Genomic DNA, 44,315 nt, shown 5'->3' with positions numbered 1-44,315 from the left:
CGCCGTAGCGCCGATGGTAGTGTGGGGTCTCCCCATGTGAGAGTAGGGAACTGCCAGGCATCAATTAGAAGAACCCCGTACCGTAAGGTGCGGGGTTTTTTGCTTTTGTCTTTCCCCTTCCTTGAAACTTTCTCACCTTCTGCTTGCAGACTCGACATTCAAACCATTTCTGGGTATCGTTAGCTATCTGGATGTCTAAACGTTTATACGTATGCTGTGAGGATATAAAGCTATGCCGATTCGGGTGCAGGACGAGCTACCAGCCGTCAATTTCTTGCGTGAAGAAAACGTCTTCGTCATGACGGCTTCGCGTGCGACAGGTCAGGAAATTCGCCCGCTGAAGGTGCTTATTCTCAATCTGATGCCAAAAAAGATCGAAACAGAAAACCAGTTCCTGCGTCTTCTGTCGAACTCCCCGCTGCAGGTCGATATCCAGCTGCTGCGAATCGACGCCCGTGAGTCACGTAACACGCCTTCTGAGCATCTGAACAACTTCTACTGCAACTTCGATGACATCCAGGGTGAAAACTTCGACGGACTGATTGTGACCGGTGCGCCGCTGGGTCTGGTTGAATTTAACGATGTCGCCTACTGGCCGCAAATCAAACAGGTGCTGGAGTGGGCAAAAGATCACGTCACGTCCACATTGTTTGTCTGTTGGGCGGTACAAGCCGCACTGAATATTCTCTATGGCATCCCCAAGCAAACCCGCACTGAAAAGCTCTCCGGCGTATACGAACACCATATTCTCCATCCACATGCGTTGCTGACGCGCGGGTTTGATGATTCTTTCCTGGCCCCGCATTCTCGCTACGCTGACTTCCCGGCCCAGCTGATTCGTGATTACACCGATCTGGAGATCCTGGCCGAAACGGAAGATGGAGATGCTTATCTGTTTGCCAGCAAGGATAAACGCATTGCATTCGTAACCGGGCATCCTGAGTACGATCCGCATACCCTTGCGTCAGAGTATTTCCGTGATGTCGAAGCGGGTCTTAATCCGGATGTGCCGTACAACTATTTCCCGAAAGACGATCCGCAAAACAAACCGAGAGCAACCTGGCGCAGCCACGGGAATTTGCTTTTCACTAACTGGCTCAACTATTACGTCTATCAGATAACGCCATACGATCTGCGTCACATGAATCCAACGCTGGAGTAATCGTCTGCACTAAACGATCCTAAAGCGTTTCAGCTATTCAAATCAGGCACCTTCGGGTGCCTTTTTTATTTCCGAAATACCACTCATCATTCAGTCAAACTTTAATCTCAATAAAATCAATTAATTAGTTGCAATTAACAATTAAAATGGAAATTGTTTTTGATTTTGGAAAAAATAGAGATAGTCTTAATTCTGCTGAGCGAAAACTACCCAACGATCTTTCGTTCGCATCGGGAGCGTGATTTTGGATCTTTGATGAGGAGCAGAGTAATGACTCAACAGGCAACGACGGTCGATGAACTGGCCTTTACCCAGCCGTATGGCGAGCAAGAACAGCAAGTTTTGACGGCGGAAGCGGTAGAATTTCTGACTGAACTGGTGACCCGCTTTACGCCGCAGCGCAATAAGCTGCTGGCGGCACGTATTCATCAGCAGCAGGAAATTGATAACGGCAAGTTGCCTGGTTTTATTTCGGAAACCGCTTCCATTCGCCGTGGCGAGTGGAAAATCCGCGGCATCCCTGAAGATTTACAGGATCGTCGCGTTGAGATCACCGGTCCGGTAGAGCGCAAAATGGTGATCAACGCCATGAACGCCAACGTTAAAGTCTTTATGGCCGATTTTGAGGACTCACTGGCGCCAGACTGGAACAAAGTTATCGATGGGCAGATCAACCTGCGCGACGCCGTGAACGGCACCATTAGCTATACCAACGAAGCCGGCAAAATTTACCAGCTCAAACCGAACCCGGCGGTGCTGATCTGCCGCGTACGCGGGCTGCATCTGCCTGAAAAACATGTCACCTGGCGTGGGGAAGCCATTCCGGGCAGCCTGTTTGATTTCGCACTCTATTTCTTCCACAACTACAAGAACCTGCTGGCAAAAGGCAGCGGCCCCTATTTCTATCTGCCAAAAACGCAGGCCTGGCAGGAAGCGGCCTGGTGGAGCGAGGTCTTCAGCTATGCGGAAGATCGTTTCAACCTGCCGCGGGGCACCATCAAGGCCACGCTGCTGATTGAAACGCTGCCCGCCGTGTTCCAGATGAATGAAATTCTGCACGCCCTGAGAGACCACATTGTTGGCCTGAACTGCGGACGCTGGGACTATATTTTCAGCTACATCAAAACCCTGAAAAACTATTCCGATCGCGTGCTGCCGGATCGCCAGGTCGTGACCATGGATAAACCGTTCCTGAGCGCCTACTCGCGTCTGCTGATCAAAACCTGCCACAAGCGCGGTGCCTTTGCGATGGGCGGCATGGCGGCATTTATCCCGAGCAAAGACGCAGAGCGCAACAATCAGGTGCTCAACAAGGTGAAGGCCGACAAAGAGCTTGAAGCCCGTAACGGTCACGACGGCACGTGGATTGCCCATCCCGGCCTGGCCGATACGGCGATGGAGGTCTTCAACCGCGTACTCGGTGACAATAAAAACCAGCTGTTTGTTACGCGCGAAGAGGATGCCCCAACGGCTGAAGAACAGCTGCTGGCTCCGTGTGCGGGCGAGCGGACGGAAGAGGGCATGCGTGCCAATATTCGCGTCGCCGTGCAATACATCGAAGCGTGGATCTCCGGCAACGGCTGCGTGCCGATCTACGGCCTGATGGAAGATGCCGCGACGGCAGAGATCTCACGTACCTCCATCTGGCAGTGGATCCACCATCAAAAAACGCTCAGCAACGGCAAGCCGGTGACCAAATCTCTGTTCCGCCAGATGCTGGCCGAAGAGATGCGGGTGATCCAGGACGAGCTGGGCGAACACCGCTTCAGCAGCGGGCGTTTTGACGACGCTGCGCGCCTGATGGAGCAAATCACCACATCAGATGACTTAATCGACTTCCTGACCCTGCCGGGCTACCGCTTCCTGGCGTAACTCACCACATAACAATATGGAGCATCTGCACATGAAAACCCGTACCCAACAAATCGAAGAGTTAAAGAAAGAGTGGACACAACCTCGCTGGGAAGGCATCCGCCGTCCTTACAGCGCGGAGGAAGTGGTGAAATTACGCGGCTCGGTCAATCCGGAATGCACGCTGGCGCAAAATGGCGCGGCGAAAATGTGGAAGCTGCTGCACGGTGGCTCTAAAAAGGGCTACATCAACAGCCTCGGCGCGCTGACCGGCGGTCAGGCGCTGCAGCAGGCGAAGGCCGGTATTGAGGCGATTTACCTCTCCGGCTGGCAGGTTGCGGCGGACGCCAACCTGGCCTCCAGCATGTACCCGGATCAGTCGCTCTATCCGGCTAACTCCGTGCCGTCGGTTGTGGATCGGATCAACAATACCTTCCGCCGTGCGGATCAGATCCAGTGGGCTGCCGGTATCGAACCTGGCGATCCGCGCTTTATTGACTACTTCCTGCCGATCGTCGCGGATGCGGAAGCGGGCTTCGGCGGCGTGCTGAATGCCTTCGAGCTGATGAAATCGATGATTGAGGCCGGTGCAGCGGCCGTTCACTTCGAAGACCAGCTGGCGTCAGTGAAGAAATGCGGACACATGGGCGGTAAGGTGCTCGTTCCTACCCAGGAAGCCGTGCAGAAGCTGGTTGCCGCGCGTCTGGCTGCTGACGTGCTCGGCGTGCCGACGCTGGTGATTGCCCGTACCGATGCCGACGCGGCTGACCTGATCACCTCTGACTGCGACCCGTACGATAGCGAATTCATCACCGGCGAGCGTACCAGCGAAGGCTTCTACCGCACACATGCCGGCATTGAGCAGGCGATCAGCCGCGGTCTGGCGTACGCGCCTTATGCGGACCTGGTCTGGTGTGAAACCTCCACGCCGGATCTGGCGCTGGCAAAACGATTTGCCGACGCCATCCACGCGAAATACCCGGGCAAGCTGCTGGCCTACAACTGCTCGCCGTCCTTCAACTGGCAGAAAAAGCTGGATGACAAAACGATCGCCAGCTTCCAGCAGCAGCTGTCCGACATGGGCTACAAATACCAGTTCATTACTCTGGCAGGCATCCACAGCATGTGGTTTAACATGTTCGACCTGGCGCACGCCTACGCGCAGGGTGAGGGCATGAAGCACTACGTTGAGAAGGTGCAGCAGCCGGAGTTTGCCGCGGGTAAAGACGGCTACACCTTCGTGTCTCACCAGCAGGAGGTGGGAACCGGCTACTTTGATAATGTGACCACGATTATTCAGGGCGGCACCTCCTCCGTCACCGCCTTAACGGGTTCAACGGAAGAAGCACAGTTCTAATCTTTTCCCCCTCTCCCCTCTGGGGAGAGGGTTGGGTAAGGGGAATATATGTCGCGTGGCCTGGAATTACTGATTGCCCAAACTATTTTGCAGGGCTTTGATGCCCAGTATGGTCGTTTTCTTGAAGTGACATCCGGCGCGCAGCAGCGCTTTGAACATGCAGACTGGCATGCGGTTCAGCAGGCCATGAAGCAGCGTATCCATCTCTATGATCACCACGTGGGTCTGGTGGTGGAGCAGCTGCGCTGTATTACCGACGGTAAAAGTCCCGACGCGGAATTTTTACTGCGCGTGAAGGAGCACTACACCCATTTGTTACCCGACTACCCTCGCTTCGAGATTGCGGAGAGCTTTTTCAACTCCGTCTATTGCCGGTTATTTGACCACCGCTCATTATCTCCTGAGCGGTTATTTATCTTCAGCTCCCAGCCCGAGCGTCGCTTTCGAACCATCCCACGTCCGCTGGCGAAAGATTTCTTTCCCGATCGCGGATGGGAAAAGCTCCTGCACCGCGTGCTAACGGATTTGCCGCTGCGCCTGCCCTGGGAGAATAAAACCCGGGATATCGGCTATATCTACGCCCATCTCAATGAAGCCTTCGGCGCGGAGGTGCTCAGCCACAGCCATTTGCAGGTGGCCAACGAGCTTTTCTACCGCAATAAAGCCGCCTGGCTGGTGGGCAAACTGGTTACGCCAACCGCCATTGTGCCGTTTCTGCTGCCGATTCACCGTACCGACGACGGGGAACTGTTTGTCGATACCTGCCTGACCACCGGCGCCGAGGCCAGCATCGTGTTTGGTTTCGCCCGCTCTTATTTCATGGTGTACGCCCCGCTGCCTGCCGCGCTGGTGGAGTGGCTGCGCGAGATCCTGCCGGGTAAAACCACCGCCGAGCTGTATATGGCCATTGGCTGCCAGAAGCACGCCAAGACGGAAAGCTATCGGGAGTACCTGCGCTATGTCACCACGGCCGATGAGCAGTTTATCGAAGCGCCAGGCATTCGCGGTATGGTGATGCTGGTCTTTACGCTGCCGGGCTTCGACCGGGTCTTTAAGGTGATTAAGGACAGATTCGCCCCGCAGAAAGAGATGACCGCCGCGCACGTTCGCGCTTGCTATCAGCTGGTTAAAGAGCACGATCGCGTCGGGCGCATGGCGGATACTCAGGAATTCGAAAACTTTGTGCTGGATAAACAGCAGATCGACCCAGCGCTCATGGCGCTGTTGATGCAGGAAGCGCCCGCGAAAATCACCGATCTGGGTGACAAAATCGTGATTAGCCATCTCTATATTGAGCGCCGCATGGTGCCGCTGAATATCTGGCTTGAGCAGTCCGAAGGTCAGGCGCTGCGGGATGCCATTGAAGAGTACGGCAACGCGATTCGCCAGCTTGCCGCCGCCAATATTTTCCCGGGCGACATGCTGTTTAAAAACTTCGGCGTCACCCGACACGGGCGGGTGGTGTTCTACGATTACGACGAAATTTGCTACATGACCGAAGTGAATTTCCGCGATATCCCACCGCCCCGCTACCCGGAAGATGAGCTTTCCGGTGAGCCGTGGTACAGCGTCTCGCCGGGCGATGTGTTTCCGGAGGAGTTTCGCCACTGGCTGTGTGCCGACCCGCGCATCGGACCGCTATTCGAAGAGATGCATGCCGATCTGTTCCGCGCCAGCTACTGGCGCGGACTGCAAACGCGGATCAAAAATGGGCACGTGGAAGATGTGTATGCATACCGCCGCAAGCAGCGGTTTTGCATCCGCTTTTCTCCCTCTCCCTTTGGGAGAGGGCCGGGGTGAGGGCATCAGGCCGCACTCAATTTTAACGAATCCCACCGTACGCCAGCGTCACCTCTTTCGCCGCCTTAATCACCAGCGCACCGAGCTCGGTCACGCGGTCGTCGGTCATGCGCGAAATCGGCCCGGAGATGGAGATGGCGGCAAACGGCTCGCGGTGCTCGTCAAAAATGCAGGCCGCGAGGCAGCGCAGGCCCAGGGCATGTTCTTCATCATCAAACGAATAGCCGCGCTTGCGGGTCAGGGCCAGGTCTTCTTTCAGATGCACGGGCGACACCAGGGTGGCGTGGGTATAGGCGTGCAGCCCTTTACGGTGCAGCAGCCCCGTCACCTGCTCCTCGCTCAGCTGCGAGAGAAATGCTTTCCCCGCCCCGGACGCGTGCATCGGCAGCTTGCCGCCAATCGGTGCGGACATGCGCATCAGCTGCGTGCACTGCACCTGGTCGATGATAATCGCCTGATGGTCGCTCTGGTCCAGTACCGCCAGGTTTACCGTCTCGCCGGACTCCTCCATCAGCTTGCGCAGAATCGGGTGCACAATCGCCAGCAGGTTGCGGCTCTGCAGGAAGCTGCTGCCGACGATAAACGCGTGCGCGCCCACAGCCCAGTGCCCCAGCTCGCCCACCTGACGCACAAAGCCCAGCTGCTGCATGGTGGTCAGCAGACGGTGCGTTGTGGAGTTCGGCAGGCCAGCCTGCTGGGCCAGCTCCGTCAGGGCCACGCTGCTGTGCGACTCGGCTATCCACTCCAGCAGCTTCAGACCGCGCGTGAGCGATTGAACCTGTCCGCCCTGTTGTGCGGCGGTGGTGGCAGCAGGCTTTCTGCCGCGTTTGGCGGGAACGGTCGCGACCATGACGATCTCCTTTTTCTGTATCGTGGAAATCATTTTCGTTTTATTTGGTGAATTTGCAACCGTTATCCTGACTGATCGGAGGAGTGATGGTGAACATGTCTCATGTTACCCCTGAGTGGCTTTTCCACCCTGCGAGATTATGCCAGTATGGAACCCAGCCTTTTGGCCTTGTTGAGCGTTGTCGGGAGCAAGTGTGAGCAGCAAAGTAGAGCAACTGCGTGCGCAGTTAAATGAACGAATTCTGGTGCTGGACGGCGGCATGGGCACCATGATCCAGAGCTATCGTCTGAGTGAAGACGATTTCCGCGGCGAGCGCTTTGCCGACTGGCCATGCGACCTGAAAGGGAACAACGACCTGCTGGTGCTCAGCAAGCCGTCCGTGATTAAGGATATCCACAACGCCTACTTCGAAGCGGGTGCGGATATCGTTGAAACCAACACCTTCAACTCGACAACCATCGCCATGGCGGATTACCAGATGGAATCCCTGTCGGCGGAAATTAACCTGGAAGCCGCGAAGCTGGCGCGCGCCTGCGCCGACGAGTGGACGGCCCTCACGCCGGACAAGCCGCGCTACGTTGCCGGGGTGCTTGGCCCGACGAACCGCACCGCGTCGATTTCACCGGACGTCAACGACCCGGCGTTTCGTAACATCACCTTTGACCAGCTGGTCGCCGCCTACCGCGAATCGACCAGAGCGCTGGTGGAAGGCGGCTCCGACCTGATCCTGATTGAAACCGTCTTCGACACCCTCAACGCCAAAGCCGCAATTTACGCGGTGAAAGAGGAGTTTGAGGCGCTGGGCGTTGACCTGCCGATCATGATTTCCGGCACCATCACCGACGCCTCTGGCCGTACCCTGTCCGGCCAGACAACCGAAGCGTTTTATAACTCCCTGCGCCACGCCGAAGCGCTCTCCTTTGGCCTTAACTGCGCGCTGGGGCCGGATGAACTGCGCCAGTACGTGCAGGAGCTTTCCCGTATCGCGGAATGCTACGTCACTGCCCACCCGAACGCCGGTCTGCCGAACGCGTTCGGTGAATACGATCTCGATGCCGACACCATGGCGGCGCAAATCCGCGAGTGGGCCGAGTCTGGCTTCCTGAACATTGTCGGCGGCTGTTGCGGCACCACGCCGGAGCACATCGCGGCCATGAGCAACGCCGTCGCCGGACTGCCGCCGCGCAAGCTGCCCGAGCTGCCGGTTGCCTGTCGCCTTTCCGGACTCGAGCCGTTGACCATTGGCGACGATAGCCTGTTTGTGAACGTGGGTGAGCGTACGAACGTCACCGGTTCCGCGAAGTTTAAACGCCTGATCAAAGAAGAGAAGTACAGCGAAGCGCTGGACGTCGCCCGCCAGCAGGTGGAAAGCGGCGCGCAGATTATCGATATCAACATGGATGAGGGGATGCTCGACGCCGAAGCGGCGATGGTGCGTTTCCTCAACCTGATCGCCGGTGAGCCGGACATCGCCCGCGTGCCGATCATGATTGACTCCTCCAAATGGGAAGTCATCGAAAAAGGGCTGAAGTGCATTCAGGGTAAAGGCATCGTCAACTCTATCTCGATGAAAGAGGGCGTTGATATCTTTATCCACCACGCGAAAATGGTCCGCCGCTACGGTGCCGCCGTGGTGGTCATGGCCTTTGACGAAGTGGGCCAGGCGGATACCCGCGAGCGCAAAATCGAGATTTGCCGCCGCGCGTACAAGATTTTGACCGAAGAGGTGGGCTTCCCGCCGGAAGACATCATCTTTGACCCGAACATCTTCGCCGTGGCGACCGGCATCGAAGAGCATAATAACTATGCCCAGGACTTTATCGGCGCGTGCGAGGACATCAAGCGCGAGCTGCCGCATGCGCTGATTTCCGGCGGCGTATCGAACGTGTCGTTCTCGTTCCGCGGTAACGACCCGGTGCGTGAAGCGATCCACGCCGTGTTCCTCTACTACGCCATCCGCAACGGCATGGACATGGGGATCGTTAACGCCGGACAGCTGGCGATTTACGACGACCTTCCTGCCGAGCTGCGCGATGCCGTCGAGGACGTGATCCTTAACCGCCGCGACGACGCCACCGAGCGCATGCTGGACCTGGCGGAGAAATACCGCGGCAGCAAATCGGATGAGGCGGCAAACGTTCAGCAGGCCGAGTGGCGTTCCTGGGACGTGAAAAAGCGTCTGGAATACTCGCTGGTTAAAGGCATTACCGAATTTATCGAGCTCGATACCGAAGAGGCGCGCCAGCAGGCAGCCCGCCCGATTGAGGTCATTGAAGGCCCGCTGATGGACGGCATGAACGTGGTCGGCGATCTGTTTGGCGAAGGCAAGATGTTCCTGCCGCAGGTGGTGAAATCCGCCCGCGTGATGAAGCAGGCAGTGGCGTATCTTGAGCCCTACATCGAAGCCAGCAAAGAGAAAGGTTCCAGCAACGGCAAGATGGTCATTGCCACCGTGAAGGGCGATGTGCACGACATCGGCAAGAACATCGTTGGCGTGGTGCTGCAGTGTAATAACTACGAAATTATCGACCTCGGCGTGATGGTCCCGGCGGATAAAATCCTCAAGACCGCGCGCGAAGTGAATGCTGACCTGATTGGCCTCTCCGGGCTGATCACCCCGTCGCTCGACGAAATGGTCAACGTGGCGAAGGAGATGGAGCGTCAGGGCTTCACCATTCCGCTGCTGATTGGCGGGGCGACCACCTCCAAAGCGCACACGGCGGTGAAAATCGAGCAGAACTACAGCGGGCCGACGGTGTACGTGCAGAACGCCTCGCGCACCGTGGGCGTGGTCTCCGCGCTGCTCTCTGACACCCAGCGCGACGAGTTTGTGGCGCGCACCCGCAAAGAGTACGAAACCGTCCGCATCCAGCACGGCCGTAAGAAGCCGCGCACCCCGCCTGTTTCACTCCAGGCGGCGCGCGACAACGATCTGGCCTTTGACTGGTCGAGCTATACGCCGCCGGTCGCGCATCGCCTGGGCGTTCAGGAGGTCAGTGCCAGCATCGAGACGCTGCGCAACTACATCGACTGGACGCCGTTCTTTATGACCTGGTCGCTGGCGGGTAAATATCCGCGCATCCTGGAGGATGAGGTGGTAGGCGAGGAGGCGAAGCGCCTGTTTAAAGATGCCAACGACATGCTCGACACGCTGAGCGCAGAGAAAACCCTCAACCCACGGGGCGTGGTGGGGCTGTTCCCGGCTAACCGCGTGGGTGACGACATCGAAATTTACCGCGATGAAACCCGCACTCACGTACTGGCGGTCAGCCGCCATCTACGTCAGCAAACCGAGAAAGTGGGCTTTGCCAACTACTGCCTGGCCGATTTTGTCGCGCCGAAGCTGAGCGGTAAAGCCGATTATATTGGCGCCTTTGCCGTGACCGGCGGTCTGGAAGAAGATGCCCTGGCGGACGCGTTCGAAGCGCAGCACGACGATTACAATAAAATCATGGTGAAAGCGATCGCCGACCGCCTGGCGGAAGCCTTCGCCGAGTACCTGCACGAGCGCGTGCGTAAGGTGCACTGGGGCTACGCGGCGAATGAAAACCTCAGCAACGAGGAGCTGATCCGCGAAAACTACCAGGGGATTCGTCCGGCACCGGGCTATCCGGCCTGCCCGGAGCACACCGAAAAGGGCACGATCTGGCAACTGCTGGACGTCGAAGCCCATACCGGGATGAAGCTCACCGAGTCGTTCGCCATGTGGCCGGGTGCGTCAGTTTCAGGCTGGTACTTCAGTCATCCGGACAGCAAGTACTTTGCCGTGGCGCAGCTGCAGCGGGATCAGATCGAAGATTACGCCTTGCGCAAAGGGATGAGCGTATCAGAAGTGGAGCGCTGGCTGGCCCCTAATCTCGGCTACGACGCCGACTAAAATCACTTTTCCTTACAACAAACAGGGCACCTCAATGGTGCCTTGTCTCTTTCTTACGCTTAAACCCTTATACTGAACCTATGGAAAACGAATAACGATAAGGAGGAAAACCTTCCGTGCTGACCCTGTTACATCTGCTCTCTGCAGTCGCACTGCTCGTATGGGGCACCCATATCGTCCGTACCGGCGTGATGCGCGTTTTTGGCGCGCGCTTACGTACCGTTCTCAGCAGCAGCGTTGAGAAGAAGCCGCTCGCCTTCTGCGCGGGTATTGGCGTAACGGCACTGGTTCAGAGCAGCAACGCCACGACCCTGCTTGTCACCTCCTTTGTGGCGCAGGATCTGGTGGCGCTGGCCCCGGCGCTGGTGATTGTGCTGGGGGCGGACGTGGGCACCGCGTTGATGGCGCGTGTTCTGACCTTCGATCTCTCCTGGCTGTCACCGCTGCTGATTTTTATAGGCGTGATCTTCTTCCTCGGCCGCAAACAGACCCGCGCCGGTCAGCTCGGGCGCGTAGGGATTGGCCTGGGGCTGATCCTGCTGGCGCTGGAGCTGATTGTGCAGGCGGTCACGCCTATTACCGAAGCCAACGGTGTTCAGGTCATCTTCGCCTCCCTGACCGGGGACATTATGCTGGATGCTCTGATTGGCGCGGTGTTTGCTATCGTCAGCTACTCCAGCCTGGCGGCCGTGCTGCTGACGGCCACACTCACCGCGGCCGGGGCGATCTCCTTCCCGGTCGCGCTGTGCCTGGTGATCGGTGCCAACCTCGGCTCGGGCCTGCTGGCGATGCTCAATAACAGCGCGGCCAACGCCGCCGCCCGCCGTGTGGCCCTCGGCAGCCTGCTGTTTAAGCTGGTGGGCAGCCTGATTATCCTGCCCTTTATCCACCCGCTGGCGAACCTGATGGACAACCTCCCGCTGCCGAAAGCGGAGCTGGTGATCTATTTCCACGTGTTCTACAACCTGGTGCGCTGCCTGGCGATGGTACCTTTTGCCGGGTCGATGGCCCGCTTCTGCGAACGCCTCATTCAGGACGAACCGGAGCTGGATGCGCGCCTGAAACCGAAGCACCTGGATACGTCCGCGCTGGATACCCCGGCGCTGGCGCTGGCGAATGCCGCGCGCGAGACGTTGCGCATGGGCGACGCGATGGAAACCATGCTCGAAGGTCTGCAAAAGGTGATGCACGGCGAGCCGCGTGAAGAGAAAGAGCTGCGCAGGTTAGCTGACGATATCAACGTGCTCTATACCGCCATCAAGCTTTACCTGGCGCGCATGCCGCAGGACGAGCTGGCGGAAGAGGAGTCCCGCCGCTGGGCGGAAATTATCGAGATGTCGCTTAACCTTGAGCAGGCTTCGGATATCGTTGAACGCATGGGCAGCGAGATCGCCGACAAATCCCTTGCCGCGCGTCGTGCGTTTTCAGGTGAAGGCCTGAAGGAGCTGGAAGCGCTGCACGAACAGCTGGTCAGCAACCTCAAGCTGGCGATGTCGGTATTCTTCTCCAGCGATGTGCCGAGCGCGCGCCGCCTGCGCCGCAACAAGCATCGTTTCCGTATTCTGAACCGCCGCTACTCGCACGCCCACGTTGAGCGTCTGCACCAGCAGAACGTGCAGAGTATCGAAACCAGCTCACTCCACCTGGGACTGCTGGGCGATATGAAGCGTCTCAACTCGTTGTTCTGCGCGGTGGCGTACAGCGTGATGGAACAGCCGGATGAAGACGACGAGCGGGATGAGTATTAATCTCTGAAAGCGCCTCGCAAAACCTTGTTGCGAGGCGTGACACCTTATCAAGCGCCATTTACCCTTCAGACCTTACGTTTTTTAGGGAATAGAAAATGGTCGTTTATTACGCTACACTTCGCCAATTCATGCGCATTCCGATGGGGGTTTGCATGCGCACTACTCATGGCATTAAAAAATCAGTCAACGTGTCGTTAGCACCTGAAATCCTTGAAGAGGCGCGACGGCTTAAACTTAATCTCTCTGCCGTGCTCACGGCTGCACTGCAGGAGCAGTTTCGTGCGCATCAGCGTGCAGAGTGGTTAGCAGAAAATAAAGCTTCTATCGAGGCCATTAACCAATGGGTTGATGAAAACGGCTCCTTTAGTGACTTTCAGAGGTCGTTCTGATGGAGCAATATTTTGCTTATGAGAATGAAGGTAAGGGGAAAACTGCCTATCCCTGGCTAATCAATATGCAGCATCCCGTGGCTAATGTGATGAAGCATGTTCTGGTCGCCCCCGCAGTTGAACTTAGCCATCTGGGAGGCATTCAGCCACCTGCGAAAGTGTGCCCTGTCGTTGAGATAGCGGGTATACCCTGTGTAGTAATGATGCACATGATGGCAGGCATATCGCCAAAAGAGTTAGGCGAGCGTGTCGCCGATCTAACGCAAAACCGGGCTTCATTGCGGGATGCACTCGATTTTTTGATCAACGGTTACTAACACTTTTTTGTCAGCCGCAAGGTAAGGTATATTTCGCCCTTCACAGGAGAAACTATGCTGCCAACTCAATCAACCCGATTAAACAAATACATTAGCGAGAGCGGGATCTGCTCACGTCGCGAGGCTGACCGTTACATTGAACAAGGTAACGTGTTTCTTAACGGCAAACGCGCCACCATCGGCGATCAGGTGGTGCCTGGCGATGTGGTTAAAGTGAATGGTCAGGTCATCGAACCGCGTGATGCTGAAGACCTGGTGTTTATCGCGTTGAACAAACCGGTTGGGATTGTCAGCACCACGGAAGACGGTGAGCGGGACAACATCGTTGATTTCGTGAACCACAGCAGCCGTATCTTCCCGATTGGCCGTCTGGATAAAGACTCTCAGGGGCTGATTTTCCTCACCAACCACGGCGATCTGGTCAACAAGATCCTGCGTGCCGGTAACGATCACGAGAAAGAGTACATTGTGACGGTAAATAAGCCGGTCACGGACGACTTTATTCGCGGTATGGGCGCCGGTGTGCCGATCCTTGGTACCGTTACGAAAAAGTGTAAGGTGAAGAAAGAAGCGCCGTTCGCGTTCCGCATTACCCTGGTGCAGGGCTTAAACCGCCAGATCCGCCGCATGTGCGAACATTTCGGTTATGAAGTGACGAAGCTTGAGCGCACGCGCATCATGAACGTCAGCCTGTCCGGCATTCCGCTGGGCGAATGGCGCGACTTAACGGACGACGAACTGATCGAGCTGTTCAAGCTTATCGAGAATTCCTCGTCCGAAGCGAAGCCGAAGGCCAAAGCCAAACCGAAAACCCAGGCGATTAAGCGCCCGGTGGTGAAGGCGCCGCAGGCGGAAGAGAAAGGGCGCGGCAAGCCGGGCAACGGAAAACGCTTTACCCAGCCGGGGCGCAAAAAGAAAGGGCGCTGATTAGCGCCTTCCACGGGTAGACGTTGTGGCCGACCAGGAAAAGGTCGCCTCTGCATCCGGTTTATAAGCCTGCTCTTTTTTCAGCTTGCGGGCTTTTTTCGCCGCGGCGTCACGCTGCGCCATCAGCTTATCGATGTACTCTTTTTTCACCTGATTGGTTTCGGCGTTCGTCAGCGTGCGGCCATGTGCGATACGGGCGCGGTCGAGAAGCGTTTTCAGTTCGCGCTGCTCGGCTTCGGTCATGTCTTTCTGGGTCAAACGTGGTGTAGCCATTGCTGAAGCCTCCTGAGAGAGAGGCTTCAGTGTAAAGCAAGCAGCGTAAATTAACCCTGCTTCACCGCATCTTTTTTTGTTTGTTCATCAATCGGTTTGCCGGACCAGTAGCCCGCCAGCAGCGAGCCGGAGAGGTTGTGCCAGACGGAGAACAGCGCGCCAGGCAGGGCCGCCAGCGGGGAGAAGTAAATTTTACCAAGCGCCGCCGCCAGGCCGGAGTTCTGCATCCCTACCTCAATAGCCAGCGTGCGGCAGGTCGATTCGTCGAAGCCAAACAGTTTCCCGCCCCAGTAGCCGCCCAGCAGACCAATGGTGTTATGCAGCACCACCGCGACGATCACTACAAAGCCTACGGAAGCAATGTGTGAGGCGGAGCCCGCTACCACGGCGCTGATGATCGCCAGAATACAGATCATCGAAAACGCGGGCAGGTATGGCTCAACGGCCTTCACCACTCGCGGGAAAAGATGGTGAATGGCCAGCCCCACCGCAATCGGGATCACCACGATTTGCAGAATGCTCAGCAGCATGCCCATCACGTCCACCTGAATATGCGCATCCACGTACAGGCGGGTTAACAGCGGCGTGGCAATCACGCCCACCAGCGTAGAGACGGACGAGATAGTGACGGAGAGCGCCACGTCACCTTTCGCCAGATAGATCATGACGTTGGACGCCGTGCCGCTGGCCACGCTGCCCACCAGCACCATCCCGGCGGAAAGGTCGGGCGGCATCTTAAAGGCCATCGCCAGCAGCCACGCCGCGAGCGGCATCACCAGGTAGTGCAGAAATATTCCTGCCGCGACGGGCGCTGGGCGAGACAGCACGCGTTTGAAGTCGTCGACTTTCAGATGCACGCCCATACCGAACATGATCAACATCAGCAGCGTGGTGACCCATGGACCAATACCGGTGAACGTGGTGGGCGTGTAATACGCGAGTACGGAGAGCAGCAGCGCCCATAACGGGAACAGCCGCGTAATAGCGGATAACATAATGATTTCCTTGCGATGAATGTTGTATGTGTTTGTTATAAAAAGCCGGGATCGAGCCCGGCTATAGTTATTGTTTATCGCGTAAGGAAGTAATATTCAAATGAATTATGACCGGATGCTTTCCCAGCTCAGACTAAAGCGAGCCAGATATTTGCGCAGTCGGTCGGCGTCGTTAGGATTGGCTTTTTTGAGCCGTGAAACGGCAAACAGCTCACGACCGGCTTCAGACAACGATGCGCTGCGGCGACATACCTCCAGCACCGTTTCAAGTTGCCGCTGGTCAAAAAGGTCAATCTCCATGTCAGTTGCAGGCTGCGTCACGTCAGTTTGCCAGTCGGTCTGAAGACGTGAGATCTCCTCCAGCACCAGATCCTGAGTAATACGCCCTCGTTCCGCCAGGGTCGCCATGCGTGCGACGCTGGCGCTCAGTTCGCGAAAGTTGCCCCGCCACAGCGCCCTGCTGGAACAGGCAAAGGCCAGATAGCCTTCGCGCGCCTCTTTATCGAAGCGGATTTGCGTCTGGGTTTCGCGAGAGAAACGTTGAAGTTCGTAGTCGACATTCGGCGTGATGTCCTCTTTCCGTTGGGCAAGGCCTGGCAAGGCAAAGCTCCACATATTAATACGGGCATAGAGATCTTCACGAAAACGTCCCTCGGCCACCCACTGGCGCATATCACGGTGGGTTCCGGCGATAAGTTGAAAATCGCTGTGAACTTCTTTATCGGAGCCAAACGGGAAAAAAGTTTTCTCTTCAATGGCTTTGAGCAGCATCGCCTGTTCATCCAGGCCTAGTTCGGCAATCTCGTCGAGGAAAAGGACGCCGCCATCGGCTTCACGCAGCAGGCCGCTGCGCGCCGACAGTGCGCCGGTAAAGGCTCCTTTCACATGGCCGAACAGCGTGGACATGGCGTTATCACCGCGCAGGGTCGCGCAGTTGACGGAAACCAGCTTGCCGGAAACTTGATGGCGTGACTGCTTAAGCTGATAAATACGGTTCGCGAGGAACGACTTGCCCGCGCCGGTGGGGCCGGTCAGCAGGATCGGGGCTGTTGAACGTAGCGCCACGCGTTCAATCTTGTCGATAAGAGTGTTAAAGGTGGCATTTCGCGTATCAATGCCCGCTTTCAGAAATGAGATTGACTGCTGCTGCTCGCGCTGAAAACGGTTGGTAAGGGTCGTGTAGCGGCTTAAATCCAGGTCGATAATTGAGTAAGTTCCGGCTGCAGTCTCCTCAGCAGAGGCTTCTTTTCTGGCAGGGCCAGTCTGCAAAAGGCTGGCGGGAAGATAGCGGGCTTCCGTCAGCAGGAACCAGCAGATCTGCGCCACATGCGTGCCGGTGGTGATGTGGACGAAATACTCTTCGTGATCGGTATCAAAAGTGTACTGGGTGGCGAAATCGAGAAACGCGGCATAAACCTCTTCGAAATCCCACGGGTCTTCAATGATTACCGTGCTGGGACGCACCTCGGTGTGGGGGGAAACCAGCACAATATCTTCCGCCAGTTGCTGAGCCATGCCGAGATCTCGCGGTTGATGTAGCAGCTCCAGTCTGTCGACCGGGAAATCCGGCTGTTGGCACAGCCCGACGGTCGGTCGCCATTTGCGAAAGCGATTAGCCCGCTTTCCCCGTTTATCCATCACGGTGCCAAGCACCCCGATCACCACCTTCCGCTTCTTCATGTTTATCCAGAAAGATAATTGCCGATATAACAGGATAAAAAATGTTGAGCCGAACGACAATGCATGAAAAGCCTGATAAATAAAAAACATTAATTATCAATAAAATAAAAAAATAAAACGGCGATTTTTGTTTTTGGCACGCTTCTGGCAATACAGATAATGTCACGACGTTGAGCACACTGGGGGTTAAGGCCCCGTCGGCGCACCAGGAACGGCAAGGCTGTTTTCCGGGGGCGTTCCGTCAACCAATGACAGACAGAAGGGTTCGATTCCCGATTCATTCTCCCAATGAAAACTGGTTGTAAACATCAAAGTAAAAACGGGGGATTGCGCAGTCAGCAATCCCAATGAAGGTCGCCGGTAATGGCGCCGGATCGCAGGCGAAAAGGCATTCCCCTGTGATTTCGTGCCTGCACCCGCGCCTGACTTTAAGGAATATAAAATGGCTAAAAAAATCACGATAAAAAAAGGTCAGTTAGGACTGGTAGCAAAAGCTGGCGATTATTACCGGGTACTGGAGGCGGGTGAACACCGTCTGGGTTGGTTCAATACTGACGACGTGCTGGTGGTGAGCCAGGATGGCAGCGAGGTGCCGGGTGCGCTGGCGGATTATCTGCGCCGCTTTCAGCCTGACTGGGTGGTACGTTACTGCCTGGCGGTTGATCTTACTGCGGATGAAATCGGGGTGTTATCGAACAACGGAGTATTGCAGGAGATTGTGCCGCCTTGTACACGTCGTCTGTACTGGCAGCAGGATGCGGCGTTGAGCCTGCGAAGAATTGATACCCGCGATGTGCGGGTGCCGGAGGACGTGATGAATGCTGCTCTGCAGCCGCGTCGCAATGGCGCGGTAAAAGGGCGCGACGCGATGCTGGTCGTACAGGTGCCTGCCTGGCACGTCGGGGTGGTGAAAATCGACGGAGAAATTCAGGCACTGTTACCGCCGGGACTGACGGCATACTGGAAAATTAACCATCTCGTCGAGGCAGAGGTAGTGGATACGCGCCTTCAGGTAGTAGAAGTGAGCGGGCAGGAGATCCTGACGAAGGACAAAGTTAACCTGCGCCTGAACCTGGCGGCTAACTGGCGCTACAGCGACGTGCTGCAGGCCTGCGGACAGCTTACGAAACCGCTGGAACATTTGTACCGCGAACTCCAGTTCGCACTGCGTGAGGCGGTTGGCACCCGCACGCTCGATGAGTTACTGGAAGATAAGCAGATCATTGATGAGGTGGTCAGCAAACAGGTGCAAGGCCGCCTGTCATCCTTTGGAATGGAAATTGCGTCGCTTGGGGTAAAAGATATTGTTTTACCTGGTGATATGAAAACGATTTTATCCCGTCTGGTAGAGGCCGAAAAATCGGCCCAGGCGAATGTTATTCGCCGACGTGAAGAAACGGCGGCGACACGATCGCTGTTAAACACCGCAAAGGTGATGGAGAACAACCCGGTGGCGCTGCGTTTAAAAGAGCTGGAAACCCTGGAAAGGGTCGCGGAGCGTATCGACAAAATTTCAGTATTTGGTGGCCTGGACCAGGTATTACACGGCCTTGTTAACCTGAAAGGATAACGCAATGCAACAGAATGATTTTGAATTACTGACAGCGCCAAACGGCGCCCCGATCAAAATGTGGACTCACGGTGTGCCCGTGGAGCCAGAGGCACAAGCGCAGTTACTGAATACCGCAAAGATGCCGTTTATTTTCAAACACCTTGCGGTGATGCCCGACGTTCATCTCGGTAAAGGCTCAACCATCGGCAGCGTGATTCCGACCAAAGGGGCAATTATTCCTGCGGCGGTTGGCGTGGATATTGGTTGCGGGATGATTGCCGTTCGCACGTCGCTGGTGGCCGGTGATTTGCCGGATAATCTCAGCGGTTTACGTAGCGCCATTGAACAGGCAGTACCGCATGGGAGAACCAATACGCGTTCTCGACGTGATAAAGGCGCGTGGGAAACGCCACCGAAAGAAGTGGACGATCGCTGGTGGGTGCTGGCCCCACGTTTTAAACAACTCGCGGATAAATACCCGCAGTTGCTGAAAACCAACAACTATCAGCATCTGGGCACGCTGGGTACCGGAAACCACTTTATTGAAATTTGCCTCGATGAGCAGCAGCGCGTCTGGGTGATGTTGCACAGTGGCTCGCGCGGCGTAGGAAACGCCATCGGTAATGTGTTTATCGCCCTGGCACAGCAGGATATGCAGCATCACCTGGGACATCTGCCGGATAAAAATCTGGCCTATTTTCAGGAGGGGAGTCGTCACTATGAGGACTACATCGAGGCGGTGGAGTGGGCGCAGGATTTTGCCCGCCACAATCGGGAAGTGATGATGTCGCGCGTGCTGGCGGCGCTCTCTCGCGAAGTGACTAAGCCCTTTATTACGCAGCAGGAGGCGGTTAACTGCCATCATAACTATGTGCAGAAAGAGCATCACTTTGGGGAAGAGGTACTGATCACGCGCAAAGGTGCGGTGTCGGCGCAGAAAGGGCAGATGGGGATTATTCCGGGCTCAATGGGCGCAAAGAGCTTCATCGTGCGTGGCCTCGGCAACGAGCAAAGCTTCTGTTCCTGCAGCCACGGCGCTGGGCGAGTGATGAGCCGAACGGCGGCAAAAAAACGCTATACCCTTAGCGACCATATTCAGGCGACCTCTCACGTAGAGTGTCGCAAAGACAATGAGGTGATCGATGAAACGCCGATGGCCTATAAAGACATTGATGCCGTGATGGTCGCGCAATCGTCGCTGGTGGAGATCGTTCACACCCTGCGTCAGGTCGTGTGTGTAAAAGGATAAAAAAATGAGCAACAACGATGTTGATAGCGCGATGCGCGCACGTGTCTGCGCGCAACTTCGCGATATAGAGCAGCGCTATAACGTGCGCGTGCTCTACGCCTGTGAATCGGGCAGCCGGGGATGGGGATTTGCCTCACCGGATAGCGATTATGATGTGCGGTTTTTGTACGTTCACCGCCCAGAATGGTATCTGCGCGTCGAATCCCAGCGGGATGTGATCGAGCTGCCGATAGATGATGAACTGGACGTTTGTGGCTGGGAATGGCGCAAGGCACTGGGCCTGCTGAAGGGGGCAAACCCGACGCTTATCGAGTGGCTGGATTCCCCTGTTGTTTATCAGGAGGATGAGACGGTAGTGGCCGAGTTGCGCGCGCTGATACCCGCGTGGTTTTCGCCATTGCGCGCCCGCTGGCATTACTTCTCAATGGCCCGAAAAAACTTCCGTGGATATTTACAGGAGGAAACGGTTCGGCTGAAAAAGTATTTTTACGTTCTGCGCCCTGTGCTGGCGGCGCGGTGGGTAGAAGCGGGGAAAGGCGTTCCACCGATGCGTTTTGCCGAACTGCTTGCCGGGAGCGAACTGTGTGCGCCGTTACGTGCGGAAATCGATGCATTGCTGGAAATAAAACAGCGCGCAGGTGAAGCGGAATATGGTCCTAAACGGCCATTAATCCACGCTTTTTTGCAAAATGAGCTGGTGAGAGGAGAAGTACCGCCGGTACTACCCGACAGCAGAGAAGGAAATTTAAAAGATCTGGATTCGTTGCTGATGAGAACAGTAATGAAAAGCTAAAGAATGGCCCGGTAGTGAAAACGCCCGGGCCATTCTTGCGCTTATTCAAACAAATTCTGATGAAGCTTCTGCACCACCTGCTCGGCCTGATCGGCTGGCACCAGGAAGCAGAGGTTATAGCTGGACGCGCCGTAGCAGATCATGCGGATGCTGAACGGATCGAGCACGCCAAACACCTCTTTGCCCACGCCGCAGGCGCGCGACAGCTTGTTGCCAATGATGGCAACCAGCGCCAGATCTTCTTCCACTTCCACGCGGCACAGCTCAGACAGCTCAATCAGCAGAGACTGCGTCAGCAGGGTGTCGCCGGTGGAGGTAGAACCGGTGGTGTCCAGCGTCAGCGCAATGCTCACTTCAGAGGTGGTGATCAGATCCACGGAGATGTTGTGGCGTGCCAGAATGCCAAACACTTCCGCCAGGAAACCGCGGGAGTGCAGCATATTGTGGCTGTGGAGCGTCACCAGCGTCTGGCGACGGCGCAGGGCAAGGGCGCGGAACAGCGGCGGGTTTTCCGTTTTCTTGCAGACCAGCGTCCCGCCCGCTTTCGGATCTTTACTGGAGCCGACGAAGACCGGAATATCGCTACGTACGGCAGGCAAAAGGGTTGCCGGATGCAGCACTTTCGCGCCGAAAGTGGCCATTTCCGCCGCTTCTTCAAACGCGATCACGTCAATACGTTTCGCCGCAGAAACGACGCGCGGGTCGGTGGTGTAAATGCCCGGAACGTCAGTCCAGATATCCACGCGCGTGGCATGCAGGGCTTCGCCCAGCAGCGCGGCGGTGTAGTCGCTGCCGCCACGGCCAAGCGTGGTGGTGCGGCCTTTCGCTTCGCTGCCGATAAAGCCCTGGGTGATCACGATACCGTCTGTCAGACGCGGGGCCAGCTGCTGATTGGTCAGTTCGGCCAGTGCTTCAACGTCCGGCTCGGCACGACCAAAGCGATCGCTGGTACGCATCACTTTACGCACATCAAACCACTGCGCCTGAATGTTACGCTCGCGCATGATTTCAACAAACAGCAGGGTGGACATCAGCTCGCCGTGGCTAACCAGCTCGTCGGTCAGGGCGGTGGAGGTGGCCAGCGAGGCGGCTTCTGCCAGGGTAGTGATATTTTCCAGCAGACGTTCCACTTCCTCGCGGATCACGTTCGGGTTCTGCAGACGCTCAAGAATGTCGAACTGAATTTTGCGCAGTGCATCCAGCTTCACGAAACGTTCTGTCGCTTCCAGTCCTTCAGACAGAGAAACCAGCAGGTTCGTCACGCCGGCAGATGCAGACAGCACCACCAGGCGGGTATTCGGATCGGCCAGCACCACATCGGCGCTGCGGTTCATGGCATCGTAATCGGCCACACTGGTGCCGCCAAATTTGGCGACCACAAAACTCGTCATAACAACCTCGTGTCAGGGAATGAATAAGCGACCTTGGCACAAGAGTGAAACGAAAACAGGTGCAGGCGCAAAATACGGCCCTATAAATAAAATGCGGGGGAGGTCCTGTCAATGCTGGGATTATGCGGATTTTTTATGGGGGGGTACCCCTGAGAAACAGGACTTATAACAGAGCCAGATTTTATGCTCCGTTTTAGGGCATTTTGACCGACATTTCGCCGCCCCGGGAGGGCATTTCAGCAGCTATACTTTTCGGGTCTTTTCACCTGCGTTTGATGCAGGCCAGGGCAATGGCATAAAAACCATCACAATTTTTATTTGCAGGCGCTACAATCGACCGCAGTCACAATTCTCAAATCAGAAGAGTATTGCTAATGAAAAACATCAACCCAACGCAGACCGCTGCCTGGCAGGCACTCCAGAAACATTATGATGAAATGAAAGACGTCACCATCGCGGATCTGTTCGCGAAAGATGCCGATCGTTTCAACAAGTTCTCCGCGACCTTCGACGACCTGATGCTGGTGGATTTCTCCAAAAACCGCATTACCGAAGAGACGCTGGCTAAACTGCAGGATCTGGCGAAAGAGACTGAGCTTGCCGACGCCATCAAATCCATGTTCTCCGGTGAGAAGATCAACCGCACCGAAGACCGTGCCGTGCTGCACGTCGCTCTGCGTAACCGTAGCAATACGCCAATCATCGTTGACGGCAAAGACGTCATGCCGGAAGTGAACGCGGTACTGGAAAAGATGAAAACCTTCTCCGAAGCGATCATCTCCGGTAGCTGGAAAGGCTACACCGGCAAAGCGATCACCGACGTGGTAAACATCGGTATCGGCGGTTCTGACCTCGGCCCGTTCATGGTGACCGAAGCGCTGCGCCCGTACAAAAACCACCTCAATATGCACTTTGTGTCTAACGTCGATGGTACCCACATCGCGGAAGTGCTGAAGAACGTGAACCCGGAAACCACCCTGTTCCTGGTTGCGTCTAAAACCTTTACCACCCAGGAAACCATGACCAACGCCCACAGCGCGCGCGACTGGTTCCTGAAAACGGCTGGCGATAACAAGCACGTGGCGAAACACTTCGCGGCGCTGTCTACCAACGGTAAAGCCGTCAGCGAGTTCGGCATTGATACCGCGAACATGTTCGAGTTCTGGGACTGGGTTGGCGGCCGCTACTCCCTGTGGTCTGCGATTGGCCTGTCCATCATCCTGTCCGTGGGCTTCGACAACTTCGTTGAGCTGCTCTCCGGCGCGCACGCGATGGATAAACACTTCTCCACCACCGCACCAGAGAAAAACCTGCCGGTGCTGCTGGCGCTGATCGGTATCTGGTACAACAACTTCTTCGGCGCTGAAACCGAAGCGATCCTGCCGTACGACCAGTATATGCACCGCTTTGCGGCCTACTTCCAGCAGGGCAACATGGAATCCAACGGTAAATACGTTGACCGTAACGGCAACGCGGTGGACTACCAGACTGGCCCAATCATCTGGGGCGAGCCGGGCACCAACGGTCAGCATGCCTTCTACCAGCTGATTCACCAGGGCACCAAAATGGTACCGTGCGATTTCATCGCGCCGGCTATCACCCATAACCCGCTGTCCGACCACCATCCGAAGCTGCTGTCCAACTTCTTCGCACAGACCGAAGCGCTGGCGTTCGGTAAATCCCGCGAGGTGGTTGAGCAGGAATACCGTGACCAGGGTAAAGACCCAGCCACGCTGGACCACGTGGTGCCGTTCAAAGTGTTCGAAGGCAACCGTCCAACCAACTCCATCCTGCTGCGCGAAATCACGCCGTTCAGCCTGGGTGCGCTGATCGCCCTTTATGAACATAAAATCTTCACGCAGGGCGCGATCCTGAACATCTTCACCTTTGACCAGTGGGGCGTTGAGCTGGGCAAACAGCTGGCAAACCGTATTCTGCCAGAGCTGGGTGATGATAAAGCAGTTGCCAGCCATGACAGCTCAACAAATGGTTTGATCAACCGTTATAAAGCATGGCGTGCGTAATTAAAACGTCATGAAAACGTGCCGGCGAAATGCCGGCATTTTTTTATCGGATAATTCCTGATGTCTGTTAGTTAACTCAAATTCTGGATCTGAGTTTAATCCGAAAAAGACGGTTAACCCGCTAATTGCTGCGGTTTATTTTAAGAAAATACGCAGTAGCTCATTAATACATTTATATTATAACTTATTGATTTTTATAAATTATATATTTATGCCATTTGTCTTTCATTTCCATTTTAACCATTAGTCCGAAAACCCTCTCCCTATTTCCCCTTACGGCAAACCCACGGCAGTAGTTGTGTATACTCGATTCCGCCTGAAATTCTTTTCGGGCAAATCTCCATTCATTCATTGAAGGGAAATTGTTATGAAGAAAGTACTGTATGGCATTTTTGCCATATCTGCGCTTGCGGCGACATCTGTCTATGCAGCTCCGGTTCAGGTCGGGGAAGCGGCAGGTTCGGCTGCGACGTCTGCGTCTGCGGGAAGTTCTACCGCAGCCAGCGCCAGCACCGTAAGTTCAGCCGTGGGTGTCGCGCTGGCGGCAACCGGTGGCGGTGATGGCTCCAACACCGGAACCACGACCACCACGACAACCAGCACCCAGTAATAGCGGGTGTTTTAATCATAACCACACTTCGGTGTGGTTATTTCGCCCCTTCGGAGAAGAGTCGTGAAGCGACCTGCAATCATTCTGATTTGCCTGCTGCTGCAGGCGTGCTCGGCCACCACTAAAGGGCTGGGAAACTCACTGTGGGAAAGCCTGTTCGGCACACCGGGCGTGCATCTGACCGATGACGAACTTCAGAACATGCCCTATGCCAGTCAGTACATGCAGCTTAACGATGGCCCGCAACTGTTTGTGGTGCTCGCTTTCGATGAAAACGGGCAGCAGAAATGGGTGACGCAGGATCAGGCCACCATCGTGACGCAGCATGGCCGTATCGTCAAAACCCTGCTGGGCGGCGATAACCTGCTGGAGGTGAATAATATCGCCGACGACCCGCTGATCAAGCCGAACCAGATCGCCGACGGCGCAGGCTGGACGCGCACGATGGGCTGGACCGAACACAAGCAGGTGCGTTACGCCACGGCACGCTCGACCTTCCGCTGGGACGGCACGGACAGCGTGAAAGTCGGCAGCGACGAAACGCAGGTTCGCGTGCTGGATGAAGAGGTCACCACCGACAAGGCCACCTGGCACAACCGCTTCTGGATCGACGAGGAAGGGCAGATCCGTCAGTCCTTACAGTATCTCGGTGCCGGATTCTTCCCGGTCAAAACCACCCTGATCAAGGCGGCGAAATCATGAAAACGCTCATTCACGTTGCGCTTATCGCCAGTTTTGCCGCGCCGCTGGCATGGTCCGCCGGGACGGTAAAGGTCTACACGCCGGACAGTGAAAAACCCAAAACCTTAACCCACGCCGAGCATCTGCTCGATCTCGTCGGACAGCCAAGGCTTGCCAACAGCTGGTGGCCGGGCGCGGTCATCGCTGAACGGCAGAAGACCGCTGAAGCGGAACAACAGCACAAGGCGCTCCTTGCGAGGCTGACGGGACTCGCGGAGCAGGAAGATGGCGACGACGCTGCGGCCATTAACAGCGTCCGTCAGCAGCTGCAGGCGCTGAAGGTGACGGGCCGTCAGAACGTCAATCTTGACCCGGATGACGTGCGCGTCACGGAAAACGGCAACCCCGCGCTGGAAGGAGACTATACGCTCTGGCTGCCGGCGAAGCCGACGACGGTGACCGTGATGGGGCTTATCAGCAGCCCGGGTAAAAAGCCCTTTACGCCCGGTCGTGACGTGGCGAGCTACCTCGACGAGCAGAGCATGCTGAGCGGCGCGGATAACAGCTACGCCTGGGTGGTTTACCCTGACGGCCACACGCAAAAAGCCCCCGTCGCTTACTGGAATAAACGGCATATCGAACCCATGCCGGGCAGCATCATTTTTGTCGGTTTTGCCGACCATTTCTGGACGAAGGCGTATGACGGGCTTAACGCCGATATCCTTCACTCCCTGATTCAGCGGATACCGGAATAATGAAAAGAACCTATCTCTACAGCATGCTGGCGCTCTGCGTGAGTGCCGCCTGCCATGCAGAAACGTATCCGGCACCCATTGGCCCGTCTCAGTCAGACTTCGGCGGCGTCGGTTTACTGCAAACGCCCACCGCGCGTATGGCGCGCGAGGGGGAAATTAGCCTTAACTACCGTGATAACGACCAGTATCGCTACTACTCGGCGTCGGTGCAGCTGTTCCCGTGGCTTGAAACCACGCTGCGCTATACCGACGTGCGGACGAAACAATACAGCAGCGTCGAGGCGTTCTCAGGCGATCAGACCTACAAAGATAAAGCCTTCGACGTCAAGCTGCGCCTGTGGGAAGAGAGCTACTGGATGCCGCAGGTCTCCGTGGGTGCCAAAGATATTGGCGGTACCGGCCTGTTTGACGCGGAATACATCGTGGCCAGCAAGGCCTGGGGGCCGTTCGACTTCTCACTCGGGATGGGATGGGGCTATCTCGGTACCAGCGGCAACGTGAAAAACCCGTTTTGCTCCTACAGCGATAAATACTGCTACCGCGATAACAGCTATCAGAAAGCGGGCTCCATCAACGGGGACCAGATGTTCCACGGCCCGGCGTCGCTGTTTGGCGGTGTAGAGTATCAAACACCCTGGCAGCCATTACGCCTGAAGCTGGAGTACGAGGGGAATGACTACTCGCAGGACTTCGCCGGGAAGATTGAGCAGAAGAGCAAGTTTAACGTCGGCGCCATTTATCGCGTCACCGACTGGGCCGACGTTAACCTCAGCTACGAGCGCGGCAATACGGTGATGTTTGGCTTCACGCTGCGCACCAACTTTAACGACATGCGGCCGCACTACAATGATAACGCGCGGCCTGCATACCAGCCGGAGCCGCAGGATGCGATTCTGCAGCACTCCGTGGTGGCAAACCAGCTGACGCTGCTGAAATACAATGCCGGTCTGGCGGATCCGAAAATTCAGGTGAAAGGCGATACGCTGTACGTCACCGGCGAGCAGGTGAAATACCGCGACTCGCGCGAAGGGATCGAACGCGCCAACCGGATCGTTATGAACGATCTCCCGGACGGGATCCGCACGATCCGCGTGACGGAGAATCGTCTCAACCTGCCGCAGGTGACGACGGAAACGGACGTTGCCAGCCTTAAGCGCCACCTGGAAGGCGAACCGCTCGGGCATGAAACCGAGCTGGTGCAAAAACGCGTAGAGCCGATCGTGCCGGAGACCACCGAGCAGGGCTGGTATATCGACAAGTCGCGCTTCGATTTCCATATCGATCCGGTGCTGAACCAGTCCGTCGGCGGGCCGGAAAACTTCTACATGTATCAGCTGGGCGTCATGGCGACGGCGGATCTGTGGCTTACTGACCACCTGCTGACCACCGGCAGCCTGTTTGGCAACATCGCTAACAACTACGACAAGTTCAACTATACCAACCCGCCAAAAGACTCACAGCTGCCGCGCGTGCGTACCCGCGTGCGTGAGTACGTGCAGAACGATGCTTACGTAAACAACCTGCAGGCCAACTACTTCCAGTACTTCGGCAACGGCTTCTACGGCCAGGTGTACGGCGGGTATCTGGAAACCATGTACGGCGGCGCGGGGGCGGAAGTGCTTTATCGTCCTGTCGACAGCAACTGGGCGTTCGGGGTTGATGCCAACTACGTCAAGCAGCGTGACTGGCGCAGCGCCCAGGACATGATGAAGTTCACCGACTACAGCGTCAAAACCGGTCACCTGACCGCCTACTGGACGCCGTCGTTCGCACCTGACGTGCTGGTGAAAGCCAGCGTCGGCCAGTACCTGGCGGGCGATAAGGGCGGCACGCTGGACATCTCCAAACACTTCGACAGCGGCGTCGTGGTGGGCGGCTACGCCACCATCACCAACGTCTCGCCGGACGAATATGGGGAAGGGGACTTCACCAAAGGGGTTTACGTGTCGATTCCGCTGGATCTGTTCTCGTCAGGCCCAACCCGCAGCCGTGCGGCCATCGGCTGGACACCGCTGACGCGCGACGGTGGTCAGCAGCTTGGGCGTAAGTTCCAGCTGTACGACATGACCAGCGACAAGAACATTAACTTCCGCTGATGCTTCACGCCGGGCGGCACTGCGTTTGCCCGGCCTACGGTTTTTGTAGGCCCGGTAAGCGCAGCGCCACCGGGCGAACTACAAGCGGCGCAGCAGCCTTGCCGGGTTCCCGGCATAGACACCTTTCTCGACGATCGATTTTGTCACCACGCTTCCCGCCCCAATCACCGCTCCGTCGCAAATGGAGACCGCCAGAATGGTGGCACCGCTGCCAATCGACACATCATTTCCGATAGTAATATGGCCCCAGCTGGCCCGGTCGGCGTTCGGTTTCCCCTCACGAAACATATCGTTGGCAAACATCACGCCATGGCCAACAAAGCAACGCTTACCAATGGTCACATACTCACAGATGAAGGTGTGCGACTGAATTTTGCTGTCGTCACCGATGCGCGTATTGCCCTGGATTTCAACAAACGGGCCGACGAATACGCCGTTGCCCAGTACACAGTCGTAAAGATTAGTGGGTTCATATACGGTCACATTGTCGCCGCACGTCACGTTGCGAACCCCGGTTGGTTTACGATCCATCGGTTACCTCCCTACATAAAACATAATTAAAAAATATAGATCTCCGTCACATTTTTGCGTTATACAGAAACCTCGCCCTGGAGAATGAGGTGCTGTATGACATCCCTGACTCGCCCGCGCGTTGAGTTTATCTCAACTATCCTCCAGACCGTGCTGAACCTCGGTCTGTTGAGCCTTGGCCTGATACTGGTCGTCTTTTTGGGTAAAGAGACGGTGCATCTGGCGGATGTACTGTTTGCCCCTGAACAAACCAGCAAATATGCGCTGGTGGAAGGCCTGGTGGTCTACTTTCTCTACTTTGAATTTATCGCCCTGATTGTGAAGTACTTTCAGTCCGGCTTTCACTTCCCGCTGCGTTATTTTGTCTACATTGGGATCACCGCGATTGTGCGGCTGATCATCGTCGATCATAAATCCCCGCTCGACGTGCTGATCTACTCGGCAGCGATCCTGCTGCTGGTGATCACCCTCTGGCTGTGTAACTCGAAGCGGCTGAAGCGAGAATAAAAAAATGGCGGCCCGGAGGCCGCCTAACAACAGTCACAAGTTGGGTCAATACAATACGTCTAAAGTTGAGGGTTGCAGTGGCATAACAAAATGAAACTTAACCTTTCACACCGCCCGCCGTCAGGCCATTGACCAGCCAGCGCTGCGCCAGCAGGAACACCACGGTAATCGGGATGGCAGAGAGTACGGCCGCCGCGGCAAAGTCGCCCCACAGGTAGTTTTGCGGGTTGAGGTATTGCTGCATACCGACGGCCAGGGTGTAGCTGTTCACATCACGCAGTAACAGTGAGGCAACCGGTACTTCGGTGATGGCGGCGATAAACGACAGGATAAACACCACCGCCAGGATAGGCACCGACAAAGGCAGCAGTACCAGGCGGAACGCCTGCCACGGGGTTGCCCCATCCAGCGCCGCCGCTTCTTCCAGCGAGCCGTCGATGGTTTCGAAATAGCCTTTAATGGTCCATACATGCAGTGCGATACCGCCAAGATAGGCGAAGATAACGCCGCCATGGGTGTTCAGTCCGATAAACGGTACGTACTGGCCCAGACGGTCAAACAGGGCATACAACGCCACCAGCGACAGCACGGCCGGGAACATCTGGAAAATCAGCATCCCTTTCAGCAGCGTCGCTTTGCCCGGGAAACGCATACGAGCAAAGGCGTAAGCGCAGGTGGTGGACAGCGCCACGATACCGATCGCGGTAATACCTGCGATTTTCACCGAGTTCCACAGCCACAGCAGCACCGGGAACGGCGGCGGCGTGACGCGGCCATCCGCGTGCTCCACGCTGAAGCCCAGCGCGAGCTTCCAGTGCTCCCAGGAGATTTCGTCCGGGATCAGGCTCCCGGTGGCGAAGTTACCCGAACGCAGGGAGATGGCGATAACCATCAGCAGCGGGAACATGATCGCCGCGATAAAAATCAGCAGGCCTAAGTGCGTCGCCAGGAGGCGCAGCTTCTGAGATTTGGGTTGTACCATTGCCATGATCGATGCCCTCCTTAGTCAAATTTCATACGCGTGGCTTTCAGGTTCACTATCGCCAGTGCGCCTACCAGCAGGAAGATCAGGGTGGCAATCGCCGCCGCCAGACCGAAGTCCTGACCGCCGCCGCCCTCGAAGGCGATGCGGTAGGTGTAGCTCACGAGCAGGTCGGTATAGCCTGCCGGCGTCGTGGTGCCAAGGCGATCCGGACCACCGTTGGTCAACAGCTGAATCAGCACGAAGTTGTTAAAGTTAAAGGCGAAGCTGGCAATCATCAGCGGGGTGAGCGGCTTGATGAGCAGCGGCAGCGTAATCTTAAAGAAGTTCTGGAACGGGCCCGCGCCGTCCATCGCCGAGGCTTCGTACAGATCGTCCGGGATAGCCTTCAGCAGGCCCATGCACAGGATCATCATGTACGGATAGCCCAGCCAGGTATTGACGATGATGATCATCGAGCGGGCGGTGGTTGGGTCGCTGAACCAGGCCGGTTTGATGCCAAACAGCGCGCTCAGCATCATGTTGATTTCACCGAAGCTCTGGTTAAACAGCCCTTTGAAAATCAGAATCGAGATAAACGACGGCACGGCATACGGCAGAATCAGCAGCACGCGGTAAATCGCTTTGCCCTTCAGGGATTCCCACTGGACGAGGCAGGCCAGCACCATACCCACGGCAACGGTCAGGATCACGGTCAGTACGGAGAAGACCACCGTCCAGACGAAGATGGCGAAGAACGGTTTCTGAATGCCTTCGTCGGTAAACACGCGGGTAAAATTGTCCCAGCCGATGGTGACGGTATAGCCCGGGCTGAGTTTGTCATCACCCCATTTGCCGTCGGCAGTAATGGACTGATAGAAACCAATGTCGTTGTTTGGACGATATTTTACGCCGCTCTGGTTATTGGTCAGCGTGCCGTCATCCGCCAGCGTATAAAGCGGCTGCGTGCCGGAGAACTGGCGCAGCGAACTCATCGTCACTTTGCTTTCGTCCGGCAGCACGGCGGTGAGCTGGGTCAGCGCCTGACGGTTCTGGGTAATGACGCGCAGGTTGGCACGTTCACCTTCAGGCAGGGCCTGTACCTCTTTTAAGGCCAGCTTCTGCTCGCCGCCAAATTTGAACGCGTCGGAGACATAGTATTTGCTGCTCGCTTCATCAGTAAGCGCTAACTTCCACTCGTTACCGGCAGGATACAGACCGAAGTTAAAGGTCTTGCCTGCCTGATATGAGCGGTCCAGCAGGACCTGCTGCGCGCGTTCCTGCGCGAGCTGGTTAGTGCTGCTGTAGTTGGTGAACGCAATGGCGATGGTACAAATCAGCGGGAACAGGACAAACAGCCCCATCCCGGCCACGCCCGGGTAGACATAGCGCCAGGCATAGGCTTTACGATTAGCGAAAATATACAGGCCAGCAGAGCTTAAAATCAGCGTCATGATGGCGAACAGATATTCCCCTTGTACGTACATTAAAACAACAAGGTAACCCACCAGCAGGCACAGCAGACCGATCGCTGACCACTTCAGCGCGTCGCTTTGCCACCAGCGTTTCTTTTTAATGACATCCATGGGGTTCTTCCTCTACAACGGTGGAATCTTATCGTCAGGTGGCGCTGCGCTTACCTGACCTACGGATCGTGCCGTAGTCGTAGGGCGGGTAAGCGCACGCGCCACCCACCGTTTTTCTGCTTACTTGGTGATACGACCCTGAGCATCTTTCAGCGCGGCATCGACAGTCTGACGACCGCTTGCAGCGTTGATAACCGCGGTACGTGTGGCGTACCAGAACGCGGCCATCTGTGGGATGTTCGGCATGATTTCGCCTTTCTGGGCGTTATCCATGGTGGCCGCGATACGTGGGTCTTTCGCCAGATGATCCTGGAAGGATTTCAGCGCGACGGCGCCCAGCGGTTTGTCCTTGTTCACTTCATCCAGACCCTGATCGGTCAGCAGGTAGTTTTCCAGGAACTCTTTCGCCAGCTCTTTGTTCGGGCTGGCGGCGTTGATGCCCGCGCTCAGCACGCCAACGAACGGTTTAGACGGCTTGCCTTTGAAGGTTGGCAGCAGCGTCACGCCGTAGTTGATTTTGCTCTTATCGATGTTGGTCCAGGCCCACGGACCGTTGATGGTCATCGCGGTTTCGCCTTTGTTGAACGCCGCTTCCGCGATGGAGTAATCGGTATCCGCGTTCATGTGTTTGTTCTTGATCAGGTCAACCAGGAAGGTCAGACCCACTTTCGCGCCCGCGTTGTCCACGCCCACGTCTTTCACGTCATACTTGCCGTTTTCAAACTTGAACGCGTAACCGCCGTCGGCAGCAATCAGCGGCCAGGTGAAGTACGGCTCTTGCAGGTTGAACATCAGGGCGGATTTACCTTTCGCCTTCAGCTCTTTATCCAGTTTCGGGATCTCTTCCCAGGTCTTCGGCGGGTTAGGGACCAGGTCTTTGTTGTAAATCAGAGACAGGGCTTCAACCGCGATTGGGTAAGCGATCAGCTTGCCGTTATAGCGAACGGCGTCCCAGGTGAACGGGAACAGTTTGTCCTGGAAGGCTTTGTCTGGCGTCACTTCAGCCAGCAGGCCAGACTGCGCGTAACCCCCGAAACGGTCATGCGCCCAGAAGATGATGTCCGGGCCATCGCCGGTTGCCGCAACCTGCGGGAATTTCTCTTCCAGTTTGTCCGGGTGCTCTACGGTCACTTTGATGCCGGTATCTTTCTCGAATTTTTTGCCCACTTCGGCCAGGCCGTTATAGCCCTTGTCGCCGTTAATCCAGATAACCAGTTTGCCTTCTTCAATTTTGGCGAGCGCCGGTGCGGAAATCATCATTGCTGCGAGGGCGGACAATGCGAAAACGCGTGCGCCAGTCTTGATATTCATAGCTGCCATCCTTTTTGGTGATGTCTCGTGGTATGACTTCAGTGGTTCAACGTGTCTCAGTCTCCTTATTTGACATCCTCTTTCCATCCTCCCAACCCCTACGCCCCACCCCCGGTTTGTGTGATCTCCGTTGCATAAATTTAAGTTATGAGTGCTGGCGCACATAAAAACCCACCGAATTTTGCAGGCGGCTTCACGAATTTTGCCTCAGCCCTCCCGCAGCGGTCGCAGAGCCTGCTCCCTCATCCTCCCGCCTCCTCCCCCATAAAAAAGGCGGGGGGTGGAGGATTCGGGAAAGTAATGGATACCCCATAGTGAACTTATCTTGAATGTTTCTGTCGGTGACAGGTTGTAACGAAGGGAGAAGGGCATGGCGAGCGTACAGCTGCGTAATGTAACGAAAGCCTGGGGTGACGTTGTGGTGTCGAAAGACATCAATCTGGACATCAACGAAGGCGAATTCGTGGTGTTTGTTGGCCCATCAGGCTGTGGTAAATCTACTCTGCTGCGTATGATTGCCGGTCTTGAAACCATCACCAGCGGCGACCTGCTGATCGGTGATACCCGAATGAACGACATCCCACCTGCCGAACGTGGCGTCGGTATGGTGTTCCAGTCTTATGCTCTCTATCCCCATCTTTCCGTTGCCGAGAACATGTCCTTTGGCCTGAAGCTGGCCGGCGCGAAGAAAGAGGTTATTAACCAGCGCGTGACGCAGGTGGCGGAAGTGTTACAGCTGGCGCACCTGCTGGAGCGTAAGCCGAAAGCGCTCTCCGGTGGCCAGCGTCAGCGTGTGGCGATTGGCCGTACGCTGGTGGCCGAACCGCGCGTGTTCCTGCTCGATGAACCTCTCTCTAACCTGGATGCCGCCCTGCGCGTCCAGATGCGTATCGAAATCTCCCGTCTGCACAAGCGTCTTGGCCGCACGATGATTTACGTCACCCACGATCAGGTCGAAGCGATGACCCTCGCCGACAAAATCGTGGTGCTGGATGCCGGTCGCGTGGCGCAGGTGGGCAAACCGCTGGAGCTGTATCACTACCCGGCAGACCGCTTTGTTGCAGGCTTTATTGGCTCGCCAAAGATGAACTTCCTGCCCGTCAAAGTGACCGCGACCGCGATTGAACAGGTACAGGTGGAGCTGCCAAACCGCCAGCAGGTCTGGCTGCCGGTCGACAGCGCCAACGTACAGGTCGGGGCAAACATGTCCCTCGGTATTCGTCCTGAGCACCTGCTGCCGAGCCACATCGCCGATGTGACCCTGGAAGGTGACGTTCAGGTCGTCGAACAGCTTGGTCACGAAACACAGATTCATATCCAGATCCCCGCCATCCGTCAGAACCTGGTCTACCGCCAGAACGACGTGGTGTTGGTAGAAGAGGGTGCCACATTCGCTATCGGCTTGCCGCCAGAGCGTTGCCATCTGTTCCGTGAGGATGGCACTGCATGTCGTCGGTTGCACAAAGAGCCAGGCGTTTAAGCAATCCCAAAAGAAGACACGAAACCGACAGGTGAAGTGTTCAAAGAAAAGCAATGATCTCAGGAGATAGAATGATGATTACTCTGCGCAAACTTCCTCTGGCAGTTGCCGTCGCAGCGGGCGTAATGTCTGCTCAGGCAATGGCCGTGGATTTCCATGGTTATGCTCGTTCCGGTATCGGCTGGACGGGGAGTGGCGGCGAACAACAGTGCTTCCAGGCAACCGGTGCTCAAAGTAAATACCGTCTGGGTAACGAATGTGAAACCTATGCGGAACTGAAGCTGGGCCAGGAAGTATGGAAAGAAGGTGATAAGAGCTTCTACTTCGACACCAACGTAGCATACTCCGTGGGGCAGCAGAACGACTGGGAAGCCACTAACCCGGCGTTCCGTGAAGCCAACGTGCAGGGAAAAAACCTGATTGAATGGCTGCCAGGTTCGACTATCTGGGCCGGTAAGCGCTTCTATCAGCGTCATGACGTCCACATGATCGACTTCTACTACTGGGATATTTCTGGTCCTGGTGCGGGTATCGAAAACGTCGATCTGGGCTTCGGTAAACTGTCTCTGGCAGCGACCCGTTCTCAGGAAGCGGGTGGTTCCTACACCTTTAGCAGCCAGAATATCTATGACAAATCGAAAGATACGGCGAACGACGTGTTTGACATGCGTCTGGCGGGGCTGGAGACCAACCCGAACGGTACTCTGGAACTGGGCGTCGACTATGGACGTTCCAATAAAACTGATGGTTACAGCTATGCAGACGGCGCGTCGAAAGACGGCTGGATGTTCACCGCTGAACACACCCAGAGCATGCTGAAGGGCTATAACAAGTTCGTTGTTCAGTATGCAACGGATGCGATGACCACTCAGGGTAAAGGCCTTTCACAAGGTTCCTACGGTTCGACCTTCGATATTAAAAATGACGATGGCTCGGTCACCCACTATGTTGATGACTACATCAACAACAACGGTAAGCTGTGGCGCGTGCTGGATCACGGTGCCATCTCCCTCGGCGATAAATGGGATCTGATGTACGTCGGTATGTACCAGAAACTGGATCTTGATAACGACCTGGGTACCGACTGGTGGACCGTGGGCGTTCGTCCAATGTACAAGTGGACGCCAATCATGAGTACCCTGCTTGAAGTCGGTTACGACAACGTCAAGTCTCAGCAGACTGGCGATCGTAACAATCAGTACAAAATTACCCTGGCACAACAGTGGCAGGCTGGTGACAGCATTTGGTCTCGTCCGGCGCTGCGTATCTTTGCAACTTATGCCAAGTGGGATGAGAACTGGGGTTACATCAAAAACGGCGATAAGGTCCTGAAATACGCAGCCGACAATAACTCCGGCTTCACCACCACTAGCCGTGGTGACAGCGATGAGTGGTCCTTCGGCGCCCAGATGGAAATCTGGTGGTAATCCCGTCTTAACCTGACGTAATGACCAAACTGAGGGGCGCAAGCCCCTCAATCCTTGGGACGGCGCGCTATTGCCTGGCTACCGCTGACCTGTGCATTTTGAGGTGATAACAATGAAAATGAACAAAACTCTCCTTGCTCTTTGTTTATCCGCAGGGCTGCTGGCAAGCGCGCCAGCAGTAACGCTCGCTAATGTGAATTTCGTTCCGCAAAACACAACATCCGCGCCGGCCATTCCGGCCGCTGCGTTGCAACAGCTGGTCTGGACGCCTGTCGATCAATCTAAAGCCCAAACGACCCAGCTCTCGACGGGGGGGCAACCACTTAATGTTCCGGGCATCAGTGGTCCGGTGGTTGCATACAGTGTGCCTGCAAACATTGGCGAACTGACGTTGACGCTCACAAGTGAAGTTAACAAGCAGACCAGCGTTTTTGCACCGAACGTGCTCATTCTTGACCAGAACATGACGCCTTCTGCGTTCTTCCCTAGCGAATACTTTACCTATCAGGAGCCTGGTGTCATGAGCGCAGACCGCCTCGAAGGGGTAATGCGCCTGACGCCTGCGCTGGGTCAGCAGAAAATTTATGTACTCGTCTTCACCACGGAAAAAGATTTGCAGCAAACCACTACGCTGCTTGATCCCGCTAAGGCCTATGCCAAAGGCGTAGGTAACGCCGTGCCGGATATCCCGGACCCAATCGCCCGCCACACCACTGACGGTCTTGTGAAGCTGAAAGTGTCTACCAATAGTGCGTCCAGCGTCCTGGTCGGCCCGCTGTTTGGCTCCTCCGGTACCGGACCTGTCACCGTAGGCAACACCGCTGCGCCTGCCTATACCGCGCCAGCTGCCACGGCAGCCGCACCGGTAGCGACCGCAGCACCGGCCCCGACGAAGAAAGCGGAGCCGGTACTGAACGACACCGAAGAATACTTCAACAACGCCATTAAGCAGGCGGTGAAGCGCGGCGATGTCGATAAAGCGCTGAAACTGCTTGATGAAGCCGAACGTTTAGGTTCAACCACTGCCCGTTCCACCTTTATCAGCAGTGTAAAAGGCAAGGGGTAACCGTTTCCCCGCAGTGCTGATTTGTTAGTTGTTTGGTGCGCCTGAGTGGGCGCACTTTTTTTCGTCTCCGCCGGGCTGTTGCACTCTTGTTGCGATCGTGATCGTTAAATAACGTTTGGCCCCCCTCAATCCGTGTTTCTGCGATACAATGCCATTACGTTATGTATCGGAGAGTCTGGCATGTCACACCCTGCGCTAACGCAACTGCGTGCGCTGCGCTATTTCGACCAAATACCTGCGCTTGAACCGCAGCAACTGGACTGGTTGCTGCTGGAAGATTCCATGACGAAACGTTTTGAGCAGCAGGGTAAAACGGTTACGGTGACCCTGATTCAGGAAGGGTTTGTCTCTGGCGATGAGATTGCCAGCGAGCTGCCGCTGCTGCCGCAAGAGCCACGTTACTGGCTGCGTGAAATTTTACTTTGTGCCGATGGCGAGCCGTGGCTTGCCGGGCGGACGGTGGTGCCCGAGTCCACCCTTTCCGGGCCAGAACTGGCGCTGCAACGTCTGGGGAAAACGCCGCTGGGGCGTTACCTTTTCACCTCGTCTGAGCTTACCCGGGATTTTATTGAGATTGGTCGTGATGCCGAACTCTGGGGGCGTCGTTCCCGCCTTCGCCTGAGCGGTAAACCGTTAATTCTGACGGAGCTTTTTTTACCGGCATCACCGTTGTACTAAGAGGAAGAAAAAATGGAGTGGAGCCTGACGCAGAATAAGCTGCTGGCGTATCACCGCTTAATGCGTACCGATAAACCCATTGGCGCGTTACTGTTGCTGTGGCCGACCCTCTGGGCGCTGTGGCTCGCCACGCCGGGCGTGCCGCCGCTGTGGATCCTTGGCGTATTCGTTGCCGGCGTCTGGCTGATGCGTGCGGCGGGCTGCGTGGTGAATGACTATGCCGATCGTAAATTCGATGGTCATGTTAAGCGTACTGCCGGTCGTCCGTTACCCAGCGGGCAGGTGACCGGGAAAGAAGCCCGCGTGCTGTTTATTGTTCTGGTGCTGCTCTCTTTCCTGCTGGTGTTAACCCTCAACACCATGACCATCCTGCTTTCCGTTGCGGCGCTGGCCCTGGCCTGGGTGTATCCGTTTATGAAGCGCTACACCCATCTGCCGCAGGTGGTGCTGGGGGCGGCGTTTGGCTGGTCGATTCCGATGGCGTTTGCGGCGGTTAGTGAGTCCTTACCGCTCAGCTGCTGGCTGATGTTCCTGGCGAATATTCTCTGGGCCGTGGCGTATGACACCCAGTACGCGATGGTTGACCGCGACGATGACCTGAAAATTGGCATCAAATCAACCGCCATCCTCTTTGGCCGTCAGGACAAGCTGATCATCGGTATCCTGCAGGTTGCGGTACTGGCGCTGATGGTGGCGATTGGTCGCCTGAACGGGCTGAACTGGGAGTTCTACTGGTCAGTGCTGGTGGCGGGACTGCTGTTTGCGTACCAGCAAAAGCTGATTGCGAAGCGCGAACGCGACGCATGCTTCAAAGCGTTTATGAACAATAACTACGTCGGTCTGGTGCTGTTTTTAGGCCTGGCGATGAGCTACTTCATATAAAAAAAGCCGGGTGGCGGCTTCGCCTTACCCGGCCTACGGTTTAGCAGGATATGTAGGCCCGGTAAGCGTCAGCGCCACCGGGCGTTTTTTTACCGGCGACGCAACAACCTGAGCGCGTTCGCCGTCACCAGCACCGTTGCCCCGGTATCCGCCAGTACCGCCAGCCACAGCCCGGTCATGCCAAGCAGCGTGGTCACCAGGAAAATCCCCTTCAACCCCAGCGCGATACCGATGTTCTGACGGATATTGGCCCGCGTCGCGCGCGCAAGATCGATCATCTGCGCCAGCCCGGTCAGGCGGTTGTGGGTCAATGCCGCGTCAGCCGTTTCCAGCGCCACGTCGGTCCCGCTGCCCATCGCAATACCAATGGTGGACGCTTTCATCGCCGGAGCATCGTTAATCCCGTCACCGACCATCGCCAGCGGCGTCTGAGCGTTCAGCTCCGTTACCGCGCTGACCTTATCCGCAGGCAGCAATCCGGCTTTAAACGCCAGCCCCAGCTCACCCGCAATTGCTGCCGCCGCGCGAGGGTTATCACCGGTGAGAATCACGCCCTTCACGCCCAGCTGATGTAGCGCCACCACAGCTTCTTTTGCGTCATCGCGGAGGGTGTCGCGCAGCGCCAGCATCCCTTTTGCGACGCCGTCCTGCATCACGCTCACAACAGTTTGTCCGGTTTGTTCTAACGCCTCCACCTCTGGAGTAGAAGACTTGCCAGCCGCGACAATCAGTACCTTTTTACCGTCAACGGTGGCCTCAATCCCTGACCCGACCAGCGCCCGCTGGGCGGTTGCCGGAGGGATGTTCAGCCCGCGCGACTGCGCTTCACGCACAATCGCCTGCGCCAGCGGGTGAGTGGAGCCCTGTTCAACGGCGGCGGCCAGGGTCAGCAGTTCATCTTCACCGATATCCTGCGGATATACGCCGGTCACCTGCGGTTTGCCGACGGTCAGCGTACCGGTTTTATCGAACGCGATTTGCTGAACCTGGCTCAGCTGCTCCAGCGCCGCGCCGCCCTTAATCAGCGCCCCGCGACGTGCCGCAGCCGCCAGCCCGGAGGTAATGGCCGCCGGGGTGGAAATCACCAGCGCGCACGGACAGCCGATCAGCAATAGCGTCAGCCCTTTATAAATCCAGCCCTCCCACGGCGCGCCAAAGAACAGCGGTGGGACGACGGTGACCAGCAGGGCCACCAGCATAATGGCGGGCGTGTAGATCCGGCTGAAGCGGTCAATGAAGCGTTCGACCGGCGCGCGGCGCTCTTCGGCCTCTTCAATCAGCTTCAGGATACGGTCGATGGCGCTGTCGCCCGGCTCGGAAAGCACGGTGAGCTGTACCAGACGGTCGACGCTAGTGGCACCCGCAGGCACTTTTTCACCCGCCTCACGTTCAACCGGAATGGACTCGCCGGTCAGGGCGCTTTCATCAAAGCTCGCGGTGGCGGTAAGCAGCGCACCGTCTGCAGGCAAGCGTCCGCCTGCCGCGACTTCAATCACGTCGCCCGGGCGCAGCGTATTGATGGCGACCGTTTCACGCATGCCGTTTATCACGCGCGTGGCGGTTTCCGGCTTCAGCGCCATCAGCGCGCTGACCCCTTTACGCGCCCGGCTCGCTGCCCAGCCTTCAAGACGTTCGCCAATTAAGAACAGCAGCAGCACCATCGCCGCTTCTGCCGTTGCGCCAATAAACAGCGCGCCGATAGCCGCCACGCTCATCAGCGTTTCGATGGCAAACCAGCTGCCGCTTTTCATCAGGCGCAGCGCCTGACGGGCAATCGGGAACAGCCCGACCAGCGTGGTGGCGATAAACGCCAGGTTGCCGAACGGGTGGTTGAACTGTTCCAGCCCCCAGCTCAGGGCCATCATGATGATGAGGGTAATGAGCGGCAGGTTTTCTTTCAGGGAAGAGGCTTTTTCAGCGGGCGCCGTTTCGCTACGCAGGGTATAGCCCGCCTTGCTGACGGCGGCTTCCACCTGTTTGCTGACGTCGTTATCGGCGCTAACCAGCAGCTTTTCAGTGGCGAACAGCACCTGAACGTGACTCACGCCCGGCACTTGTTTGACGGCGTTTTCCACTTTGCGCGCGCAGGCGGCGCAGTCCATGCCGTTAACGACCCAGCTGTAGCGATTTCCGCTTTCCGGAAGGGATTGTGTTTGCGTTTCGCACACGCCTTCACAGCAGCAGTCGTCTTTCGACGGAACCGGGCTGAGCTTAAGTGCCGAGAATTGTGGAACTTTTTTAGATGTTTCTGGAGTCGACATGGCAGTCTCCGGTAATGATAATTTTCTCATTAACCGCAGCATACACTCTGGAGTCGACTCCAGAGTCAAGACTTATTTAAATATACAGCGAACGCACGATCAGGAAGTGCCCGGCAAAGTAGCAGGCGGCGGCAATCGCGTTATCCGCACGGAAGCGGCGACGATAGTGGCTGCCCAGCCACACGACATTCCCGATCAGCAGCAGCGCGGCACCGAAGAACGCGGACATCGCTGGAGCGGTCGGACGGAAGAACCACAGCTCGCCCGCCAGCCACACCATTACCAGGGTCATGGCGATAAACGTGCAGACCGGCAAACGCATCTCTTCCAGACGTGACCAGATCACCGCAATCAGCAGCGCGCCAATCACCAGCAGCACCAGCGGCAGCGGCCAGAAGAAGGAGAGCGTCATCTGGCTGGCAAAGTAGATGGTGTAAAGCAGATGCGACAGGAAGAACGCGCCGACGGCATAGAGCAGGCGCTGACGGGGGAGCAGAGTCAGCGCATCGCCTATCAGGGACGCACACAGCCCGGCGAGCACCAGATAGCTGACGGCGTTGAACATCGGCGCTTGCCAGGCCAGCAGCAGCAGGAGCAACAGCGTGACCGGTTTAAACAACCAGCGCTGCCAGGTGGGACCGCGGTACGACGCATCGACATAAAGCCATGCGGAAAAACAGACAGCGATAAATGACCAAAGCATATTAACTCCCTGTATCTGTTAAGTCTGAATAATCAGTTTCTGATCCAGTGTAGTGACGCGGGCGGGCGTTTGGCAATGGCGGGGAAGGCAGGGTATCCTGAATTCCGCATAATCTGATGGGATTGTAGAATGAGCAAGATGCCGCTGTTTTTCATTATCGTGGTGGCGATTATCGTCATTGCCGCCTCGTTCCGCTTCGTACAGCAGCGCCGCGAGAAGGCGGATAACGATGCCGCACCCCTGATGCAAAAGCGCGTGGTGGTGACCAACAAACGCGAGAAACCGCTCAATGACCGCCGCTCACGCCAGCAGCAGGTGACGCCTGCGGGCACAACAATGCGCTATGAAGCGAGCTTTAAGCCGGAAACGGGCGGCCTGGAGATGACCTTCCGCCTGGAGGCGCAGCAGTACCATCAGCTGACAGTGGGAGAGAAAGGAACGCTGAGCTACAAAGGGTCGCGATTTGAAGGGTTCAGTACGGAATAATGCACGAACGGTTCCCTCTCCCTGTGGGAGAGGGGTAGGGTGAGGGCATCAGCCCGCACCTTATTTCTTCGCCTGCGCCTTAAATTTCTTCATCCACACCAGCAGCTCAAATACGCCGAAGATAAACACGCGCAGCTGCTGCCAGCCCGTCATCTGCGGGCCGTCTTTCGGCAGGCCGTTTTTCAGCATCACCATCTGCAGGGCGTGCATAAACGACGTGAAAATCAGCGCGACGTTAACGAAAATGTTCATCGGGCGCGGGAACGGGTGCACCAGATTCAGAATCAAAAACGCCCAGACGCCCAGCATCAGCAAACGTCCCAGATTAATCAGTACCGGCATCGGATCCTCCTTGTGCCTGACGGTGATACAGACGATAAGCAACCTGACCCGCGACTTTTTCACGGTGCAGATCCCAGTGAGCGGGAACCGGCGGTAAACCGTTTTCCACTTCGCTTTCAACGTAAATTAGCGCGTCATCCGCCAGCCAGCCGTTTTGCTCCAGCAGGGATAGCGTCTCCTCCAGCAGCGCCTTACGGAACGGCGGGTCGACAAACACCACGTTATGCGGCGTGCCTTTCTGCGCAAGAAAACTCAGCGTGTTGGTGTTCACGACTTTGGCGTTGCCCGCCTTCAGCGTCGCCAGATTTTGCTGCAGCGTCTGCGCTACGCCGCGCTCCATCTCCAGCAGCGTGGCGCTGGCGGCATAGCGCGACAGCGCTTCCAGACCGAGCGCGCCGCTTCCGGCGAAGCAGTCCAGGCAGTGGGCGTCTACCATTGACGGGGCCAGCCAGTTAAACAGCGTCTCGCGCACGCGGTCGGTAGTAGGGCGTAAACCGGGGCTGTCCGGCACCGGTAATTTCCGGCCTCGCCACTGACCGCCGATAATACGAATTTGACCGGCCGGGGCGCGGTTGGGTTTCTTCATCTCAGGAAAGCTCTGTTAACAATTGGCCTGCGATTGCGGGCGGTGATGTCAATTAAGTAAAGTGTTAGACTATTTCATCATTTTTTTAGCTTCCATGTATATAGCGCCGCGAGGAGTGTAGTCGCAGATGGCAAAACAAAAAAAACGTGGCTTCTTTTCCTGGCTGGGCTTCGGTGAAAAAGAGCAAGAAACAGAACAGAAAACCGAAGAGCAACAAGCCGTTGAAGAGCAGTCACCGCCTGAAACGCCTGTAGAAACCGCCGCGGTAGTCGACGCGGAAGAAACGGCGCACAGCAAAGAAGAGGTTGAATCCTTTGCAGAAGAGGTGGTTGAGGTCACGGAACAGGTTCAGGAGAGCGAGAAGCCAGAACCGGTTGTCGTTGATGACATTACCGAAGCGCCGCAGGCCGTTATCGAGCATGAAGAGCTGCCGCTGCCGGAAGAGGTGAAAGCCGAAGAGGTGTCTGCCGAAGAGTGGCAGGCCGAAGCGGAAACCGTTGAAATCGTTGAGGCGGTGGAAGAAGAAGCGGCGCTCGAGCCAGAACTGACCGACGAAGAGCTTGAAGCCCAGGCGCTGGCGGCGGAAGCCGCTGAAGAAGCGGTCATCGTGGTGCCGGTGGAAGAAGAACCGGAAGAAGAGATCGTTCAGGAGCAGGAAAAACCGACCAAAGAAGGTTTCTTCGCCCGCCTGAAGCGCAGCCTGCTCAAAACCAAAGAAAACTTAGGTTCCGGATTTATCAGTCTGTTCCGCGGCAAGAAGATCGACGACGATCTCTTTGAAGAGCTGGAAGAACAGCTGCTGATTGCGGACGTCGGCGTGGAAACCACCCGTAAGATCATCGCCAATCTGACCGAAGGGGCGAGCCGCAAACAGCTGCGCGACGCCGAAGCGCTGTACGGCCTGCTGAAAGACGAGATGGGTGAAATTCTCGCAAAAGTTGACGAACCGCTTAATATTGAAGGCAAAACGCCATTTGTTATTCTGATGGTCGGCGTGAACGGCGTGGGTAAAACCACCACCATCGGCAAGCTGGCGCGTCAGTTCGAGCAGCAGGGCAAATCGGTGATGCTGGCGGCGGGCGACACCTTCCGTGCGGCGGCGGTTGAGCAGCTGCAGGTTTGGGGTCAGCG

General features: G+C 56.5%; 38 protein-coding genes (1 of these 38 running past the window's edge). 25 read left to right on the top strand and 13 right to left on the bottom strand.

Going from position 1 to position 44,315, the window contains the following annotated elements; translation table 11 throughout:
- The first annotated feature begins 232 nt into the window (after positions 1-232).
- The 4 genes from metA to aceK all read left to right on the top strand — a co-directional run bounded on the left by metA (position 233) and on the right by aceK (position 6,170).
- On the top strand, positions 233-1,162 hold the full coding sequence (gene metA / locus DOU50_RS20520; protein ID WP_024906663.1) for a homoserine O-acetyltransferase MetA: 930 nt from the start codon (positions 233-235) through the stop codon (positions 1,160-1,162).
- A 270-nt stretch (positions 1,163-1,432) separates the two neighbouring features.
- Positions 1,433-3,034 (top strand): malate synthase A, encoded by a 1,602-nt coding sequence (gene aceB / locus DOU50_RS20515; RefSeq protein WP_148770079.1) that lies wholly within the window; start codon positions 1,433-1,435, stop codon positions 3,032-3,034.
- A gap of 31 nt (positions 3,035-3,065) precedes the next feature.
- Complete coding sequence (aceA, locus tag DOU50_RS20510) at positions 3,066-4,370, top strand: isocitrate lyase (RefSeq protein ID WP_024906665.1); 1,305 nt, start codon at positions 3,066-3,068, stop codon at positions 4,368-4,370.
- Between the two features lie 48 nt (positions 4,371-4,418).
- Positions 4,419-6,170: a bifunctional isocitrate dehydrogenase kinase/phosphatase gene (gene aceK / locus DOU50_RS20505; protein WP_148770077.1), complete on the top strand. Its 1,752-nt coding sequence runs from the start codon at positions 4,419-4,421 to the stop codon at positions 6,168-6,170.
- A gap of 22 nt (positions 6,171-6,192) precedes the next feature.
- On the opposite strand, the gene iclR is transcribed toward aceK, so the two are convergent.
- A complete protein-coding gene (gene iclR, locus DOU50_RS20495; RefSeq protein ID WP_075201537.1) occupies positions 6,193-7,020 on the bottom strand; it encodes a glyoxylate bypass operon transcriptional repressor IclR in 828 nt (275 codons plus the stop codon).
- Between the two features lie 193 nt (positions 7,021-7,213).
- Here iclR and metH point away from each other — a divergent pair, with 193 nt between their 5' ends.
- The 5 genes from metH to rluF all read left to right on the top strand — a co-directional run bounded on the left by metH (position 7,214) and on the right by rluF (position 14,278).
- Complete coding sequence (gene metH, locus DOU50_RS20490) at positions 7,214-10,897, top strand: methionine synthase (RefSeq protein WP_148770075.1); 3,684 nt, start codon at positions 7,214-7,216, stop codon at positions 10,895-10,897.
- A 116-nt stretch (positions 10,898-11,013) separates the two neighbouring features.
- Complete coding sequence (locus DOU50_RS20485; RefSeq protein ID WP_148770073.1) at positions 11,014-12,645, top strand: Na/Pi cotransporter family protein; 1,632 nt, start codon at positions 11,014-11,016, stop codon at positions 12,643-12,645.
- 95 nt (positions 12,646-12,740) lie between these two features.
- A complete protein-coding gene (locus DOU50_RS20480; protein WP_148770071.1) occupies positions 12,741-13,034 on the top strand; it encodes a type II toxin-antitoxin system CcdA family antitoxin in 294 nt (97 codons plus the stop codon).
- Positions 13,034-13,351, top strand: a complete 318-nt coding sequence (locus DOU50_RS20475) for a CcdB family protein (RefSeq protein ID WP_024906671.1) — start codon at positions 13,034-13,036, stop codon at positions 13,349-13,351. Before DOU50_RS20480 ends, DOU50_RS20475 begins: the two co-directional genes overlap by 1 nt.
- Before the next feature lie 54 nt (positions 13,352-13,405).
- Positions 13,406-14,278, top strand: a complete 873-nt coding sequence (rluF, locus tag DOU50_RS20470; RefSeq protein WP_048990571.1) for a 23S rRNA pseudouridine(2604) synthase RluF — start codon at positions 13,406-13,408, stop codon at positions 14,276-14,278.
- On the opposite strand, the gene DOU50_RS20465 is transcribed toward rluF, so the two are convergent.
- The 3 genes from DOU50_RS20465 to rtcR all read right to left on the bottom strand — a co-directional run bounded on the left by DOU50_RS20465 (position 14,279) and on the right by rtcR (position 17,226).
- Positions 14,279-14,551, bottom strand: coding sequence for a DUF3811 domain-containing protein (locus DOU50_RS20465; RefSeq protein ID WP_023309994.1), 273 nt, complete (start codon positions 14,549-14,551; stop codon positions 14,279-14,281).
- Between the two features lie 50 nt (positions 14,552-14,601).
- Positions 14,602-15,546, bottom strand: coding sequence for a ketopantoate/pantoate/pantothenate transporter PanS (gene panS, locus DOU50_RS20460; protein ID WP_148770069.1), 945 nt, complete (start codon positions 15,544-15,546; stop codon positions 14,602-14,604).
- A gap of 105 nt (positions 15,547-15,651) precedes the next feature.
- The gene (rtcR, locus tag DOU50_RS20455) at positions 15,652-17,226 is read right to left on the bottom strand and encodes an RNA repair transcriptional activator RtcR (RefSeq protein ID WP_148770067.1); all 1,575 of its coding nucleotides are present in this window, start codon (positions 17,224-17,226) and stop codon (positions 15,652-15,654) included.
- 442 nt (positions 17,227-17,668) lie between these two features.
- Here rtcR and DOU50_RS20450 point away from each other — a divergent pair, with 442 nt between their 5' ends.
- The 3 genes from DOU50_RS20450 to DOU50_RS20440 are packed head-to-tail and all read left to right on the top strand — an operon-like array spanning position 17,669 to position 20,820.
- Positions 17,669-18,796: a slipin family protein gene (locus DOU50_RS20450; protein WP_148770066.1), complete on the top strand. Its 1,128-nt coding sequence runs from the start codon at positions 17,669-17,671 to the stop codon at positions 18,794-18,796.
- 4 nt (positions 18,797-18,800) lie between these two features.
- Entirely contained in the window at positions 18,801-20,027 is a 1,227-nt protein-coding gene (locus DOU50_RS20445) for an RtcB family protein (protein WP_148770064.1), read from the top strand.
- A 4-nt stretch (positions 20,028-20,031) separates the two neighbouring features.
- Positions 20,032-20,820 (top strand): DNA polymerase beta superfamily protein, encoded by a 789-nt coding sequence (locus DOU50_RS20440; protein ID WP_148770062.1) that lies wholly within the window; start codon positions 20,032-20,034, stop codon positions 20,818-20,820.
- 41 nt (positions 20,821-20,861) lie between these two features.
- On the opposite strand, the gene lysC is transcribed toward DOU50_RS20440, so the two are convergent.
- The gene (lysC, locus tag DOU50_RS20435) at positions 20,862-22,211 is read right to left on the bottom strand and encodes a lysine-sensitive aspartokinase 3 (RefSeq protein ID WP_148770060.1); all 1,350 of its coding nucleotides are present in this window, start codon (positions 22,209-22,211) and stop codon (positions 20,862-20,864) included.
- 374 nt (positions 22,212-22,585) lie between these two features.
- Here lysC and pgi point away from each other — a divergent pair, with 374 nt between their 5' ends.
- The 5 genes from pgi (at position 22,586) to DOU50_RS20410 (ending at position 28,377) form a co-directional block, all read left to right on the top strand.
- A complete protein-coding gene (gene pgi, locus DOU50_RS20430) occupies positions 22,586-24,235 on the top strand; it encodes a glucose-6-phosphate isomerase (RefSeq protein WP_024906675.1) in 1,650 nt (549 codons plus the stop codon).
- Between the two features lie 367 nt (positions 24,236-24,602).
- Entirely contained in the window at positions 24,603-24,845 is a 243-nt protein-coding gene (gene yjbE / locus DOU50_RS20425; protein ID WP_008503423.1) for an exopolysaccharide production protein YjbE, read from the top strand.
- A gap of 63 nt (positions 24,846-24,908) precedes the next feature.
- Positions 24,909-25,547 (top strand): YjbF family lipoprotein, encoded by a 639-nt coding sequence (locus DOU50_RS20420; protein WP_048990577.1) that lies wholly within the window; start codon positions 24,909-24,911, stop codon positions 25,545-25,547.
- On the top strand, positions 25,544-26,281 hold the full coding sequence (locus tag DOU50_RS20415) for a capsule biosynthesis GfcC D2 domain-containing protein (protein WP_024906677.1): 738 nt from the start codon (positions 25,544-25,546) through the stop codon (positions 26,279-26,281). Before DOU50_RS20420 ends, DOU50_RS20415 begins: the two co-directional genes overlap by 4 nt.
- Entirely contained in the window at positions 26,281-28,377 is a 2,097-nt protein-coding gene (locus tag DOU50_RS20410) for a YjbH domain-containing protein (protein WP_024906678.1), read from the top strand. The genes DOU50_RS20415 and DOU50_RS20410 overlap by 1 nt, the downstream gene beginning before the upstream one ends.
- 78 nt (positions 28,378-28,455) lie before the next feature.
- Here the strand turns inward: DOU50_RS20410 and DOU50_RS20405 are convergent, their stop codons facing one another.
- Positions 28,456-28,908: an acyltransferase gene (locus DOU50_RS20405; protein WP_048990582.1), complete on the bottom strand. Its 453-nt coding sequence runs from the start codon at positions 28,906-28,908 to the stop codon at positions 28,456-28,458.
- Between the two features lie 96 nt (positions 28,909-29,004).
- Between DOU50_RS20405 and psiE the strand changes: the two genes are divergently transcribed.
- Positions 29,005-29,415, top strand: coding sequence for a phosphate-starvation-inducible protein PsiE (gene psiE, locus DOU50_RS20400; protein WP_000202963.1), 411 nt, complete (start codon positions 29,005-29,007; stop codon positions 29,413-29,415).
- 97 nt (positions 29,416-29,512) lie between these two features.
- On the opposite strand, the gene malG is transcribed toward psiE, so the two are convergent.
- The 3 genes from malG to malE all read right to left on the bottom strand — a co-directional run bounded on the left by malG (position 29,513) and on the right by malE (position 33,273).
- A complete protein-coding gene (gene malG, locus DOU50_RS20395) occupies positions 29,513-30,403 on the bottom strand; it encodes a maltose ABC transporter permease MalG (protein WP_023310002.1) in 891 nt (296 codons plus the stop codon).
- A 14-nt stretch (positions 30,404-30,417) separates the two neighbouring features.
- Positions 30,418-31,962 carry a maltose ABC transporter permease MalF gene (malF, locus tag DOU50_RS20390; RefSeq protein WP_061716156.1) on the bottom strand — a complete coding sequence of 515 codons (1,545 nt, stop codon included), beginning with the start codon at positions 31,960-31,962 and terminating at the stop codon, positions 30,418-30,420.
- Between the two features lie 120 nt (positions 31,963-32,082).
- A complete protein-coding gene (gene malE, locus DOU50_RS20385; protein WP_148770058.1) occupies positions 32,083-33,273 on the bottom strand; it encodes a maltose/maltodextrin ABC transporter substrate-binding protein MalE in 1,191 nt (396 codons plus the stop codon).
- Positions 33,274-33,643: 370 nt separating this feature from the next.
- On the opposite strand from malE, the gene malK reads away from it, so the two are divergent.
- The 5 genes from malK (at position 33,644) to ubiA (ending at position 38,806) form a co-directional block, all read left to right on the top strand.
- The gene (malK, locus tag DOU50_RS20380) at positions 33,644-34,753 is read left to right on the top strand and encodes a maltose/maltodextrin ABC transporter ATP-binding protein MalK (RefSeq protein WP_023310005.1); all 1,110 of its coding nucleotides are present in this window, start codon (positions 33,644-33,646) and stop codon (positions 34,751-34,753) included.
- A 71-nt stretch (positions 34,754-34,824) separates the two neighbouring features.
- Positions 34,825-36,180 carry a maltoporin gene (locus tag DOU50_RS20375; RefSeq protein WP_024906682.1) on the top strand — a complete coding sequence of 452 codons (1,356 nt, stop codon included), beginning with the start codon at positions 34,825-34,827 and terminating at the stop codon, positions 36,178-36,180.
- A 112-nt stretch (positions 36,181-36,292) separates the two neighbouring features.
- On the top strand, positions 36,293-37,246 hold the full coding sequence (malM, locus tag DOU50_RS20370; RefSeq protein WP_024906683.1) for a maltose operon protein MalM: 954 nt from the start codon (positions 36,293-36,295) through the stop codon (positions 37,244-37,246).
- A 180-nt stretch (positions 37,247-37,426) separates the two neighbouring features.
- On the top strand, positions 37,427-37,924 hold the full coding sequence (gene ubiC, locus DOU50_RS20365; RefSeq protein ID WP_024906684.1) for a chorismate lyase: 498 nt from the start codon (positions 37,427-37,429) through the stop codon (positions 37,922-37,924).
- A 12-nt stretch (positions 37,925-37,936) separates the two neighbouring features.
- Complete coding sequence (ubiA, locus tag DOU50_RS20360) at positions 37,937-38,806, top strand: 4-hydroxybenzoate octaprenyltransferase (RefSeq protein ID WP_024906685.1); 870 nt, start codon at positions 37,937-37,939, stop codon at positions 38,804-38,806.
- A gap of 89 nt (positions 38,807-38,895) precedes the next feature.
- Here ubiA and zntA read toward each other — a convergent pair whose 3' ends face one another.
- Complete coding sequence (zntA, locus tag DOU50_RS20355) at positions 38,896-41,067, bottom strand: Zn(II)/Cd(II)/Pb(II) translocating P-type ATPase ZntA (RefSeq protein WP_148770056.1); 2,172 nt, start codon at positions 41,065-41,067, stop codon at positions 38,896-38,898.
- Between the two features lie 76 nt (positions 41,068-41,143).
- Positions 41,144-41,770 carry a lysoplasmalogenase gene (locus DOU50_RS20350; RefSeq protein ID WP_024906687.1) on the bottom strand — a complete coding sequence of 209 codons (627 nt, stop codon included), beginning with the start codon at positions 41,768-41,770 and terminating at the stop codon, positions 41,144-41,146.
- Between the two features lie 129 nt (positions 41,771-41,899).
- Here DOU50_RS20350 and DOU50_RS20345 point away from each other — a divergent pair, with 129 nt between their 5' ends.
- On the top strand, positions 41,900-42,256 hold the full coding sequence (locus tag DOU50_RS20345) for a DUF2500 domain-containing protein (protein WP_061716152.1): 357 nt from the start codon (positions 41,900-41,902) through the stop codon (positions 42,254-42,256).
- A 60-nt stretch (positions 42,257-42,316) separates the two neighbouring features.
- On the opposite strand, the gene DOU50_RS20340 is transcribed toward DOU50_RS20345, so the two are convergent.
- Positions 42,317-42,598, bottom strand: coding sequence for a DUF1145 family protein (locus DOU50_RS20340; RefSeq protein WP_090420791.1), 282 nt, complete (start codon positions 42,596-42,598; stop codon positions 42,317-42,319).
- A complete protein-coding gene (gene rsmD, locus DOU50_RS20335; RefSeq protein ID WP_048990594.1) occupies positions 42,582-43,184 on the bottom strand; it encodes a 16S rRNA (guanine(966)-N(2))-methyltransferase in 603 nt (200 codons plus the stop codon). The genes DOU50_RS20340 and rsmD overlap by 17 nt, the downstream gene beginning before the upstream one ends.
- A gap of 127 nt (positions 43,185-43,311) precedes the next feature.
- Between rsmD and ftsY the strand changes: the two genes are divergently transcribed.
- On the top strand, positions 43,312-44,315 hold the 5' portion of the coding sequence (ftsY, locus tag DOU50_RS20330; RefSeq protein ID WP_148770054.1) for a signal recognition particle-docking protein FtsY. 457 nt of this gene lie beyond the right edge of the window; the window shows 1,004 of its 1,461 coding nt (coding positions 1-1,004); the start codon lies at positions 43,312-43,314; its stop codon lies off the right edge, out of view.

Origin of the sequence: Enterobacter sp. C6, assembly GCF_008122455.1 — a bacterium.
Classification (GTDB): domain Bacteria; phylum Pseudomonadota; class Gammaproteobacteria; order Enterobacterales; family Enterobacteriaceae; genus Enterobacter; species Enterobacter pseudoroggenkampii.
The sequence above is the reverse complement of the archived record's forward strand: the minus strand, read 5'-3'. Positions and strand labels throughout refer to the sequence as shown.

What these genes read in the sequence shown, in the direction of transcription:
- aceA (WP_024906665.1), top strand. Translation starts at nt 3,066, where the DNA reads ATGAAAACCCGTACCCAACAAATCGAAGAGTTAAAGAAAGAGTGGACA.
- DOU50_RS20465 (WP_023309994.1), bottom strand. Translation starts at nt 14,551, where the DNA reads ATGGCTACACCACGTTTGACCCAGAAAGACATGACCGAAGCCGAGCAG.
- DOU50_RS20440 (WP_148770062.1), top strand. Translation starts at nt 20,032, where the DNA reads ATGAGCAACAACGATGTTGATAGCGCGATGCGCGCACGTGTCTGCGCG.
- malK (WP_023310005.1), top strand. Translation starts at nt 33,644, where the DNA reads ATGGCGAGCGTACAGCTGCGTAATGTAACGAAAGCCTGGGGTGACGTT.
- rluF (WP_048990571.1), top strand. Translation starts at nt 13,406, where the DNA reads ATGCTGCCAACTCAATCAACCCGATTAAACAAATACATTAGCGAGAGC.
- DOU50_RS20350 (WP_024906687.1), bottom strand. Translation starts at nt 41,770, where the DNA reads ATGCTTTGGTCATTTATCGCTGTCTGTTTTTCCGCATGGCTTTATGTC.
- ubiC (WP_024906684.1), top strand. Translation starts at nt 37,427, where the DNA reads ATGTCACACCCTGCGCTAACGCAACTGCGTGCGCTGCGCTATTTCGAC.
- aceK (WP_148770077.1), top strand. Translation starts at nt 4,419, where the DNA reads ATGTCGCGTGGCCTGGAATTACTGATTGCCCAAACTATTTTGCAGGGC.
- iclR (WP_075201537.1), bottom strand. Translation starts at nt 7,020, where the DNA reads ATGGTCGCGACCGTTCCCGCCAAACGCGGCAGAAAGCCTGCTGCCACC.
- DOU50_RS20450 (WP_148770066.1), top strand. Translation starts at nt 17,669, where the DNA reads ATGGCTAAAAAAATCACGATAAAAAAAGGTCAGTTAGGACTGGTAGCA.
- malM (WP_024906683.1), top strand. Translation starts at nt 36,293, where the DNA reads ATGAAAATGAACAAAACTCTCCTTGCTCTTTGTTTATCCGCAGGGCTG.
- aceB (WP_148770079.1), top strand. Translation starts at nt 1,433, where the DNA reads ATGACTCAACAGGCAACGACGGTCGATGAACTGGCCTTTACCCAGCCG.
- rtcR (WP_148770067.1), bottom strand. Translation starts at nt 17,226, where the DNA reads ATGAAGAAGCGGAAGGTGGTGATCGGGGTGCTTGGCACCGTGATGGAT.
- DOU50_RS20375 (WP_024906682.1), top strand. Translation starts at nt 34,825, where the DNA reads ATGATGATTACTCTGCGCAAACTTCCTCTGGCAGTTGCCGTCGCAGCG.
- DOU50_RS20480 (WP_148770071.1), top strand. Translation starts at nt 12,741, where the DNA reads ATGGTCGTTTATTACGCTACACTTCGCCAATTCATGCGCATTCCGATG.
- malF (WP_061716156.1), bottom strand. Translation starts at nt 31,962, where the DNA reads ATGGATGTCATTAAAAAGAAACGCTGGTGGCAAAGCGACGCGCTGAAG.
- zntA (WP_148770056.1), bottom strand. Translation starts at nt 41,067, where the DNA reads ATGTCGACTCCAGAAACATCTAAAAAAGTTCCACAATTCTCGGCACTT.
- DOU50_RS20340 (WP_090420791.1), bottom strand. Translation starts at nt 42,598, where the DNA reads ATGCCGGTACTGATTAATCTGGGACGTTTGCTGATGCTGGGCGTCTGG.
- psiE (WP_000202963.1), top strand. Translation starts at nt 29,005, where the DNA reads ATGACATCCCTGACTCGCCCGCGCGTTGAGTTTATCTCAACTATCCTC.
- pgi (WP_024906675.1), top strand. Translation starts at nt 22,586, where the DNA reads ATGAAAAACATCAACCCAACGCAGACCGCTGCCTGGCAGGCACTCCAG.
- yjbE (WP_008503423.1), top strand. Translation starts at nt 24,603, where the DNA reads ATGAAGAAAGTACTGTATGGCATTTTTGCCATATCTGCGCTTGCGGCG.
- ubiA (WP_024906685.1), top strand. Translation starts at nt 37,937, where the DNA reads ATGGAGTGGAGCCTGACGCAGAATAAGCTGCTGGCGTATCACCGCTTA.
- metA (WP_024906663.1), top strand. Translation starts at nt 233, where the DNA reads ATGCCGATTCGGGTGCAGGACGAGCTACCAGCCGTCAATTTCTTGCGT.
- DOU50_RS20410 (WP_024906678.1), top strand. Translation starts at nt 26,281, where the DNA reads ATGAAAAGAACCTATCTCTACAGCATGCTGGCGCTCTGCGTGAGTGCC.
- DOU50_RS20415 (WP_024906677.1), top strand. Translation starts at nt 25,544, where the DNA reads ATGAAAACGCTCATTCACGTTGCGCTTATCGCCAGTTTTGCCGCGCCG.
- malG (WP_023310002.1), bottom strand. Translation starts at nt 30,403, where the DNA reads ATGGCAATGGTACAACCCAAATCTCAGAAGCTGCGCCTCCTGGCGACG.
- DOU50_RS20445 (WP_148770064.1), top strand. Translation starts at nt 18,801, where the DNA reads ATGCAACAGAATGATTTTGAATTACTGACAGCGCCAAACGGCGCCCCG.
- lysC (WP_148770060.1), bottom strand. Translation starts at nt 22,211, where the DNA reads ATGACGAGTTTTGTGGTCGCCAAATTTGGCGGCACCAGTGTGGCCGAT.
- DOU50_RS20475 (WP_024906671.1), top strand. Translation starts at nt 13,034, where the DNA reads ATGGAGCAATATTTTGCTTATGAGAATGAAGGTAAGGGGAAAACTGCC.
- DOU50_RS20345 (WP_061716152.1), top strand. Translation starts at nt 41,900, where the DNA reads ATGAGCAAGATGCCGCTGTTTTTCATTATCGTGGTGGCGATTATCGTC.
- malE (WP_148770058.1), bottom strand. Translation starts at nt 33,273, where the DNA reads ATGAATATCAAGACTGGCGCACGCGTTTTCGCATTGTCCGCCCTCGCA.
- panS (WP_148770069.1), bottom strand. Translation starts at nt 15,546, where the DNA reads ATGTTATCCGCTATTACGCGGCTGTTCCCGTTATGGGCGCTGCTGCTC.
- rsmD (WP_048990594.1), bottom strand. Translation starts at nt 43,184, where the DNA reads ATGAAGAAACCCAACCGCGCCCCGGCCGGTCAAATTCGTATTATCGGC.
- DOU50_RS20405 (WP_048990582.1), bottom strand. Translation starts at nt 28,908, where the DNA reads ATGGATCGTAAACCAACCGGGGTTCGCAACGTGACGTGCGGCGACAAT.